Origin of the sequence: Tepidibacter sp., assembly GCF_025210165.1 — a bacterium.
Taxonomy (GTDB): Bacteria; Bacillota; Clostridia; order Peptostreptococcales; family Peptostreptococcaceae; genus Tepidibacter_A.
Genome location: NZ_JAOASI010000076.1, coordinates 57672 through 115342 on the forward strand (window position 1 = coordinate 57672; position 57671 = coordinate 115342).

59 protein-coding genes, 1 pseudogene and 2 riboswitches (2 of these 62 cut by a window edge) are annotated in these 57671 nt (G+C 28.6%); of the genes and pseudogenes, 50 read left to right on the forward strand and 10 right to left on the reverse strand.

The features are described from left to right. The 14 genes from N4A48_RS12920 to N4A48_RS12985 form a co-directional block, all read left to right on the forward strand. A protein-coding gene (locus tag N4A48_RS12920) for a methyl-accepting chemotaxis protein (RefSeq protein WP_293666606.1) crosses the window boundary here: on the forward strand, window positions 1-1888 show its 3' portion. Its footprint begins 212 nt before the window's first position; the window shows 1888 of its 2100 coding nt (coding positions 213-2100); its start codon lies off the left edge, out of view; it ends in the stop codon at window positions 1886-1888. Between the two features lie 277 nt (window positions 1889-2165). Then, window positions 2166-2900 carry a selenium cofactor biosynthesis protein YqeC gene (gene yqeC, locus N4A48_RS12925; protein ID WP_293666607.1) on the forward strand — a complete coding sequence of 245 codons (735 nt, stop codon included), beginning with the start codon at window positions 2166-2168 and terminating at the stop codon, window positions 2898-2900. Continuing rightward, the gene (mocA, locus tag N4A48_RS12930; RefSeq protein WP_293666609.1) at window positions 2897-3466 is read left to right on the forward strand and encodes a molybdenum cofactor cytidylyltransferase; all 570 of its coding nucleotides are present in this window, start codon (window positions 2897-2899) and stop codon (window positions 3464-3466) included. The genes yqeC and mocA overlap by 4 nt, the downstream gene beginning before the upstream one ends. 6 nt (window positions 3467-3472) lie before the next feature. Next, the gene (yqeB, locus tag N4A48_RS12935; protein ID WP_293666610.1) at window positions 3473-4282 is read left to right on the forward strand and encodes a selenium-dependent molybdenum cofactor biosynthesis protein YqeB; all 810 of its coding nucleotides are present in this window, start codon (window positions 3473-3475) and stop codon (window positions 4280-4282) included. 1 nt (window position 4283) lies between these two features. Next, window positions 4284-5087, forward strand: a complete 804-nt coding sequence (locus N4A48_RS12940; protein WP_293666612.1) for an XdhC family protein — start codon at window positions 4284-4286, stop codon at window positions 5085-5087. A gap of 53 nt (window positions 5088-5140) precedes the next feature. After that, window positions 5141-5242, forward strand: a riboswitch (purine riboswitch). Between the two features lie 135 nt (window positions 5243-5377). After that, the gene (locus N4A48_RS12945) at window positions 5378-5950 is read left to right on the forward strand and encodes a xanthine phosphoribosyltransferase (RefSeq protein ID WP_293666614.1); all 573 of its coding nucleotides are present in this window, start codon (window positions 5378-5380) and stop codon (window positions 5948-5950) included. A gap of 170 nt (window positions 5951-6120) precedes the next feature. Continuing rightward, the gene (locus N4A48_RS12950) at window positions 6121-7461 is read left to right on the forward strand and encodes a uracil-xanthine permease family protein (RefSeq protein ID WP_293666616.1); all 1341 of its coding nucleotides are present in this window, start codon (window positions 6121-6123) and stop codon (window positions 7459-7461) included. Window positions 7462-7573: 112 nt separating this feature from the next. Further along, window positions 7574-8362: an FAD binding domain-containing protein gene (locus N4A48_RS12955; protein WP_293666618.1), complete on the forward strand. Its 789-nt coding sequence runs from the start codon at window positions 7574-7576 to the stop codon at window positions 8360-8362. After that, entirely contained in the window at window positions 8362-8811 is a 450-nt protein-coding gene (locus N4A48_RS12960) for a (2Fe-2S)-binding protein (protein WP_293666619.1), read from the forward strand. The genes N4A48_RS12955 and N4A48_RS12960 overlap by 1 nt, the downstream gene beginning before the upstream one ends. Before the next feature lie 2 nt (window positions 8812-8813). Beyond that, complete coding sequence (locus N4A48_RS12965) at window positions 8814-11108, forward strand: xanthine dehydrogenase family protein molybdopterin-binding subunit (protein ID WP_293666621.1); 2295 nt, start codon at window positions 8814-8816, stop codon at window positions 11106-11108. Window positions 11109-11308: 200 nt separating this feature from the next. Beyond that, window positions 11309-13312 carry a methyl-accepting chemotaxis protein gene (locus tag N4A48_RS12970; RefSeq protein WP_293666623.1) on the forward strand — a complete coding sequence of 668 codons (2004 nt, stop codon included), beginning with the start codon at window positions 11309-11311 and terminating at the stop codon, window positions 13310-13312. Window positions 13313-13437: 125 nt separating this feature from the next. After that, on the forward strand, window positions 13438-13749 hold the full coding sequence (locus N4A48_RS12975) for an ArsR/SmtB family transcription factor (RefSeq protein WP_293666625.1): 312 nt from the start codon (window positions 13438-13440) through the stop codon (window positions 13747-13749). Between the two features lies 1 nt (window position 13750). After that, window positions 13751-14743: a permease gene (locus N4A48_RS12980; RefSeq protein ID WP_293666626.1), complete on the forward strand. Its 993-nt coding sequence runs from the start codon at window positions 13751-13753 to the stop codon at window positions 14741-14743. Between the two features lie 25 nt (window positions 14744-14768). Then, on the forward strand, window positions 14769-14999 hold the full coding sequence (locus tag N4A48_RS12985; RefSeq protein ID WP_293666628.1) for a thioredoxin family protein: 231 nt from the start codon (window positions 14769-14771) through the stop codon (window positions 14997-14999). Between the two features lie 77 nt (window positions 15000-15076). Here the strand turns inward: N4A48_RS12985 and N4A48_RS12990 are convergent, their stop codons facing one another. Further along, window positions 15077-15508: a hypothetical protein gene (locus N4A48_RS12990; RefSeq protein ID WP_293666630.1), complete on the reverse strand. Its 432-nt coding sequence runs from the start codon at window positions 15506-15508 to the stop codon at window positions 15077-15079. 254 nt (window positions 15509-15762) lie between these two features. Here N4A48_RS12990 and N4A48_RS12995 point away from each other — a divergent pair, with 254 nt between their 5' ends. The 7 genes from N4A48_RS12995 to N4A48_RS13025 all read left to right on the forward strand — a co-directional run bounded on the left by N4A48_RS12995 (window position 15763) and on the right by N4A48_RS13025 (window position 19620). Next, complete coding sequence (locus N4A48_RS12995; RefSeq protein WP_293666632.1) at window positions 15763-16443, forward strand: TVP38/TMEM64 family protein; 681 nt, start codon at window positions 15763-15765, stop codon at window positions 16441-16443. Between the two features lie 14 nt (window positions 16444-16457). Beyond that, window positions 16458-17273: a sulfurtransferase gene (locus N4A48_RS13000; protein ID WP_293666634.1), complete on the forward strand. Its 816-nt coding sequence runs from the start codon at window positions 16458-16460 to the stop codon at window positions 17271-17273. A gap of 3 nt (window positions 17274-17276) precedes the next feature. Continuing rightward, entirely contained in the window at window positions 17277-17399 is a 123-nt protein-coding gene (locus N4A48_RS13005) for a hypothetical protein (RefSeq protein ID WP_293666636.1), read from the forward strand. A 159-nt stretch (window positions 17400-17558) separates the two neighbouring features. Beyond that, window positions 17559-18239, forward strand: a complete 681-nt coding sequence (locus N4A48_RS13010) for a TVP38/TMEM64 family protein (RefSeq protein WP_293666638.1) — start codon at window positions 17559-17561, stop codon at window positions 18237-18239. A 72-nt stretch (window positions 18240-18311) separates the two neighbouring features. Beyond that, the gene (locus tag N4A48_RS13015; protein WP_293666640.1) at window positions 18312-18554 is read left to right on the forward strand and encodes a DUF1292 domain-containing protein; all 243 of its coding nucleotides are present in this window, start codon (window positions 18312-18314) and stop codon (window positions 18552-18554) included. 15 nt (window positions 18555-18569) lie between these two features. After that, window positions 18570-18980, forward strand: a complete 411-nt coding sequence (locus tag N4A48_RS13020; RefSeq protein ID WP_293666641.1) for a DUF6762 family protein — start codon at window positions 18570-18572, stop codon at window positions 18978-18980. A 46-nt stretch (window positions 18981-19026) separates the two neighbouring features. Next, window positions 19027-19620 (forward strand): GNAT family N-acetyltransferase, encoded by a 594-nt coding sequence (locus N4A48_RS13025; RefSeq protein WP_293666642.1) that lies wholly within the window; start codon window positions 19027-19029, stop codon window positions 19618-19620. Here the strand turns inward: N4A48_RS13025 and N4A48_RS13030 are convergent. Continuing rightward, complete coding sequence (locus N4A48_RS13030; RefSeq protein ID WP_293666643.1) at window positions 19595-20995, reverse strand: glycosyl hydrolase family 18 protein; 1401 nt, start codon at window positions 20993-20995, stop codon at window positions 19595-19597. The genes N4A48_RS13025 and N4A48_RS13030 overlap by 26 nt on opposite strands. A gap of 207 nt (window positions 20996-21202) precedes the next feature. On the opposite strand from N4A48_RS13030, the gene N4A48_RS13035 reads away from it, so the two are divergent. Continuing rightward, the gene (locus tag N4A48_RS13035; protein WP_293666645.1) at window positions 21203-22033 is read left to right on the forward strand and encodes a flagellin N-terminal helical domain-containing protein; all 831 of its coding nucleotides are present in this window, start codon (window positions 21203-21205) and stop codon (window positions 22031-22033) included. 14 nt (window positions 22034-22047) lie between these two features. Here N4A48_RS13035 and N4A48_RS13040 read toward each other — a convergent pair whose 3' ends face one another. Beyond that, on the reverse strand, window positions 22048-23091 hold the full coding sequence (locus N4A48_RS13040) for a DNA polymerase IV (RefSeq protein WP_293666647.1): 1044 nt from the start codon (window positions 23089-23091) through the stop codon (window positions 22048-22050). A 152-nt stretch (window positions 23092-23243) separates the two neighbouring features. Between N4A48_RS13040 and N4A48_RS13045 the strand changes: the two genes are divergently transcribed. Next, window positions 23244-24320 (forward strand): M24 family metallopeptidase, encoded by a 1077-nt coding sequence (locus N4A48_RS13045; RefSeq protein ID WP_293666649.1) that lies wholly within the window; start codon window positions 23244-23246, stop codon window positions 24318-24320. 50 nt (window positions 24321-24370) lie between these two features. Here N4A48_RS13045 and N4A48_RS13050 read toward each other — a convergent pair whose 3' ends face one another. Continuing rightward, window positions 24371-24952, reverse strand: coding sequence for a glycoside hydrolase family 73 protein (locus N4A48_RS13050; protein WP_293666651.1), 582 nt, complete (start codon window positions 24950-24952; stop codon window positions 24371-24373). 77 nt (window positions 24953-25029) lie between these two features. Next, entirely contained in the window at window positions 25030-26007 is a 978-nt protein-coding gene (locus N4A48_RS13055) for a YbgA family protein (RefSeq protein WP_293666653.1), read from the reverse strand. 166 nt (window positions 26008-26173) lie between these two features. Here N4A48_RS13055 and N4A48_RS13060 point away from each other — a divergent pair, with 166 nt between their 5' ends. The 6 genes from N4A48_RS13060 to murI all read left to right on the forward strand — a co-directional run bounded on the left by N4A48_RS13060 (window position 26174) and on the right by murI (window position 33128). After that, window positions 26174-27217, forward strand: a complete 1044-nt coding sequence (locus N4A48_RS13060) for an endonuclease/exonuclease/phosphatase family protein (protein WP_293666655.1) — start codon at window positions 26174-26176, stop codon at window positions 27215-27217. 37 nt (window positions 27218-27254) lie between these two features. After that, window positions 27255-28175: an alpha/beta hydrolase gene (locus tag N4A48_RS13065; RefSeq protein ID WP_293666657.1), complete on the forward strand. Its 921-nt coding sequence runs from the start codon at window positions 27255-27257 to the stop codon at window positions 28173-28175. A gap of 65 nt (window positions 28176-28240) precedes the next feature. Continuing rightward, a complete protein-coding gene (locus N4A48_RS13070; protein WP_293666659.1) occupies window positions 28241-30499 on the forward strand; it encodes an ATP-dependent Clp protease ATP-binding subunit in 2259 nt (752 codons plus the stop codon). A 211-nt stretch (window positions 30500-30710) separates the two neighbouring features. Beyond that, the gene (locus N4A48_RS13075) at window positions 30711-31649 is read left to right on the forward strand and encodes a DMT family transporter (RefSeq protein ID WP_293666661.1); all 939 of its coding nucleotides are present in this window, start codon (window positions 30711-30713) and stop codon (window positions 31647-31649) included. 18 nt (window positions 31650-31667) lie between these two features. Continuing rightward, window positions 31668-32291 (forward strand): TrkA C-terminal domain-containing protein, encoded by a 624-nt coding sequence (locus N4A48_RS13080; protein ID WP_293666663.1) that lies wholly within the window; start codon window positions 31668-31670, stop codon window positions 32289-32291. A gap of 72 nt (window positions 32292-32363) precedes the next feature. Further along, complete coding sequence (murI, locus tag N4A48_RS13085; protein ID WP_293666665.1) at window positions 32364-33128, forward strand: glutamate racemase; 765 nt, start codon at window positions 32364-32366, stop codon at window positions 33126-33128. 33 nt (window positions 33129-33161) lie between these two features. On the opposite strand, the gene N4A48_RS13090 is transcribed toward murI, so the two are convergent. Further along, window positions 33162-34586 (reverse strand): alanine/glycine:cation symporter family protein, encoded by a 1425-nt coding sequence (locus N4A48_RS13090; RefSeq protein ID WP_293666666.1) that lies wholly within the window; start codon window positions 34584-34586, stop codon window positions 33162-33164. A gap of 414 nt (window positions 34587-35000) precedes the next feature. Between N4A48_RS13090 and N4A48_RS13095 the strand changes: the two genes are divergently transcribed. Then, complete coding sequence (locus N4A48_RS13095) at window positions 35001-37070, forward strand: methyl-accepting chemotaxis protein (protein WP_293666668.1); 2070 nt, start codon at window positions 35001-35003, stop codon at window positions 37068-37070. Between the two features lie 29 nt (window positions 37071-37099). Here N4A48_RS13095 and N4A48_RS13100 read toward each other — a convergent pair whose 3' ends face one another. Further along, complete coding sequence (locus N4A48_RS13100; RefSeq protein ID WP_293666669.1) at window positions 37100-37897, reverse strand: rhomboid family intramembrane serine protease; 798 nt, start codon at window positions 37895-37897, stop codon at window positions 37100-37102. 537 nt (window positions 37898-38434) lie between these two features. Here N4A48_RS13100 and N4A48_RS13105 point away from each other — a divergent pair. Both N4A48_RS13105 and N4A48_RS13110 read left to right on the forward strand, forming a co-directional pair. Next, on the forward strand, window positions 38435-39337 hold the full coding sequence (locus tag N4A48_RS13105) for a chemotaxis protein (protein ID WP_293666671.1): 903 nt from the start codon (window positions 38435-38437) through the stop codon (window positions 39335-39337). A gap of 143 nt (window positions 39338-39480) precedes the next feature. After that, complete coding sequence (locus tag N4A48_RS13110; protein WP_293666673.1) at window positions 39481-39762, forward strand: DUF2325 domain-containing protein; 282 nt, start codon at window positions 39481-39483, stop codon at window positions 39760-39762. A 144-nt stretch (window positions 39763-39906) separates the two neighbouring features. Here the strand turns inward: N4A48_RS13110 and N4A48_RS13115 are convergent, their stop codons facing one another. Then, window positions 39907-40164, reverse strand: coding sequence for a cysteine-rich small domain-containing protein (locus N4A48_RS13115; protein WP_293666674.1), 258 nt, complete (start codon window positions 40162-40164; stop codon window positions 39907-39909). A gap of 249 nt (window positions 40165-40413) precedes the next feature. Between N4A48_RS13115 and N4A48_RS13120 the strand changes: the two genes are divergently transcribed. The 10 genes and pseudogenes from N4A48_RS13120 (at window position 40414) to N4A48_RS13165 (ending at window position 49195) form a co-directional block, all read left to right on the forward strand. Then, window positions 40414-40893 carry a hypothetical protein gene (locus N4A48_RS13120; protein ID WP_293666676.1) on the forward strand — a complete coding sequence of 160 codons (480 nt, stop codon included), beginning with the start codon at window positions 40414-40416 and terminating at the stop codon, window positions 40891-40893. A gap of 100 nt (window positions 40894-40993) precedes the next feature. After that, window positions 40994-42274 carry a GTPase HflX gene (hflX, locus tag N4A48_RS13125; RefSeq protein WP_293666677.1) on the forward strand — a complete coding sequence of 427 codons (1281 nt, stop codon included), beginning with the start codon at window positions 40994-40996 and terminating at the stop codon, window positions 42272-42274. Window positions 42275-42343: 69 nt separating this feature from the next. Beyond that, entirely contained in the window at window positions 42344-42991 is a 648-nt protein-coding gene (locus tag N4A48_RS13130) for a HEAT repeat domain-containing protein (protein ID WP_293666679.1), read from the forward strand. A 140-nt stretch (window positions 42992-43131) separates the two neighbouring features. Continuing rightward, on the forward strand, window positions 43132-43554 hold the full coding sequence (locus N4A48_RS13135; RefSeq protein ID WP_293666680.1) for an NUDIX hydrolase: 423 nt from the start codon (window positions 43132-43134) through the stop codon (window positions 43552-43554). 70 nt (window positions 43555-43624) lie between these two features. Then, complete coding sequence (locus N4A48_RS13140) at window positions 43625-43810, forward strand: hypothetical protein (RefSeq protein ID WP_293666682.1); 186 nt, start codon at window positions 43625-43627, stop codon at window positions 43808-43810. A gap of 273 nt (window positions 43811-44083) precedes the next feature. After that, window positions 44084-44263, forward strand: a riboswitch (Lysine riboswitch). A 146-nt stretch (window positions 44264-44409) separates the two neighbouring features. Then, window positions 44410-46155, forward strand: coding sequence for a Na+/H+ antiporter NhaC family protein (locus N4A48_RS13145; RefSeq protein ID WP_293666683.1), 1746 nt, complete (start codon window positions 44410-44412; stop codon window positions 46153-46155). 251 nt (window positions 46156-46406) lie between these two features. Then, window positions 46407-47023: pseudogene (locus tag N4A48_RS13150) on the forward strand (YwaF family protein); the annotation flags it as partial. A gap of 238 nt (window positions 47024-47261) precedes the next feature. Further along, window positions 47262-48032 (forward strand): DUF1835 domain-containing protein, encoded by a 771-nt coding sequence (locus N4A48_RS13155; protein ID WP_293666686.1) that lies wholly within the window; start codon window positions 47262-47264, stop codon window positions 48030-48032. Between the two features lie 82 nt (window positions 48033-48114). Beyond that, on the forward strand, window positions 48115-48765 hold the full coding sequence (locus N4A48_RS13160; RefSeq protein ID WP_330665133.1) for a YigZ family protein: 651 nt from the start codon (window positions 48115-48117) through the stop codon (window positions 48763-48765). A gap of 40 nt (window positions 48766-48805) precedes the next feature. Next, window positions 48806-49195, forward strand: coding sequence for a CoA-binding protein (locus N4A48_RS13165; protein WP_293666688.1), 390 nt, complete (start codon window positions 48806-48808; stop codon window positions 49193-49195). An 11-nt stretch (window positions 49196-49206) separates the two neighbouring features. On the opposite strand, the gene N4A48_RS13170 is transcribed toward N4A48_RS13165, so the two are convergent. Together N4A48_RS13170 and N4A48_RS13175 are read right to left on the reverse strand one after the other, a co-directional pair. Next, a complete protein-coding gene (locus N4A48_RS13170; RefSeq protein WP_293666689.1) occupies window positions 49207-49575 on the reverse strand; it encodes a sulfite exporter TauE/SafE family protein in 369 nt (122 codons plus the stop codon). Continuing rightward, window positions 49575-49922 (reverse strand): sulfite exporter TauE/SafE family protein, encoded by a 348-nt coding sequence (locus tag N4A48_RS13175; protein WP_293666691.1) that lies wholly within the window; start codon window positions 49920-49922, stop codon window positions 49575-49577. The genes N4A48_RS13170 and N4A48_RS13175 overlap by 1 nt, the downstream gene beginning before the upstream one ends. Before the next feature lie 128 nt (window positions 49923-50050). Between N4A48_RS13175 and nadE the strand changes: the two genes are divergently transcribed. The 8 genes from nadE to N4A48_RS13215 form a co-directional block, all read left to right on the forward strand. Next, window positions 50051-50800, forward strand: coding sequence for an NAD(+) synthase (nadE, locus tag N4A48_RS13180; protein ID WP_293666692.1), 750 nt, complete (start codon window positions 50051-50053; stop codon window positions 50798-50800). 72 nt (window positions 50801-50872) lie between these two features. Then, the gene (locus N4A48_RS13185) at window positions 50873-51589 is read left to right on the forward strand and encodes a YebC/PmpR family DNA-binding transcriptional regulator (RefSeq protein ID WP_293666694.1); all 717 of its coding nucleotides are present in this window, start codon (window positions 50873-50875) and stop codon (window positions 51587-51589) included. A gap of 318 nt (window positions 51590-51907) precedes the next feature. Beyond that, window positions 51908-52390, forward strand: coding sequence for a DUF6985 domain-containing protein (locus N4A48_RS13190; RefSeq protein WP_293666695.1), 483 nt, complete (start codon window positions 51908-51910; stop codon window positions 52388-52390). Window positions 52391-52777: 387 nt separating this feature from the next. Continuing rightward, the gene (locus N4A48_RS13195) at window positions 52778-53374 is read left to right on the forward strand and encodes a DUF3885 domain-containing protein (protein ID WP_293666697.1); all 597 of its coding nucleotides are present in this window, start codon (window positions 52778-52780) and stop codon (window positions 53372-53374) included. Window positions 53375-54063: 689 nt separating this feature from the next. Next, the gene (locus N4A48_RS13200; RefSeq protein WP_293666699.1) at window positions 54064-54540 is read left to right on the forward strand and encodes an NADAR family protein; all 477 of its coding nucleotides are present in this window, start codon (window positions 54064-54066) and stop codon (window positions 54538-54540) included. Between the two features lie 63 nt (window positions 54541-54603). Then, window positions 54604-55191: a hypothetical protein gene (locus tag N4A48_RS13205; protein WP_293666701.1), complete on the forward strand. Its 588-nt coding sequence runs from the start codon at window positions 54604-54606 to the stop codon at window positions 55189-55191. A gap of 80 nt (window positions 55192-55271) precedes the next feature. Next, window positions 55272-56942, forward strand: coding sequence for an NADAR domain-containing protein (locus N4A48_RS13210; RefSeq protein ID WP_293666703.1), 1671 nt, complete (start codon window positions 55272-55274; stop codon window positions 56940-56942). A 166-nt stretch (window positions 56943-57108) separates the two neighbouring features. After that, on the forward strand, window positions 57109-57671 hold the 5' portion of the coding sequence (locus N4A48_RS13215; RefSeq protein WP_293666705.1) for a DUF4303 domain-containing protein. It continues 178 nt past the right edge of the window; 563 of the gene's 741 nt are visible here — the first part of the coding sequence; its start codon is at window positions 57109-57111; its stop codon lies off the right edge, out of view.

Consider the following 57671-nt stretch of genomic DNA (forward strand, 5'->3'; position numbering starts at 1 on the left):
AACGAATATGAAAAAAAGTGGTGGAACGAATAGAGAAGTTGTTATTGAATTACTAAAGAACAAGCTTCAAGAGAACTCTAATTATGTATATTCGTGGATAGTTTGGGAACCTAATGCGTTTGATAATGAAGATGATAATTATATAAATACAAAGGGTAGTGATAATGTAGGTAGATTTCTTCCGGTATGGGGAAGAAATGGAGATGAATTAGTATTAGAATATACTCCAAATCCAGAGGATAATGATTATTATCGTATACCAAAGCAGAGTAAGAAGATTTATATTGATAAACCACAAACATTTGAAATAGATGGTCAAAAAAATACGACTATTGGATTTTGTCAACCAATTATAATTGATGGTAAATTTTATGGTGTAGTTGGATTAGATATATCTTTAGAACAGCTTACTTTTATTAATTCATCTGTAAAAATATTTGATAATGGATTTGGAAGATTGGTTAATGAAGAAGGAATTGTACTCGCGCATCCAATGGAGGAAAGAGTAAATAAAATTGGAGGAGAATTTGAAGGCAAGTTAGGAAATCAATATTTAGAAAAAATTCTTAAGGGACAAAGCTTTAGGAACAAATCTTTTTCAACTAGTATGGGAGAGGAAGTTTATAAATTCTATATACCTATTAAATTTAAAGGGACGGATTTAAATTGGTCCTACACAACAATAGTTCCAATAAACGAGTTGATGAAAAAGACCAATCGTATGATACATTTTATGATAGTTATTGCAATTGGGGGGGTGTTAATTGTTACTTTTGTTCTATATTACAACAGCAAATATGTAATAAAATCAATAACTATTCTTTTTGGTATTATTGAAAGATTATCGAATTATGATCTTACCTTCAATGAAAATAAAGATGAGATTAATCTTTTAAAAAGAAAAGATGAAACTGGAGAAATAGCAAGGGCATTACAAAAAATGCAAAATAACTTTATAAAATTAATTAGAAAAACGCAAGATGTAGCAGGTCAAGTATCAGCATCTTCTGAAGAATTAACAGCTACATCTCAACAAGTAGCAATTGGATCGGCAGAAGTATCAGAAACTATTGAAGAATTGGCAAGAGGAGCTATGCAACAGGCTGAAGATACTGAAGCTGGTGCTGAAAAAATTAATGATTTAGGAGATTTGATTAAACAAAATGAATCATATATGAATGATATGCTAGAATCATCAAATAAGGTAAATAATTTAATAGAAGAGGGATTAACAATTATAAAAGACTTAACACATAAAACAGAAGAAAGAGGATTGGCAGCTGCACAAATATTTGAAGTTATAAAAGAAACAAACAATAGCTCACAAAAAATAGGAAATGCAAGTCAAGTTATAGCATCTATTGCAGAACAAACAAATTTATTAGCATTAAATGCAGCAATTGAAGCAGCTAGAGCTGGCGAATCTGGAAGAGGTTTTGCAGTAGTAGCAGATGAAATAAGAAAATTAGCAGAAGAATCTACTAATTCAACAAAAAAAATTGATAGTGCAGTAAATGAACTAATAACAAATTCTTCAAATGCAGTTGATACAATTGGAAAAGTAAAGGGTATTGGACAACAACAAGCTCAGCGTGTAAATGATATTGAAAATAAATACAAGGAAATTGCTACAGCTATAGATGTAACAGAAAATTCAATAGGAAAAATGAATACTTCTGGTAAAGATATGGAAAATAGAAAATCAAATGTTCTTGATATAATACAATCTCTTTCTGCAATAGCTGAGGAAAATGCAGCTAGTACAGAAGAAGCATCTGCATCAACACAAGAACAATCAGCCTCCGTTGAAGAAATTTCTAATGCTAGTGAAAATCTATCACAATTAGCACAAGAATTACAAGAGAATATTTCACAATTTGAATTGTAAAAAAATTCATTTAAGCATAAAAAATCTAGCTCACTAAATCCTATATTGGATATGTGAGCTAGATTTTTTTATTCTTAGGGAAAGTATATCATTTTTTGTTTTGTGGAGATTGCTACAAGGCATATGTTTTGGTGGAATATAAAAAAAATGTTCGTAAAATATGATATAATTAAATAAAAAATACTAAATGACTATAATAAAGGTCGATTGATTTAATTCAAAGATTGTATAAAAATTAATAAGATTCGTACATATACTTTGAGAAAGTAGGAATAATATGAAACTTTATAAATATTTAGATATAAATTTTAAAAAAAAAGAAATGATATCATTTGTAGGTGCAGGAGGGAAAACGACCAGTATATTTAAATTAGCAAAAGAATTAAAGGATAAAAATAAAAAAGTATTAATTACTACTTCAACAGCAATATACTATCCTGATAAAGAAGAGTATGACGAATTAATTGTAGATGAATTAATTCATATATCAAATATAAATAAAATTAAAGAAGGAAGTATTACTGTTATAGGAAGAGAAGTTTCAGAAGAAAATAAGCTGTTAGGATTGTCAAAGGAAGGGATATATGAAATTCATAAAATTGAAGTATTTGACTATATTTTAGTTGAAGCAGATGGTTCCAAGAGAAAGTCTATAAAAGCACCTGATAATCATGAACCAATTATACCTATTAACACTGATAAAGTGGTAGGCGTTATAGGACTTGATTGTATTGGGAAAAAAATAAACATACAAAATGTTCATAGACCAGAATTATTTTGCAATGTAACAAATAGTAAAGTAGGAGAAATTATAGATGAAGAAAAAATATTTGAATTAATTATAAATAATAAAGGATTGTTTAAAGATACTCCTAAGGAATGTAAAAAATATATCTTGCTGAATAAGGTAGAATCTGAAGAAATAAAAATGTCAGCTTTAAAAATTATGGAATTAGTAAATGAAAGTAAATTTGATGTAGTGGATATTTTTAAGTGGAGTGATAAAAGTTGATTACAGGAATTATTATGGCATCAGGATTTGCTAAGAGAATGAAAAAAGATAAACTAACACTTGATTTTAAAGGCATATCTATTATTGAAAGAGTTATTAGAGCAGTAAAGGAATCTAATGTAGATGAAATAATATTGGTATATAGAGAAGAAGAAATAAAGAAAATAGGAATAAAAAACGGAATAAAAACAGTTTTTAATAATAAATCCGAACTAGGTCAAAGTGAATCTATAAGATTGGGTATTAATGCTTCGCCTTCACAAACAAAAGGATTTATGTTTTTTGTTGGAGATCAGCCTTTTTTAGAATCTGTTATTATAGATAAGTTAATAGATACTTTTAAAGAAAAAAATACTAATATAGTAGTTCCTATATATAAAAACAAAAAAGGAAATCCAGTTATTTTTTCTTATAAGTTAAAAGATGAATTGCTTAAACTTAAAGGAGACATAGGGGGTAAGAATATTATCAGAAAAAGATATAATGATGTTGAGTTTGTTCATTTTGATAATGATAGATCTAGAATAGATATAGATACATGGGATGAATATATAAAATGGAGATGAAACTAAATGGTTGAAAATGTTGTTGTAATAAGAGGTGGAGGAGATATTGCAACAGGTATTGCTCATAAACTGCATAGAAGTGGATTTAAGGTATTAATACTTGAGGTAGAAAAACCGACTATGGTTAGAAGAACTGTTTCTTTTGCTAGTGCAGTATTTGATTGTGAGGTCGTTATTGAAGATGTAAAATCGGTAAAGGTATATAATGCAAAAGATATATACAAAATATGGAATGATGATAATATACCTGTTATTGTAGATCCTAAATGTAGTGTAATAAATGAAATAAAATTAGATATTTTAGTAGATGCTACATTAGCAAAGAAAAATCTAGGAATGAATAAAGAAATGGCTTCTATTACAATTGGTGTTGGACCAGGATTTAATGCAGGTCATGATGTGGATGTTGTCGTTGAAACAATTAGGGGTCATGATTTAGGAAGATTAATATTTAGAGGGTATGCAAAAGCTAATACTGGAATACCTGGTAAAATATTAGGATACGATAAAGAAAGAGTATTAAGAGCTCCTTGTAATGGAATAATAAAAAACTTATCAGATATAGGAGATAATATTAAAAAAAATCAGATAATTGCATATGTAGAAAATAAACCTGTAAAAGCTTCTATTGATGGAGTTTTAAGAGGAATGATTATGAATAATTCTGAGGTTAAAGAAGGTCTTAAAATAGCTGATATTGATCCAAGAGGAATAAAAAAATATTGTTTTACTATTTCAGATAAAGCTAGATCTGTTTCAGGAGGCGTTTTAGAAGCTATATTATATATGAAAAAGACAAGAAGGGAGTGTGAATAAAATGGAATATAAAGTTTTAGACCAGATATCGAATGAGATAAAGTTAAATAAAAAAGTTGCACTAGCTACTATAACTAGAGCAGAAGGTTCTACACCGAGAAAAGAAGGTTCTGTGATGGGGATTAAGGAAGATGGAAGCATTTTTGGAACTATAGGTGGAGGGAATTTAGAATTAGTCGTAATAGAACATGCTAAAAAATGTATTGAAAATAAAGAAAGTAAAAGTTTTAATTTTAAACTTACAGATGATAAAGGAAGTCTTCATATGCAGTGTGGTGGCGAAGCAGATGTTTTTATTAAAGTTTTTAATCGCCTTGATAAGCTATTTATTATTGGAGGAGGTCATATTTCACTTGAATTATATAAACTAGGTAAGATGCTAGATTTTTATACTATTATAGTTGAAGATAGAGAGGAATTTTGTAATATAAATAGATTTCCAAATGCTGATGAGTTAAAGGTTGGAAATATACACGAAATTTTAGATAAATATGAAATAGATGATAGTAGCTATATTGTTATTGTAACAAGGGGTCATAAACAAGATGAAATATCTTTAAAATCTGTTATAAATACTGAAGCTAAATATATAGGAATGATTGGAAGTAAAAATAAAACGGAATATATAATGAATAATCTGAAAACTGAAGGAATATCTCAAAAAAAATTAGATGAAGTGTATGCTCCTATTGGAATTAATTTAGGAGGACAAACACCTGAAGAAATAGCTTTTAGTATTATGTCGGAGATACTTGTGAAAAAAAACAAAGGAAGTCTTGATCATTTAAAAGATATAAAAAAATAGTATTGCTTTTTATTTCAAATTAAGTTAGAATTAACTTTATAAAATTTAGTTAGATGAAAATTAAATATATCACTCATATAATTGGGGTAATATGGACCCTAAGTTTCTACTGAGTAACCGTAAATTATTCAACTATGGGTGTTTAGTTCATAAGTTAAGAGCATACAATTAAAGTATAATTATATGTGTTTTTGTAATACAAATAATATACTCGAAATTTTAAGCTATTAATATACTAAACCCCCATTTATGAAAATGGGGGGTTTTTTTTAATTTTGAGGAGGAGAAAGATGAAATTATTAAAAGATGTTATAGTAAAAAAAGGTAAGGTTAGAGGAGCGGATATTTTAAAGGTTGATAGTTTTTTAAATCATCAATTAGATATAAATTTATTAAATGAAATGGGAAAAGAGTTCAAAAGTCGTTTTAAAGATGATAATATAACTAAAATTTTAACTATAGAAGCTTCTGGAATTGCAATAGCAGCAATAGCAGCTCAATATTTTGATGTACCTGTAGTATTTGCTAAAAAAGTACAAAGTAAAAATGTAGATAATGATAATGCATACGAGAGTCAGGTTTATTCATTCACTAAAGACAAAACCTATACAATTAGAGTTTGCAAAGATTATCTAAATGCTTCGGATAATATATTAATACTAGATGATTTTTTAGCTAATGCACAAGCTGCGTTAGGGTTAAAAGATTTAGTAAAGCAATCAGGAGCTAATTTGGCTGGTATTGGAATAGCTATAGAAAAAGGATTTCAAGGTGGTGGAAAAATTTTAAGAGATAAAGGTGTAAAAGTAGAATCTTTAGCTATTATTAATTCTATGAATAGTAAAGGCATTGATTTTGAATAAAGAGAATAATGCATAAAAAACGAACAAATAATATAGATTAACATAAAAAAGAACGTGATGTACAGAAATATTAATAAAAAAATAATAAAAAAGTACGCAAAAATGCTTTTTTTATGCTATAATGATTTTAGAAAAATGTATTTTAAAATAAAGCAGTAGGGGGAAAAGATATGAATAAAGATAATGAAATTTATGATTTGGATGGAATTCCACCGCTACATAAAGCAATACCATTAGGATTACAGCATATACTTTCGATGTTTGCAGGAAATGTAGCTCCTTTAATTATTATCGCAAATGCTATGAATTTACCCGTTGATGAAAAAACATTTTTAATTCAATGTGCTATGTTTATAGCAGGAGTAACTACTTTAATTCAGCTTTATCCTATTGGACCAATAGGAGCAAGACTTCCTATCGTTATGGGTACTAGTTTTGGATTTTTACCTATAGGTATAAGTATATCTGCAAAGTATGGGCTTGCCGGAGTACTGGGAGCATCTTTTGTTGGTGGTTTTTTTGAAATTATAATGGGTGCATTTTTAAAATCACTTAGAAAATATTTTCCACCTGTAGTAACTGGAACGGTACTCTTATCTATAGGGTTATCTCTTTTACCAGTAGGTATAAACTATTTTGCAGGTGGAGTTGGCGCTAAAGATTTTGGATCACCATCAAATCTTCTTTTAGGAACAATTGTGTTAGTAACTGTATTATTTTTTAATCAATATACAAAAGGAATTACAAGTATGGCATCTATATTGATAGGTATTTTAGTAGGATATATAGTTGCTATTCCAATGGGCAAAATTGATTTTTCTGCTGTATCACAAGCTAAGTTACTATCTTTTCCAACACCCTTTAAATATGGAATGACGTTCCACTTAGATGCAATTGCAGGAATGCTTTTAATGTATGTTTTAACAACAGTAGAAACTGTTGGAGATATTTCAGGAATTACAGTAGGTGGAGCTAATCGTGAAGCTACTGATAAAGAACTTTCAGGAGGAGTTATGGCAGATGGGTTTGGAAGCTGCTTAGCTGCTATTTTCAATGTATTACCAAATACATCCTTTAGCCAAAATGTTGGTTTAGTTACACTTACAGGTATTATGAGTAGATTTGTAGTTGCTGTAGGAGCAGTATTCTTAATTTTTACTGGACTATTCCCTAAAGTTGGAACAGTTATTGCTTTGATGCCTCAAAGTGTATTAGGTGGAGCTACTATTGTTATGTTTTCTATGATAGCTATTAGTGGTATTAACCTTATTACAAAAGAGCCTCTTACTGGCAAGAACAGTATGATTGTTGCTGTTGCATTAGGATTAGGTTTTGGACTTGGATCTGTTCCTGAAGCTATTGCATACTTACCACAATCAGTAAAAATGATTTTTGGTGGGTCAGGAATGGCTGTTACAGGAGCTATTGCAATTATATTAAATATTATATTACCAGAAGGTCAGGAGAAAAAATTAGAACACAACAGTAATAAATCTCTTTCTGGAGCATAGAAGAATTTATATAAATAGATAAAAGGCATATATTGAAAATCAATATTATGCCTTTTATTTTTACGGAGTAGACGAATTTTTAATACAATATATTATTGAGGGAGGAATATAATTGATCTCTATACAAAACTATGTATTTCCTGAAACATTGGAAGAAGCATACAATATTTTGAAATCTAAAAGAAACAATACTATATTAGGAGGATGTTCATTTTTAAGAATGGGATCGAAAAATATTAAAACAGCAATTGATTTAGCCAGAATTAATTTAAATTATATAGAAGAACATGACGAAATAATTGAAATAGGAGCCATGACTACCTTTCGTGAAATAGAAACGAGTACTATATTAACAAAATATTTTGGTGGAGTATTATCTGAATCAGTAAAAAATATAGTAGGGGTTCAACTTAGAAATAATGTAACAATAGGAGCAACTGTTTATTCAAAATATGGATTTTCGGATTTGATTACAGCCTTGCTTTCGTTAGATGCTGATGTTGTACTTTATAACGAAGGAAGAATTTCATTAGAAAAGTTTTTAGAAGAAAGCTTTGAAAAAGATATTTTAACAAAAATTATTATTAAAAAAACAAATAAACAATCAGTATTCAAATCAATGAGAAATTCAAGTAGTGATTATGCAATATTAAATGTAGCAGTATCAAAAGAAAATATGAACTTTAAAATAGTCGTTGGTGCAAGACCTCAAAGGGCAAAAATAGCAAAAGAAGCTTCTATTTACTTAGGAAAAAGTGATTTAACTAATGAAGATATTGAAGAAAGTTCAATTATAGCTGTAAAAGAATTAAATTTTGGCAGCAATATGAGAGGTAGCAAGGAATATAGAGAAGCAATTTGTAAAGTCCTTGTAAAAAGAGCTATAATGGAGGTTTTATAATGAAGATAGAAGTTACAATTAATAATAAAAAAATGGAAATGGAAATAGAATGTGATGAATTTTTATCAGATACACTAAGAAGATATGGTTTTTTAAGTGTTAAAAAAGGTTGTGATACAGGGTCTTGTGGATTATGTACTATATGGATAGGAAATAAACCTGTTCTTTCATGTTCAGTTCTTTCTATAAGAGCTAATAAAAAAGAAATTACAACTATTGAAGGCGTTCAAGAAGAGGCTAGAGAGTTTGCTGAGTTTTTGGTAAATGAAGGAGCGGAACAATGTGGATTTTGTAGTCCAGGATTTGTAATGACTATACTTGCGATGAAGAGAGAACTTGAAAATCCTACAGAAGAAGAGATTATACATTATTTAACAGGAAATCTTTGTAGATGTACAGGTTATGTAGGACAGTTAAGAGCAATAAAAAAATATATGGGGGTATTATAAGTATGAAGGTTGTAAATAATGCAATTTCAAAAATTGACGGAATGAATATTGCAACAGGAAAACCTGTTTACACAGATGATTTGGATAATAATTCATTAGTTGTAAAGATTCTTAGAAGTCCTTATGCTTTTGCAAAAATCAAAAATATTGATATACAAAGAGCCCAAAACTTAGATGGAGTTGAATGTATACTCACATATAAAGATGTTCCAAATGTAAGATTTACAATGGCAGGTCAATCCTATCCTGAGCCATCTCCTTATGATAGGTTAATTTTAGATGAATATGTTCGTTATATAGGAGATGAAGTTGCAATTATAGCTGCAGTAGATGAAAAAACTGCATTAAAGGCTATGAAATTAATTAAGGTTGACTATGAAGTATATAGCCCTGTTTTAGATTTTGAAAAAGCACAAGAGCATAAATCTATAATTCATTCTGAAGATGATTTGCATGTGAATTTTGACATTGGTATGAATAAAGAAAAAAATATAGCAGCTTCTTATAAAACAGAAGTTGGAGATGTTGAAGCTGAACTTAAAAATAGTGAGGTTTTAGTTGAGGGGATATATTATACTCAAGCACAGGCTCATGGAATGATGGAAACATATCGTACATTTAGTTATATGGATCATAATGGAAGACTTACGATTGTAAGTGCTACACAAATTCCTTTTCATGTTAGAAGAATTGTTGCAAGAGCCTTACAAATTCCAAAGAGCAAAATTCGTGTAATAAAACCTAGAATTGGTGGTGGATTTGGAGGAAAGCAAACAGCATCTGTAGAAGTTTTTCCAGCTATTGTTACACTTAAAACGGGAAAGCCAGCAAAAATTGTTTATGATAGAAAAGAAACATTTAGCTGTACAACTAGCCGTCATGCAATGAGAATTAAAGTGAAGATAGGATCAGATAAAGAGGGAAATATTAATGCTATAGATATGTACGCTCTATCTGATACAGGGGCATATGGTGAACATGCATGGACTGTATTTAGTGTTGCAGGACATAAGACACTTCCGCTGTACAATAGGGCAAAAGCTGTAAGATATATGGGAAATGTAGTTTATACAAATAAAATGCCAGCAGGGGCTTTAAGAGGGTATGGTGTTACTCAGGGAATATTTGCATTAGAATCAGCAATCAATGAATTAGCAGAGAAATTAAATATAGATCCTGCTAAGCTTAGAGAAAAGAATATAATAAAAGAAGGAGATACAAATCCTATTTTAGGAGGTTCTAAAGAAGGAAATCCTGCTATTTTAGCAAGTTGTACTCTTGATAGATGCATTAAAAAAGGAAAGAAACTTGTTGGATGGAATGAAAAGTATCCTAGAAAAGAAATGAACAATAAAAAAGTTAGGGCAGTTGGTATGGCAATAACAATGCAGGGGTCTGGTATACCAAATATTGATACAGCATCGGCAATAGTTAAATTAAATGATGATGGATTTTATACACTTTTATTAGGTGCTACAGATATGGGGCAAGGATCAGATACCATTCTTGCACAAATGGCAGCGGATGTCCTAGAAACTACAATGGATAAGATAATTGTACACACTGCTGATACCGATATTTCTCCATATGATACAGGCTCATATGCTTCTAGTACAACTTATGTTACTGGAAATGCTGTTATAAAAGCTTGTGAAGATATAAAAAATAAGATATTAGAAAATGCAGCTAAGCTATTAGATGTTCCAATAAAAGAATTATTATTTGATGGGGCATTTGTAAAAACAGTAGATGGAGAAAATGTGCTGTCTCTTGATGAAATAGGACAGCGTTTATCTGTAGGAGAAGGAAAAAATCAATTAATTGGAGTTGGTTCTTTTGGTGGAGATACAAGCCCTCCTCCTTTTATAGCGGGATTTGCTAAGGTAGAAGTTGATAAAGAAAGTGGAAAAATAGATTTAATTGATTATGTTGCAGTTGTTGATTGCGGAACGGTTATAAATCCAAAGCTTGCACGAATTCAAGTAGAGGGAGGATTGGTTCAGGGAATAGGAATGGCAATGTATGAGGATGTTAGGTATAGTGATACAGGAAAAATGCAGACAAATACATTTATGCAGTATAAAATTCCTTGTAGAAAAGATATAGGAAAGTTGACTGTGGATTTTGAATCTAGTTATGAACCAACTGGTCCTTTTGGAGCAAAATCTATAGGTGAGGTTGTAATAAATACTCCATCACCAGCAATTGCACATGCTGTTTATAATGCAGTTGGTGTCAATGTTAGAAGTTTACCTATTACACCTGAGAAGGTGTTGATTGGAATATTAAAGAAATAAAATATTAAAAAGGGATGCCTTGATATCAAGGCATCCCTTTTTAATATTTTATTTAATAAGCATAAGAATCAGAAAAAAATTTAAAATATTTATTAGAAAAAATAGGTATATTGTACAGGTCATTTATTAGACAAAATATGCTAAAATAGACATGTAATGATAATATAAGACAAAATGAACAAAAAAGTGAGGTAACAATTATGATGAAGTTATTCAAGGATTGGAAAATCAGAAGAAAAATACTTTTTGGTTTTTTGGTGATAATCACAATCTTCGTAGTGTATGGTATGAATATATATATGGTAATGAATAGAATTAATGACAAAGTGATTCCTTTAATTAGAAATATAGATAATGTACATAAGATCACATTAGAAATGAGAAGAAATGAAAAGGATTTTTTAATTAGAAAATGCGAAGATTTAGAATTTTATAAAACAGGTAAAAATGAATATATTGATAAATTTGAACTTAATTTTAAACAGTTAAAGGATACAATTAACTTAATTAAAAAAGATAAAATGATTCTTAGCAATGAAGAAGATATAAAAAATTTGAATGAAATACTGTTATTATCACAACAGTATCATGATAAATTTATACAGTTGGTTGATAAAGCAAAAACAAGAGGTTTCAATGATTATGGTCTAATTGGGAATTTAAGAAAAGCAAGCCATGATATAGAAGAATTCATGAAAAATTCACCAAATAACAGAGAGTTAAAAATATTACTTTTACAAATTAGAAGAGAAGAAAAAGACTATTTTTTAAGAAAAGATTTACAATATGCTTCTAATTTAGAAAAAAGAGTTTCTGAATTTAAAACTGTATTAATGGACTTAAATTATAATCAAAAAGCTAAATTAAATATAAATTTATTAATTGAAGAATACAAAACTAGCTTTGATAATGTAGTATCTATTGATGGAGATATAGGTTTTAAAAAGAATGAGGGACTGGTTAAAGATTATAGAGAGAAGGTCCATAGTCTTGAGCCCTTAATAAATGAAGTTCATAAAAATATTATTGATAAAATAGATGAAAATACAAAAAAAGAAATAAGGAAAATTATTATTAGTATAATTACAATTAACTCTATAGCAATTATAGTTTCATTTTATATAGCAAGTTTACTCACAAAACCGATAAAAAATATGCTTAATAGAACTCGATTAATTGCATTGGGAGATTTAACACAAGAAATAAAAGTAGATTCTAGAGATGAAATCGGTGATCTTGCATATTCACTAAGAAAGATGCAAAAAAGCTTGAAAAATTTAATTGGTAATATAAACAATACCTCAGACAATGTAACTGCATCAAGTAAACAGTTATCTATAGTTTCTGAAGAAAATGCCCAAATGTCACAACAAATAGCACAAGCTATGGAAGATTTAGCCATAGGAGTAAACTCTCAAAGAGAATATATTGAAAATACAAATGAAATAATAGTGAATTTTATGGATAAGATAAATATGGTAAATGAAAATTCGCATAAAATGGATATATTATCAAATGATGTTTCTATACAAGCTAATCTAGGTAAAGATGTTATAAATACAGCAACAAATCAAATGGATAAAATAAATATAACAACAAGTACTGCAAGCATAGAAATAAAAGAATTAAATCAGAAATTCGAAAAAGTAGATAAAATATTAGGTGTTATGTCCAATATTTCAAAGCAAACTAACCTACTTGCGTTAAATGCAGCTATAGAATCAGCTAGAGCAGGTGAAAATGGAAGAGGATTTGCAGTAGTAGCAGAAGAAATCAGAAAATTATCAGAACAATCACAAAACTCTTCTGAAGAAATACATAATCTTATAAATGATTTGCAAAATGGTATGTCTATAGTTGTAACTTCTATAGAAGATACAACTATAGAAGTTGATAGAGGTAAGAAAATAATAAATAAAACAGAAGATGCTTTTGAAAAAATATTAGAATCAATAAAAGAAACTACACAGAAAATAAAAGAAGTAAGTTGTGGGATAGAAGAAATGAGGGAGAGTGGAGAGCAGGCAACTGAATCAGTAGAAAAAATAGTAACTATTATGAATGGATTTGAAAGCAATATTCAGGAAGTAAGTGCATCAGCTGAAGAAGGAACAGCATCTATAGAAGAAATAGCAGCGACATCAGACGAATTGGCTAAGATGGCAGAAGATTTAAACTCTTTAGTACATAATTTTAAGCTTTAAATAAATTCTCAAAAAAGAAAGTTTTTTAAAACTTTCTTTTTTGATTGACAAAATATATACAAAGATATATCATATAAGCATATTAGAAAATTCTTATATGATGTATTTAAGTAAGAGGTGATTTTATGAATTTAGAAAATATGCAAGTTAAGATACTAAAAGCTATGGCTCATCCGATAAGGCTTAAGATAATAAAGAAGCTTGGAGATCAAAAACTTTGCGTATGTGAACTTAAGAAAGATGTAGAGTTTACTCAATCTAACTTATCTCAGCACCTTAAAATATTAAAGGATGCAGGTATATTAGAGAGTGAAAAAAAGGGGATTTGGATGCACTATAGGGTTAAAAATAAAGAAATTCTTGATTTAATAAACATTGTAGAAAATATGATAAGTGATAATATAAAAAATTTAAATGAAGAGTTAGGGGGAGAATAATATGGATTTTATCAATAATATACTTAAATTCACTTGGCTTAATAATTTGGTAAGACTTTTAGTCGAGAATGTATTTGGCATTTCTATGGGGACTAAAGCAGGGGATAGTATTCATTTCTTTATATATGATACTATAAAAATAGTAATACTTCTAGGAATAATGATATTCATTATATCTTATATAAGAAGTTATTTTTCACCGGAAAAAACTAAGAAGATATTAGAAAGATTTTTAGGTATATCTGGTAATATAATGGCTTCACTATTAGGTATTGTAACTCCGTTTTGTTCATGCTCATCAGTTCCGTTATTTATAGGATTTGTTGAAGCTGGAATACCTATAGGTGTTACTTTTTCTTTTTTAATAACATCGCCAATAGTGAATGAAGCTGCTTTTGCAATACTTTTAGCTTCGTTTGGATGGAAAATAGCTGTTGTATATGTTATAACTGGAGTTGTAGTTGGTGTAATTGGAGGTGTATTAATAGGAAGTCTTGGTTTAGAAGATCAAGTAGAAGAATATGTGTATCAAATAAAAATGGGAGAATCTGAAATAGAAGAATTAAACAAAAAGCAAAGAATAGATTTTGCCATTCAAAATGTAAAAGATATAATAAAAAGAATATGGATATATCTAATTATAGGAATTGGTATTGGAGCATTAATACATGGTTGGGCACCTGAAGAAATCCTTAGTAAATATGCAGGACCTAATAACCCGTTAGCTGTAATTGTAGCAGTTGTTGTTGCTATTCCTCTTTATTCTAATGCATTAGGAACTATACCTATAGCTGAAGCTTTAATAATTAAAGGAGTAGGGATAGGAACAGCACTAGCATTTATGATGGCTACAACTGCTCTATCTCTTCCGGAAATGATACTACTTAGAAAAGTTATAAAGCCTAAGCTAATAGCTGTATTTGTAGCTATAACAGGAGTTAGTATAATATTAGTTGGTTATATGTTTAATGCTATATCGCATTTACTTATATAATAGATAATATAAAGGAGGATTTAACATGAATATTAAGATATTAGGTGGAGGATGTAAAAACTGTGAAGTATTATATGAGAATACTAAGCAGGCTGTTGAAGAATTGGGAATAGAGGCAACTATTGAAAAGGTAGCTGACTTTGTTGAAATAGCTAAGTATGGAGTTATGAAAACACCAGCTATTGTCGTAGATGAGAAGGTTAAGGTATCAGGAAGAGTTGTTAAGCCTGATGAAATAAAGAAGATTCTTAAATAGATATAGATATATTAATTGAGAAAAGACACTGATTGAAACAAATAATTTCAATTAGTGTCTTTTTCATGAAATTAGACTTAGAATTGTTTTGCTTTTACTTTAACATTCATTTTTGAACCATCTGTAGTATATACATCTATTCTCCATCTTCCAGATCTATCATCTCCAAGTTGAAGTTGAACTGTTTTTCCTGGACGAATAGTACCTTTAGAACGTACTGTGTTTTTACCGTGAGTAATTCTATGTTGTACTGGGTTTGAACCGTTATTTTTTAAAGATATATTTAATGTTTTACCATCAGAGTTATCAATCCAGAAATTATCATCAAAATCGTTTGACTTAACTTTTACATCTAGAAGCAATGTGTATCTAGTTTGAGAAACTTCGTTAGGAATTATAATTTCTTCGACTACTTCTTTTTCTTGAAATATCTGGTGAACAGAAATGAAATTAATTATTATCATTAACGCAAAAATAAGTAAAGCAGTAAATGATTTTTTGAATATCATGTTAAAAACCTCCTAGTATAATTAGAAATTGAAAATTAATTCATTTTTAAAAATATAATCTTTAATAGCAAATATATTATATATTACAAAAATATTTATGCAAAGTAAAATAGTAAGTTCTGAATAATGTATGTTAAAAAACAATAGAAAAAATCTATAACAAACAGTGGGAGTATAGAAAAAAACGATTAGACAAAAATATACATATAATGATATTATTTTTATTATAAATGCATTAGGAGGAATATTAATATATGGAATTTATAAAAAAGAATAAAATAAAAATATCAATTATAGTAGCTATTATATGTGTGTATTTGTTTATACCTTCAGTCAAAATAAATATAAATCAAGCTATATTTATTTTAAGCAATGTTAATGTTGAAATGGCGAGAGAGTATATATTGTCATTTGGGATATGGGCACCTATTGTATCTTTTTTACTTATGATTTTACAATCGGTTGCAGCACCACTTCCAGCATTTATTATTACGTTTGCTAATGCAGGATTATTTGGATGGGTTAAAGGGGCTATTCTTTCTTGGTCTAGTGCTATGGCAGGAGCCGCACTTTGTTTTTATATAGCTAGAATCTTAGGAAGAAATGCAGTAGAAAAGCTTACATCTAAAACAGCCTTAAAAAGTGTAGATGAATTTTTTGGAAAATATGGTAATTATGCGATTTTAATTGCAAGATTACTGCCTTTTGTATCATTTGATATTGTAAGTTATGCAGCAGGACTTACATCTATGAGTTTTTGGTCATTCTTTATAGCTACAGGACTTGGACAACTTCCTGCTACTATTATCTATTCATATATAGGTGGTATGCTTACAGGAACTGCAAAAACTTTTGTATTTGGATTATTATGTTTATTTTCATTGAGTATATTAATAGCCCTAATTAAGAAAATTTGGGATGACAAAAAAAAATAAGGAGGAAAATATAATTGAAATCTAAAAGAATAATTCTTTTGTTGATGAGTATTTTAATGATAACTGTTTTAGTTGGATGCTCTAAAGAAAACTCAACAGTAAAAAAAGAAGATTTTGATGCTTCGATTTATGCAAATAATGATTTTTTAATAACACCTAATGAATTAAAAGATTTATTGGGAAGTGAAGAACTGGTAGTTCTTGATTGTAATAAACCGGATTTTTACAATAAGCAACATATTCCTGGCGCTGTGAGCATAGGTTTTCATGCATTCTCAGATAAAACAGGAAAACCAGGAGATTCAGGTTGGGGAACTCTTGTAAAAAAAGAAGAATTAAAGTCAAGACTTGAAGCCTTAGGGGTGGATAATGATAAAACTGTAGTATTTTATTCAAATGTATTTAAAGGACCAGGGGCTGATGGAAGAGCTGTTTGGCAGTTAAAGCAAGCTGGTATGGATAATGTAAAGATATTGGTTGGAGGACTTTCTTATTGGAATGAGTTAGGTTATGAAACAACTAATGAAGCATCAGAACCGATTCCAACTTCTGGTTTAGTTCTTAAAGACTATGATGATAGCTATAGTGCAACAAAAGAGTATATATATGAGAATCTAGGAAAACAAGTACTAATAGATGTTAGAACAGAGAAAGAATATAAAGGATCTCAAAAAGCAGGAGAGCCAAGAGGAGGTCATATCAAAGGAGCTAAGCAGTTGCTATGGACAGCTCTTTTAAATGAAAATGGAACTCCTAAATCTCCAGATGAAATCAAGACTATTATGGCTGATATGGGAGTATCTCCTAAAGATGACTTTACAGTATACTGAACTATGGGTATAAGATCTGGATATGCATCCATGATCCTCAGAGCCGTTGGCTTTGATAAAGTTAGAAATTATGAAGCTTCAATATACGAGTGGGGCGGAGATTTCGATATGCCTATGGAAAAATAGCATAATTTACTTACAAAAAAAGATTGCTCTATTAATAGAGCAATCTTTTATAATGAATAGGAAATTATATTCCGCTTTAACTTGTGGATAAATATAATTTTCGTTATGAGCCACCGTGATAGTGAGTAGACGAATTTTTTTTTAGGGAGTTGAGTTGATTTGAATAAGGTCACTATAGATTTTAAAAAAAGAATACTAATAGGTGTATTATTACTTACAATCATTATAAGTATGAAGGTTTTAGGAGTATTTGATTATTTAAGTATAGATAATGCAGAGAAAATAAAAAACTACATACATGAATTAGGGATTTTAGGACCAATAATATATATTGTATTCTTTGTTATAGGCTGTGTTGTGTTCATACCAGCACCACCTATGGCTATAATTGCTGGGATGGCATTTGGACCTATTAATGGATCTATATATACTTGTATAGGTGCACTTATAAGTGATGCATCTGCTTTTTTAATAGCAAGATATCTTGCTAAGGATTTTGTTCAAAATAGAGTTAAGACCAACAAATCACTTAGAAAAATAGATAATTTAGTAAAAAATCATGGATGGAGAATACTTATTATAACAAGATTGGTTCCTGGATTTCCGTATATGCTCCAAAGCTATGCTTATGGAATAACTAATATTAAATTCAAATCATACATTTTACTTTCTTGGGTATTGACTATGCCTGGAATAATAGCATTTGCCCTAGTAGGAGGATCTATAAATTCTTGTGAAAATATGGATAAAATCTTTGTTTGTCTTGGGGGATGTGCGATTTTAATTACTATTTTATCTTTAGTTCCTAAAATCTTAAAGAAAAAATATGATTTAATATAATATAAAATATATTTACAATTTGAATTCTTAAAGATATAATCAAAATATTGATATATGAGAGGAGATTATGAAATGTCAAAAGAAAGAGTTGCTTTTTTAGATGATCAAGGAAATAAGGTAGAGTTGGAAATAATTGAGAAGATAAATATAGAAGAAGAAAAATATGTACTTCTTGCTAAAGAAGAGAATGAGGAAGATGCATATGTTTACAAAATAGTTGAAGAAGATGGAGTAGAACAATACATTGCAGTAAATGATGATGAAGAGTTTGAAAGAGTATTAGAAGAATATAATTCTTACTTTGACGAAGAATAATAAAGAGGTGAGAAAATGGAATCTTTTGCTTTAGTACTTATGCAAAAAAATAAAGAAACACTTGAGATAGAAAAAGAAATAGGCAGCTATACTATAGGGAGCAATGTAGATTTAATAGATGGAATTTATATGACATGTGAAGATGAAAAAAATATAGTTCATCTTAAAATAACTACTGAAAAAGATGTTGAAGACTGGGAGTTTTCAGCTATATTAGACTACTATGATGATGAAGTCTTAAATGGTATAGTATTATCTGTAAAAGAAATAGAAGATGCCTATAACCCAACTTGGGAGGTAACTTTTGAATTTGTAGATTCTCAAGATGGTATGCAATCTAAAATAGAATCAATAATTGATAAGCATAAAAAAGAATTAGATGATGTTTATGCTGAAATAAAAGATAGAGAAGAAGAGTATAAATAAAGGCTGTCCAAATGGATAGTCTTTATTTAGTAAGGGGGTTTTATGTATGAAAAAATTAATTGTAAAAGAAAACTACTCAAAGGAAAATTTAAAGTGTGTATATAACGACTTATATTCTCAGTTTGAAAAAAGTGAAGTAAAGGATAAAGAGCAGTTTGATATATTGTTTGAAAATGATAATTATAAGCTTTTATTGTGTTATGATGGAAAAAAATTAATAGGTTATATTATAGTTTACATAGATATTGAAGCTAATTTAATGTGGCTAGATTATTTAGCTGTATTAGAAAATTATCATTCAAAGGGATATGGAACACAAATGATTAAGACATTGAAGAATTGGTATAAGAATTTAGATGGATGCATGATAGAGGTTGAAAAGGAAGATGATAAAGATATAAACACTTATAGAAGAATAAAGTTCTATGAAAATTTAGGATGTATAAAGCTTGATATTAATTACATTCTTCCGACTAAAGAATCAGGCCTTAGTATGCATTTGTACTATCTACCTTTTAGTAAAGAGTTAATACAGATTACTAAGGCCCTAAGTGTTATAAATTCAGCACATAGTACTATTCATTCAGATATAACTCATGTAGCTGAGATATTTACTAAGATTGAGGAGTCACTATTATAGTCCTACTAGAATTATGCCAAGTAGTTTTATAGTTAAAGCTTTCAAATACATATCTTAAAGGTATATAAGTTCTATTACCCTTTATTATAGCCTTTGTATCCATTTGAATTTTTTGACCGTTTAAATGAATATAGTCTTTGTTTATTGGTATTCTTAAATCAGTATTACCTTTAGTTGCATACACTACTTTATCTAAGCTATTATATGATATATCTACACCTATTGATTCAAGTGCTTTTCTTACAGGAACTAGGGTACGATTATTTTTATCTATAAATGGAATTCCTAGGTTATCATTTTCATTAAATATTAATTCATGATTATCAACTACAAAATACACTTTTTTACTTTTTTCATCTAGAGTAAGCTTTGCTGTTTCGTTTATAACATCGTCAATACTTTTTACTAGACTTAAATCGTCTAATGTATCTTCGTTTACATCAAACAGCATAACTCCAGATGCTTTATTAAGAGCTAGTCTTGTTTTTTCTTTTACTGTGTTTATCCCGTTATAGTAATATTTTATAGAATCTATTGTAGCTGCATCCTTATATGCATTTTCTTTATCTTGCTTTACAATATCTCTGTAAACCTTCCAAGTTGGATTTGTTGGATGAGCATAAAATGGAATACCTATTACTATTTTTTCTTTAGGAACGTCTCTGTTTAACCAATATTCTATAGATGTATCTGCAAACCAAAATGGACTATGTTGCTTATTATTCATATCATAAGCCATTATACTTATCCAATCAAAACTTTCTAAGCATTTGGTAGTTACTGATTTTGATACTGCAGGTCCTTCTTCTTTAGACCAAGCTCCATTAAGTGCTGCTGTTAGATATTTATTTTTTTCCTTTAATTTAGAACTAAGTTCTAAAACCAGTTTTTCATAATTTAAAGAGGATTGTCCAAGGTCAGGATATTCCCAATCTATTTCTACTCCATCTAAGTTATATTCATCTACAAATTTAACTATATTATTTACAAGAGATTCTCTTAGTTCATCTGATGCAGCTATTTTTTCAAATCTATTGTCTAGTGGAGTGTAAGCTTCATCAAACCATCCGCCAACAGCTATTAATACTTTAACGTTATTTTCATGACCTTTTTTAACTAGCTTTTTTAGTTCATCAGGTTTTTTTATTGGAACTAGAGAACCGTCCTCTTTTGGTATTAAAAAAGCATATATTATATGAGTTAGTTTATCGTATTGAATATTTGTTTCAACCGAATCTTTGAATATGTCTGAACAGTATGCAACTACCTTAAAATTATTTTTTTCTTGAGAAAATATGTAATTTGGATAAAATGATAAATTCAATATGCAAATTAAAGATAATATTGCACAAGAAAATCTTTTGAAAATATTCATTTTTAGTCACCTCCGAATTTAATATAGATACAATAAAAATTATATCATATACATTAAAAGTAAATGTTACAAAAGAATTACAAAATATATTGCAAATTATAAATATATACTAAAACATTTAAATTATGGTAAAAAGTTCTAAAGAAATAAGTTCTATAATACGATATATATATAATAGTAACTTACTATAGGAAAGAAGGATATATTATGCTAGGTTTTAATTCTATAGGGATGAGAATGATAAATCATATGAATTATTTAAATTCAAGAAATTCTGTATTAATGGAGAGATTGAGCACTGGAAAAAGAATAAATAGAGCAGCTGATGATCCAGCTGGGCTTGCTATTTCTGAAAAGATGAAGGCACAAATAAGGGGTCTTAGCATGGCTCAAAGAAATGTTCAAGATGGAATTTCTATGATACAAACAGCTGAGGGAGCAATGAGTGAAGTTCATAATATGCTTCAAAGAATGGATGAATTAGCAGTTCAAGCTTCAAATGGAACGTATACAGATAAAGATAGAGAAAATCTAGATTCAGAGTTCCAACAATTAAAGGATGCAATTACAGAAATATCAAAAGGTACAGAATTTAATAATAAAAAGCTTATTGATGGATCACAAAAAAGTGAAGGGATTACGCTACAGGTAGGCCAAAATGCAGGAGCTTCTTTAAAAGTAAAGATGGGAGATTTGTCAGAAATAGGGCTTAATATAGATGAGATTGATATATCCAATCAGCAAAATGCACAAGATGCGATAGAAAAAGTAAAAACAGCTGTTAAAAGTGTATCTAGAGAAAGGTCTTCTTTAGGGGCTATGCAAAATAGACTTGAGCATATTTTAAATAACCTAAGCAACTACGAAGAAAACTTAACAGCAGCATATAGCCGTATAACTGATGCTGATATGGCTAAAACTATGATGGAGTATACTAAAAACCAAATATTGATGCAGGTATCCCAAGCTATGCTAGCTCAACATATGAAGATGGAAAAAGAAAGAATGCTAGGATTGCTTAGAGTTTTAGATGCTTAAATTATACTTATTCATTATAAAAAAGTAAGTTGTTCTATTTTTTTGTCTGATAGATTGGATACACTAAGTCCTATAAGCCTTATATCATCGTTTATATTTATTTCTTTTAATAAGTTGCATGCTATAGAGTATATTTCATCATAAGAATCTGTGTAGTGATGAATTGTTTTACTTTTTGTGTGACTAAAAAAGTCTGATGTCTTTATCTTAATTGTTATAGTCTTAGATAGTATATATTGTTTTTTTAATGTATATGATATGTCTTTGCTAAATAATGACAAGAAGTGCATAAGATATTCTATGTCGTCTGTATTTGATGAAAGAGTAGTTTCTCTTCCTAAAGATTTTGTTCGGCGATTAGGATGAACAGGTCTATTGTCTATACCTAAGAGTCGATTATAAAGTTCCCAAGACTGGTTTTTGAATAAATCTATAAAGTAATCTTTTGGAAGCTTTAATAAATCATTCACTGTATATACCCCTATGTTGTTTAGCTTATCTATTGATTTTTTCCCTATTCCATATACTATTTTTATAGAAAGTGGTTTTAGTATTTCTGGGACCATTTCTTCATTTATGACCTTAATTCCATTTGGTTTATTCCAATCTGAGGCAAGCTTTGCTAAAAATTTATTGTGAGATATTCCAACTGATATAGTAAGTCTTGTTTTTTTAAAAACTTCACTTTTTATATAATGTCCTATGTCAATTGGAGAAGTAGTTATATTAGATACGTCAAGATAAGCCTCATCTATTGATAATGGTTCTACTATGTCTGTTACATTATATAGAATATCAAATACTTGATTAGAAACTTCCTTATATCTCCAATACCTAACTGGTAAAAATATACCATTAGGACACTTTTTAGCAGCAATAAATCCTGGCATAGCAGATTTAACACCATATTTTCTAGCTTCATAAGAACATGTGCAAACAACTCCTTTACTAGTTCTACCTCCAACTATTACTGGTTTACCCTTAAGAGAAGGATTATCTACTTGTTCTACACTGGCAAAAAAAGCGTCCATATCTACATGTATTATTTTACGACTCATACAATCACCTACTTGTTATAAAATAAGAACATAAGTTCTGGACTATTATATCATATTTATATAAAAAGCACTATGCATTAAATAATCTACACATATAATGAAAATTATGGTAATATTTAGAGGTATACAAATTATAAGAGGAGGTAAATGGTATGAACAATAAAAGACTTGAAAAAGTATTAAAAAAAATGGAATATAAAAATATACCTCAAATGTTAGTATCAGATCCAGCTGCTATATTTTATTTAACAGGAAAATGGTTTCACCCAGGAGAAAGATTACTAGCTTTATATATAAATACGAGTGGAGAAAACAAGTTATTTGTAAATGAATTATTCCCTGTAAATGAAAATCTAGGGGTTGAAATAGTTTGGTATAATGATACTCAAGATGGAGTGGAGATTATATCAAAGTATGTAGATAAAACAAATACTATTGGTGTAGATAAAAACTGGCCAGCTCGCTTCTTATTAAGACTTATGGAACTTGAAGGTGGAAGCAAATTTGTAAATGGTTCTATGATTTTAGATAGAGTTAGAATGTGTAAAGACGATGAAGAAAAGAATTTAATGAGAGAGGCATCTAGACTTAATGATATAGCTGTTGAAAGAATGATAGAATCTGTATCAAATAATTTATCTGAGAAGAAAATGGCTGATTTATTAAATAATATATATGAAGAAATAGGAGCTGATGGATTTTCTTTTGATCCTATTATAGCTTATGGAGAAAATGCAGCTAATCCTCACCATGAACCATCTAATACTATTATTAAAGAAGGAGATAGTATAATTATAGATATTGGATGTGTTAAAGATTCATATTGTTCAGATATGACAAGAACTGTATTTTATAAATCTGTATCTGATAAGGCTAAAGAAGTATATAATACTGTTTTAGAGGCAAATAAAAAGGCTATATCAATAGTTAAGCCTGGTATTAAATTTAGTGAAATAGATTTAGCTGCTAGAAATTATATAGAAGATAAAGGCTATGGAAAGTATTTTACACATAGAACAGGACATTCAATAGGCATAGAGGTACATGACTTTGGTGATGTTTCATCTGTTAATAATGATGAAGTAGCACCTGGAATGATATTTTCAATAGAGCCAGGTATATATATACCTGGAGAGGTTGGAGTTAGAATAGAAGATTTAGTACTTGTTACTGAAGATGGATGTGAAGTTCTTAATAAATATAGTAAGGATCTTAAGGTAATAGGATAAAAAAATAGAGATTAAATTAAAAATAACGCTTTATGCTGTGGCATAAAGTGTTATTTTTTGTCATACTTATATAATTCATATTTTTCTATTATTGATATAAGCTTTTGAGGATAATTTGGATCGGTAGAATAACCACATGCATAAAGTGCAATGGCCTGTTCTTTATAATCCTTACATTGTTTTAGTGCTTCGTATCGTTTAGCCTTTCCTAGTAAGTCCGTATAGTCCTCAACGGATTTTGAATATGAATCATAAGATCTAAAACTTTGAACTACTTCTATTTTTTTATTGTTTACAAATTCATTAGTTACAAAATCTACCTTACTTTTATAGTTTTTGCCTGCCTTTATTCCGAATAAGTTTTTTCCGTCTTGAGTTAATTTGGATTTTCCCCAGTTGCTCTCAAGAATTGCTTGTGCAATTGTGATGCTTGGATATATATTGTATTTTTTATAACCATAGTGTGACTTTGAATATATAAGATGTATAAATTCATCTTTTGTCTTGAAATTTTCATTAGATAAATCGGGTAATGGTGTTGATAATTTAAATAAAAATAGTATTAACATAGAACTTAAAATAAAAAAAAATGCAGATGCAACAATAAAGACTATACTTGTTTTATTTTTCATTCGAATCTCCCTTTTAATAATAATATATATATAATTATATATTATTAAAAGGCTTAATAAAATAATAAATAGTCATATTAAATCATTTTTCCAGAATCTCTAGTTTGTATTAACTCACTAGGGAAAGGTTCGAATATAGTTTGATCACGTAAATACTCGTTTTCAAATCTCATAACCCACGAATGTATCATTGTTAATGGTACACAAAATGGAATTTTCTTATCGTTATATTTTTCTAATGTTTCTAAGAAAAAAGCCTTTTCGCTTGACGATAGATACTTTGAAAAATATCCAAATAAATGGAGCAGCATATTAATATTTCTATTTGGCTTAGATGATATGGACAAAGCCTTATTAAGATATATTTCATATTCGTGTATTATATCAGATATATCTTTTGACTGAGTATTAGCAGTTAACTTTCCCATTTTTTTTAAATATCCAGGGCTGTGAGCCATTAAAAGATATTTATTTTTACTTTGAAAATCTATAAGAGATTTCATACTATTATGTTTCTGGACATTCTTAAACTCTGATTTTGTAAATATCTTTGTTAAAAAATGTTCTCTTATGTTAAAATTGGTAAGTCTTCCATCGTCCTCAACTACTGCATCTGGGAAGTATTCATAGACTTTACTTGCAAATAATCCGACACCTTTTTTTGGAAGAGAGGGGGATTTTCCATGAGACTTATAAACTTTAACATCTTTTACACCACAAGATGGAGAGCGACTTTTTAAAATAAATCCATCTATATCATTATCACAGAGATTTTTTAAGAAGGAATGAGAGAAGGTATCCATTTTCTCAGTTAAATCATCTCCATTTTTAGAAAAAACCAAATCAAAATTATCTGTATTATCTTTTGAAATTAGGCGTAAGGTATCTCTAGGAGTAGAAAGACCTATACTTGTTTCAGGGCATACCGTGATAAAATTAACATAAGATTGTAGAGTTTTTATAAAATCGTTATTTATTTTAGATCCATCATATCTACAATTATCATGCTCTATACATTTACTCAGTATAATATTAGGAGTTGTAAAATCTCTCATAAAAATGCTCCTTTCATATTTTAATGGATATACTTATTATGGTTTGTATTTTTTGAGAATATATTTATATTAATGCAAATTAATAAATAATGTTATATAATTTTATAATAAATAATTAAAATGAGTCAATATCTATTTAATATCAAATTATTGAGGGGAGAAAAAAATGTTTATAAAATTTACTTTAAGGATATCTATATTATTAACAAGTTTAATTGTATTATTTCTATTATTAGTTGTAATTACAGATTATAGACCAGATGAAATTAGTTTTATTGAAATTAATGATAATAAAGAAGAGATAGTAAAGTTAGATAATACTATGAGTATAACTACATTTAATATTGGGTTTGGAGGGCTTGATAAAAACCAAGATTTTTTTATGGATGAAGGTAAAATGTCAAGATCATATAGCAAGGAAAAAACTTATGAGAATGTAGAAGGAGTATCAGATTATTTAAAAGGCAAAAATTCTGATTTTTGTTTTGTTCAAGAAATAGATGAAAAAGCTACTAGAACATATTATATAAATGAGTACGAAAAAATAAAGGAAAAACTTTATAAATATAGTAATTCGTATGCTTATAACTACAAAGTTTTGTGGATACCTGTACCTGTTAAAAAGCCTCATGGATATGTAAAGGCTGGTCTTTCTACTTTTTCGAAATATGATATAAGTAAGGCGACTAGGTATCAATTACCAGGTAAGGAATCTTTTTTAAGACAGCTATTTTTATTAGATAGATGCTTTATAGAAAGCAGACTTAAAGTAGATGATTCTGATAAAGAACTTGTATTAATAAATGTTCACTTATCAGCTTATGATAAGGGAGGACTTATAAGAAAGCAACAATTATCTTATCTGAAAGAACATATACAAAACGAGTACGATAAAGGAAACTATGTTTTAGTAGGAGGAGATTGGAATCATAAAATAGGTAAGACGAATTTTAAAAGTGAGGTAGAAGCTAGGTGGTTACAGGAAATGCCTAGTGATTTTAAACCAGAGACTTTTAAATGGTCAATTGACCCTCTTACTCCAACTGTAAGAAGTCTGGATTCTCCTTATAAAGAAGGATATAACTTTGTTGAAACTATAGATGGATTTTTGGTTTCTGATAATATAGAGGTATTAGATGTAAAGGGAGATGATTTACGATTTGAACACAGCGATCATAACCCTGTGACTATGGAATTTAAGTTAAAGTAAAAATTCGCTTAGAAATAAAAAGTTTAGGGATGATATTATGCTTGAGGAATTTAAGGTTAAGGGCAATGATGGTGTATATATTACTGTTCACAAGTGGGCAAATGTAGAAAATCCAGTAGGATGTGTTTTAATACTTCACGGTATGGCTGAGCATTCATTAAGATATGATGAATTTAGTAGGGTATTAAATGAAAATGGATACATTGTATATGCTAGTGATCATAGAGGGCATGGAAAAACAGGAATAGAACACAATCAAATAGGTCATTTTTGTGAAAATGGATGGGATAATATAATAAGTGATATAAAAAATATAATAGGTTATATAAAAAAAGAAAATAATAAGCCTATTATATTATTTGGACATAGCATGGGATCCTTATTAGCAAGAACTTGTATTCAAGAATTTTCAAATGAATTTAGAGCTGTTATTTTATCTGGAACAACAACAGGTGGAAATTTTTTAAAAAGAAATATGGGATATATTATATCTAAAATATATGCAGGTATATATGGGTATAATAAAAAAGCAGAGTTTGTGGATAAATTAACTTTTGGAAATTACAACAAATACTTTTATCCTAACAAAACAGAGTTTGATTGGTTATCATCTGATAAAGATAAGGTAGATGAATATGTTAAAGATACTTTATGTGGATTTGTATGCAGTGCAGGATTGTATGTTAATTTGCTAAAAGGAGTTAAATTAACTATAAATAAAAACAATATAAATAAAATATCTAAAAAATTGCCTATATTAATAATATCAGGAGATAAGGATATGGTTGGATCAAATTCAAACGATGTATCTAAGCTATATAATATCTATAAAAAAGCAGGTATTAAAAATGTAGAGTTGAAGATATATATAAATGGAAGACATGAAATTTTAAATGAACTAAATAGACAGGAAGTATATAAAGCTATAGTTAAATGGATAGAAAATTTAAAGTATTGATAGATAAAAATATATATTATAAAATATAATTATTATTTTAGTATTAGTTATGGAGATGATTTGATATGAAATTATGTTCAAAATGCAATAAGAATATTGCAGTTGTATTTACGTCTACGGTTGAAAATGGGAAATCAGAAATTAAAGGATTGTGTATAGAATGTGCTAAAAAAACTGGCCTTCCAATAATCGATCAATTGATGCAGCAAACAGGTATGAATGAAGAAGATATACAAAATTTAACAGGTCAGATGAACTCTGTAATAGAGGGAATGGATATGGATGATTTTGATGAGAATAGTATGTTTTCAAAGATGTTTGGTAATATGCAAAAACAAGAAGATATAGATGGGATAGAAGATATAGAAAATACAGAAGATATAGAAAAGAAAACGGATAAAAAAAGTAAAAAGAAAAAATACAAGAATAAGTTTCTTAATATGTATGGAACTAACTTAACTGAAAAAGCAAAAAATAATGAAGTTGATAGAATAATTGGAAGAAATAGAGAGATAGATAGAGCAATACAGATATTAAATAGAAGAAATAAAAATAATCCTATATTAATAGGAGAGCCTGGAGTTGGAAAAACTGCTATAGCAGAAGGACTTGCAGTTAGAATAGTTCAAAAAGAGGTTCCAGCAAAATTATTTGATGCTCAAATATATCTTCTGGATTTAACTGCTGTTGTTGCAGGAACTCAGTTTAGAGGACAATTTGAAGGTAGAATGAAAAATATAATCAATGAAGCTAAAGCAAATGAGAATGTTATACTAGTAATAGATGAAATACATAACATTATGGGTGCAGGTGAAGTTCAAGGTGGGGCTATGAATGCTGCAAATATATTAAAGCCATCACTTGCTAAGGGAGAAATTCAATTAATAGGAGCTACAACTCTTGAAGAATATAAAAAGCATATAGAAAAGGATGCAGCCCTTGAGAGAAGGTTTCAACCTGTATTAGTTGAAGAGCCTACAGTTGATGAAACTATAGAAATTTTAAAAGATATTAAGAGTTATTATGAAGATTACCACAATGTTAAGGTATCGGATGAAGTAATAGTTGCGGCAACTAATTTGTCAAAGAGATATATAACGGATAGATTCTTACCTGATAAAGCTATAGATATAATAGATGAGGTTGGTTCAAGAGCTAACCTAAAGAATCAAGGTCTTATAGAAATACAAGCTTTAAAAGAAGAATTAGAGAAGGTTCAAATAGAAAAAGAAGAAGCATCAAACAGTAATGACTATGAAAAAGCAGCAGAGTGCAAGATGAAGCAATGTAAAATAGAAGAAGATATTGAAGATATACAAGCAAAATGCTCAGATGTAGAGATTACAGTAGAAGATGTAGCATTTGTAATAGAGTCTTGGACTAAGATTCCTGTTCAAAAGATTACTCAATCAGAGGCTACTAGGCTTTTAAATCTGGAAAATAGACTTCATAAAAGAGTAATAGGGCAGCATAATGCAATTACAAGTATATCAAAAGCTATAAGACGTAATCGCTCAGGATTTAGAAAAAAGAAAAAACCATCTTCATTTATATTTGTAGGTCCTACTGGTGTTGGTAAAACAGAACTTGTGAAAACTTTAGCTGTTGAATTATTTGGAAGCGAAGAAGCTCTTATAAGAATAGATATGTCTGAATACATGGAAAAACATACAGTTTCAAAATTAATAGGTGCCCCTCCAGGATATGTTGGATATGATCAAGGAGGTCAGTTAACGGAGAAAATAAGAAGAAAGCCTTATTCTGTTATACTTTTAGATGAAATAGAAAAAGCTCATCAAGATGTATTCAATATGTTGCTTCAAATCCTTGAGGATGGAAGACTTACTGACAGTCAAGGAAGAACTGTATTCTTTGAAAATAGTGTAATAATAATGACATCTAATGCTGGAACAAACTTCAAATCAGGTTCTATAGGATTTAATAGCGATGCTTATGATGAACTTGAAACTAGAGTTAATGATGCTTTAAAGAAAACATTTAGACCAGAATTTCTAAATAGAATAGATGAAACTATAGTATTCACTAAGCTTACTAAAGATGAATTATCTAAAATAGTAGAATTAATGATAAATGAAGTGGTTGAAGAAGCGAAGGAAAAAGACATGAGTATAAAAATTTCTGATGAGGTTAAAGATTTTATACTTGAAAAAGGATATGATGATAAATACGGAGCTAGACCTTTAAGAAGAACGATTCAAAAGTATATAGAAGATGAGATAGCAGAAAAATATCTTAAAGGAGAACTAAATGAAGGGGCTTGTATAAACATAGAAATGAAAGATGAAAAAGTATATATAAGTTAAAATAGTTTAAGGTTGATAATTGAATTAGGTGTTTAAGCAGAAAATAACGTTCATCGAAATACTGTTACTTAATCAAAAGTAGCCAATATTTCAATGAGCGTTATTTTTGAAATATAAAAACTAATACCAATAACCTTTACACATATACTATAAAGTAATATACTTTAACTTGAATCTTTTAAAATTAATAATGGGAAAAGAAGGGGAATTTATGAAAACTAAAATTTATTCTATTATTGCAATAATTTTAACTGTTACTATGTGGGGACTATCTTTTTTGAGCATAAAAATAACTTTAAATGTATTCGGACCTATGACGCTTGCTACTCTGAGGTTTTTAATAGCGTCAAGTATATTGTTTGTTGTAATTAAAATAAAGGAGCCGGATACTAAGCTTAAAAGAGAAGATGTAAAATCTATGGCGGTGGCAGGAATCTTTGGTGTTGCTGTATATTATTGCTTTGAAAATTATGGTATTAAATATATAAGCTCGTCTCACGCATCATTAATAACAGGAACTATACCTATATTTTCTTTAATATTTGACAGTATTATATTAAAAAATAAATTGAGTTTTAATAATCTGTTAGGAGTTGTATTCTCAATAATTGGAATATATTTCATAATAGGGGGAAATATAAGATTAGAAAAAAAAGAAACATTAGGATATATACTTATGTTTGGAGCTGTTTTTTCATGGGTGTTTTATAATTATACAACCAAGAATTTATTTGAAAAATACTCACAATTAGCGATTGTATTCTATCAGATAATATTTGGAACCATAGTACTAATTCCGTTTGCATTGTTTGAAAATAACAATTGGCATTTGATAAATCATACTATAGTATACAACTTTTTATATCTAGCTTTATTTTGCTCTGCTATTGCATACGTTTTGTATATGTATGCTTTAGAAAATCTTGGATCTACAGTTACAACATTGTATTTGAATTTTTCACCTGTTGTAACAGTTTTAGGAGGATATTTTATATTTAACGAAACAATAGATAAAAATCAGATGATAGGGACGATATTGATAGTATTATCTGTTTATGTAGTTAATTTAAATTTATCATATTATGATATTGTAAAACTAATAAAATCTAAAATAATGAATTATGAGTCAAAAAAAATTGATGTAAAATAATCTGAACGGGGGAATTTCATGAGTGAACGTATTTCAATTCCTAGATACATAAAAATAGCAGTTGATGTAGCAACTCGTATCTATAAAGGAAGCATACACGAAGGAGAAAAATTAAGAGGAAGATCTATATTAGCTTCTGAATACAATGTATCTCCTGAAACAATTAGAAAAGCTATGAAGGTTTTAGAGGATAGAGAAGTAGTTAGAGTTAGTAAGGGAAGTGGAATAATTGTATTATCAAAATATAAAGCAGGGGAAGTAATTCAAAGTTTTAGAAATAGTGAAGAGACAATAAGCGATCTAAGACAAAACCTTAAGAATTTAATGGATCAAAAAAAAGAAATAGAAAAAAGAATACAGGAAACTATGGAAAGAATTATAGACTTATATAAATTCAAAAGATCTGAAATAATAGATCCCATACAAATTCAATTAAAAGAAGAGTATCATATTATAGGAAAAACTATAGGTGAATGTAAAATATGGGAAAACACTGGAGCAACCATACTAGGAGTTTTAAGAAATGGTAAAATGATTTTATCTCCTGGGCCGAATCTTGAATTTAAGTTAGGTGATAGTTTGATAATAGTAGGAGATTTAGGGGTTTTAGATAAGATAAATGAATACTTGAAAATTGTATAGATACAATATTATAATTTCTTAAGAATAAAAAAGTTATGATATAATTATGATAGTGATTTAGGAGGTGATATAGTGAGAAATCGACCTATTGGTATATTTGATTCAGGTATGGGAGGTATTAGTGTTTTAAGAGAAACAAAAAAACTAATGCCCAACGAAGATTATATATACTACGGTGATTCCCAAAATATACCTTATGGGAAAAAAACTAAGGAAGAGCTAGAAAAAATATGTTTAGATATAGGAGATTATTTTATAGATAGAGGAGTTAAGTCTATAGTTATAGCATGTAACACAGCTACTAGTGCTGTTGTAGATAAATTTAGAAATAGCTACAATATACCTATTATAGGAATTGAACCTGCATTAAAACCTGCCGTTGAAGTTTATAAAAGTGGGAAGATTGTAGTTTTAGCTACAGAAGTAACTTTAAAAGAAAATAAGTTTAACTCGCTTATGGATAAATATAAAAATAAAGCTGAGATTATTAAGGTTCCAGCTCCAAAACTTGTAACTGTAGTAGAAAATGGTATTACAGAAGGAAATCAGGTAGAAGAATCTATAAAAGAGTTATTTGAAGATATTAATATGAATGAAATATCTTCCATTGTGCTCGGATGTACACACTACATATTCTTGAAAGATGCTATAAAAAAGGTTTTAGGAAATAGAGTGAAACTTATAGATGGTGGTTTTGGAACTGCACAAAATCTAAAAAATATATTATCTAGAAGGGATCTTCTGTCTGATAAAGTTATAGATGGTGGAGTAGAGATTGTAAATTCATCAGAAGATGAATCAAAAATAGAATTATCTTATAAATTATTAAACATGTAAAAGGAAGGATTATCAATCCTTCCTTTTACATGTTTATGCACTTTTAGATGAGTTTGAAGCTTCCCAGCATTCTATATTTTCTAGACCTTCGATGCTATCTGAATAAAACACAGGGTCTTTCCCTTCTCTTTTTTGAGATACATAATCTTTTAATGCTGCAAATGCTATCTTACCAAGTTGAGAAATAGCTATTAGATTTATTAAAGCCATTAAACCCATGAATAAATCTGCCATATCCCAAACAATTTGAACCTTAGCAACTGAACCGAATATAACCATACCTACTACTGACAATCTATATATTAATAAATAAGTTTTGTTAGTGTTTATAAACTCAATATTAGTTTCACCATAATAGTAATTACCTATTATAGAACTAAAGGCAAATAATAAAATACAAGCAGCTATAAAAGTATGTCCCCAAGAGCCTACTTGAGAACTTAAAGCAGTTTGTGTAAGTTGTATACCAGTTAAACCTTCTGTTGAATAAGCTCCAGATAGAAGGATTATAAATGCAGTTGAGCTACATATTAAAATTGTATCAGTAAATACTCCTAGTGTTTGAATTAAACCTTGTTTAACAGGGTGAGATACTTCGGCTGTTGCAGCTGCATTTGGAGCAGATCCCATACCAGCCTCATTAGAGAAAAGACCTCTTTTAATACCTTGCATTAAAGCAGCACCAATTCCTCCACCTATTGCAGCCTTCATACCAAATGCACTAGTTAAAATAAGTGAGAATACTGATGGTATTAAAGCAATATTTTTTATAATTACAAATGAAGCTACTAATATATAAGCTACTGCCATTACAGGAACTATTAATTCTGTAACCTTTGCAATTCTTGTAACTCCACCAAATATTATAATTGATGTAAGTACAGCTAAATTTAATCCAATTATAATTCTATTTAATCCAAATGCTTCTTCAAAAGCAAGTGAAATAGTGTTTGATTGTACAGCATTGAAAACAAGACCAAAGCATAACGTTATTAGTATTGAGAATAAAACTCCCATCCATCTCTTATTTAAAGCTTTTTCCATATAATAAGCTGGACCACCACGATATCCGTTTTCATCTTTAATTTTATAAATCTGAGCTAGCGTACTCTCAACAAAACTTGATGCAGCCCCTATTAAAGCTATAATCCACATCCAAAATACAGCACCTGGACCACCAATTGAAATAGCTAATGCAACACCAGCTAAGTTACCAGTTCCAACTCTAGAAGCTGTACTTATACAAAATGCTTGAAATGAAGAAACACCTTGTTTTTCATCAGATGAATTACTAGAGCTATCTCCTAATAACCTAAACATTTCTCCTAAAAATTTAAACTGAACAAAGTTAGACTTAAATGTAAAATAAACACCAATTGTAATAAGTAAAACTATAAGAACATATTGCCAAAGTATAGTGTTTCCTACAGAAACTATTTTTTCTAAAAAATTTAACATACTACCACTTCCTTTACCAAAACTTTAAAAATTATATTATTGCTTAATAAAATTTAGCATCAATTGAAATAATTGTACCAAAAAATAAATATTATATCAAATTTCTTTTTATTCTGAATTTTACAAAATATGAAATGTATATTGAAAAGGTACTTATTGTGATTGAAATCATTGCATATAAAATGAATTAAGAGATTTTAGGATAAAAATTTTCATAAAAAAAATCAATAATTTATGAATTGATTAAAAAAAATTATTCATATAAATTTTCATAAAAATTATATAAACAAAAAATAATACAAATAAAATTCCAAAATATAAAAAATAAAACAAATATTTGGATATTTATTATATAATAATTGTATTAAATAACATTAATTTCAAAAAACTACAGATAAGAAAGGAGAATATTATATGAAAATTAAATTTAAAAGTATAAGAAATAAATTTATATTTAGTATTTTTTTGATTGCTTTAATAATAATAGGAGCTATTGATGGTTTTATTTATTATAAAATGATATCAAAATCTACAAGAGACTATTTAAATGATTCTATGGAAAGAATGAATATGGTTAATGCATCTATGAATATATTCTATAACCAAGTTGATAAAGATATAGATATGATATCTAGTGATGTATTAGTTAAAAATATAGATGATAGTGTAACTACATATATACAAAATAATAATGAGGTATTAATGACGCCATCTCAAAATGGAGGAATAGAACAGAAAATATACGATATGTTTGAACATTATGCAAGTGTTCATGAAGGAACTGTATTTGTGTATGTTGCTACAAATGATGGGAGATATATTCAATGGCCTCAGACGAATATACAACCTAATTATGATCCCAGGGAAAAGAATTGGTATAAGATGGCTATAGATTCAAATGGACAAGTAGCAAGAACTAAACCATATATGAGTGAATTTAAAAAAGATAAAATTATTATAAGTAATGTTAAATCCTTTAAAGATAAGAATGGAAATTTAAAGGGGATGGTCGGTATAGACGTAGATGACTCATTGGTAAGCGATGTATTAAAAAATTCAAAAACAGGACAAACTGGATTTTATATGCTTTTAAATGATGAAGGTACTGTATTAGCAGATGGTAATAATAAGAAGAATAATTTAAAAAATATAAGTGAGATTGGAATAAATGGGTTAGAAAAAATTTTAGAACCAAAAAAAGAAGCGTTTTCTATTTATATGAATGATAAGAAATATTTGGTGAATCCATATAAAATACAAGAGTCTGATTGGATATTAGCATCTTTCATAATGGAAGAAGAGCTACAATCAAGTACAATTGAAATTGTTAGAACTATAATAATGATATCATTATTAATATTTTTTATAATAGGAATATGTATATATATATTGTCAAATAAAATGATACAACCTATACTTGCATCTTCTAAATATATTGAAAAGATAGGAACTGGAGATTTTTCTGTAGTGATTGAACCAAAATATATGAAAATAGAAGATGAAGTTGGAACTACTATAAGAGGAATTGCATCTATGAAGGATTCATTAAAAAGACTTATTGAGCAGGTAAAGCAAGAAGCAGATAATATAAACTTAGATGTAAGTGGTATACTTGAAGATGTAGATAATTTAAATAATAACATAGAAGGTATATCTATAACAACTCAGGAATTATCAGCTAATATGGAGGAAACTGCTGCATCTACTGAAAAGATAACCTTTGTATCGAAGAATATAGAGGATTCTGCTAAAAATATAAATTTAAAATCGGAAGAAGGAGCTGATGCGGCTAGAAAAATAAGCCAAAGAGCTAAGAAAACAAAGGAGAATGTCGTTGATTCTATAAATAAGGCATCTAGTATTATAGTTAAAGGAAAAAATGAAGTTTATAAAGCTATTGAAGAGGCTAAGGTAGTTGAGGAAATAAACTTATTATCTGAATCTATAATGCAAATAACAGAACAGACAAATTTACTTGCCCTAAATGCATCGATAGAGGCAGCTAGAGCAGGCGAATATGGAAGTGGATTTGCAGTTGTAGCTGATGAGATAAGGAAGCTTGCAGAACAGTCAAAAGATACTGTTGGAAAAATTCAAGGTGTAACTGAAAAAGTAAAATATTCTGTAGAGAATTTATCTCAAAGCTCTAATTTTCTTTTGAAGTTTGTATCAAGTGAAGTGGACAAAGATTACAAGACTATGTTGAGGGTTGCTGAGGATTATGCACTTGATGCAGATTATGTAGATGGATTAGTTAAAGAGTTTGATGAAACATCAAAACAACTGCTAAATGCTCTACAAAATATTACTAGCTCTATAGAAGGCATATCTTATGCATCTGTTGAAGGTGCTGAGGGAACTAGTAATATTGTAAATAAAATATATGATATAAATGTAAAGTCAAGTGAGGTTATGAATAAATCGTTAAAATCTAAGGAAAGTGCTAATAAACTAAAGGAAGAAATTGATAAATTTAAGATATAATAAATAGAGATGAAGCAATAGCTTCATCTCTATTTATGTTCATGTTCAGAAAGATGGGTAATACAATATTCATAGTGACCACTACATTTAGAACAGTATCTAAATTCCATATTTGGATCGTCCTTGTCTGTTATTCCACATATAGTACACTTATGAAAATAATCTTTTCTATTTATATTAGTTATATTAGATTTGAACTGTTTTTTTCTGTTATAAGCATTTCTTCTGTTTTTAGCATCATATAAATTACTTTTTCCAAAAAATATAAAGTAATTTATTATAGATACTATAGCTGTTAATTTAAACAATACAGGTGAAAATATAATTGTATATCCTATAAAAATCCAATTTAAGAAAGATAAATATTTAACTTTAATTGGAAGGATAAAAAATAAACGAAATTCATAATCAGGATATATTTTAGCAAATGCTAAAAAGATAGATAGATTTAAGTAGGTAGCATTAACAGGAGAGTTGATTATAAATGCTACTACTGTAGTTCCAATCATACCTAACAAATAGTATAGATTGAATTTAAAGCTACCCCATTCGTACTCAAGTGCAGAACCGAGAGAATAATAGATATAAAGTCTAAAAAATATCCAAATTGGAGAAGTCAAAGGTGGTATGAAAATGTAGGTTATAAGTCTCCAAATTTGACCTTTCATAACTAAACTTGGGCTGAGCTCAAGTAAATATATTAGATTATAAGAGTTTGTTATGTAATAGATACCATATATAAGTGTTGATAACCCTATTATATAATACATTAAATTTTCGATTGCAAGATGTCTATATTTTCGTTCTAACTTATCTATCCAGTTCATTAGATGACCTCCTTTTGTAAACAAAATACACTATATTATAACATATATAATATATATTGACCAAAAATGGGATTTAATATTTAGAATAAGCAATCACTTTATAAATTAAAAGCTATAACTATCCGAGAAATTTAATAGAACTTCAAAGATGCTGGGTATAGGAAGAAGTACTTTTTTCATCGTCATTAGAATTCTTATTATGCATCTCTATACCTCCAATAATGATATTATATTTAAAAATTAAACCAATGTTAAATTATTTTCACGTTATATAAATAAAGAAAAAAAGGTAAGAATAAGATGGTGGGCATATAAGGATAAATAAGTATATATGGGTATAAAACTTTTATTTTTAATAAATACTATGAATAAGGATAGTATATTTTGCTATGAAATTCCACTTTATTAATAGGTCTTTAGGATTAGTTTTGTAAAAAATACCAGGGGTATATAATGAAAAAATAGAATTAAAAAGGAGAACGGGCAAAAGTGTCGAATGATAAATTGTATAGTCGAAAAATGAAGGGGGATGAATTTATGCAAGATAAAGGAATATTATTAGAATCAGGAACTGGTGAAGTTGAGATATTAGAATTTACAATAAATAAAGAACACTATGCGATTAACGTTATAAAAGTAAAAGAAATACTTGAGGTAGATTATTTAACTAAGATACCTAATAGCCATCCAGCGGTGGCAGGTCTTACTTTGGTCAGAGGTGACGTTGTAACATTAATAGATATGAAACATGTAATAGAAAAAGAGAATACAGATATTAAAAAATGTAAGGTAATATTATGTGAATTTAACAATATTAAGGTAGCATTTTGTGTTGATAACATATTGGGAATTCACAGAATAGGATGGAATCAAATTAAAAAATCAGAAGATGTGAATGAAACGTCTTTAGTTATTGGAAATATAATATACAATAATAAAATACTTATGTTATTAGATTTTGAAAAGATAGTTATGGATATAAGCCCTGCTTCAGGAATAAATGAGGAAAGAATGAATGATATTGAGATTAAAGATAGAAGTGATATAAAAATGATATTAGCTGATGATTCTCCGCTTATAAGAAAGGTTCTTAATGACACTCTTATTAAGGCTGGATTTAAGAATTTAAGATTTTTTGATGATGGAGAACAAGCATATAATTATTTGATATCAGTAGCTGATAAAAAAGGAGAAAATTATATAGAAGATGTTCAGCTTTTAATAACAGATATTGAAATGCCACAAATGGATGGGCATACATTAACTAGAAAGATAAAAGAACATAGTATATTAAAGACTCTTCCAATAATAATATTCTCATCTCTTATAACTAATGATTTAATGCATAAGGGTGAGTCGGTAGGAGCTGATGCTCAAATGAGTAAGCCAGAGGTTGGAAAGCTTGTTAATTTAATAGATAAACTTACATCAGAGAAATAATGAAAAAGAATGTGATATCAAAATGATATCACATTCTTTTTATTTTGATAAAAAATATTTGTTTTACTATTGACAACTACGGAAAAATGATTTAAAATATTAATTGAGAATGATTATTAATAAAAACATAAGGAGTGATTAGGATGAGTATAGTGATATACGGTGGTCATGATAGAATGGAAAGAATATACATAAATGAAGCAAAAAAACATGGAGTAAAAGCTAAGGTGTATACATATGGAAGAAATGATATGACAAAGTCTATAGGAAAGAGTGATGGAATAGTTATATTTACAGATACTATATCTCATAAAGTTGCTAGTACAGTATCTAAGGAAGCTAAGAAAAGAAATATACCAGTAGTGGTATGTCATAATAGTAGTAAAACATCTTTTAAAAATACAATAAAAGAAATGACATGTTAATATACAATCTTAGAATAAAAATCAATAATTAATAATAAACGAGGAGATGCTATAATGGCAAATTTATATAATAGCCACATATCTTCATACATAAAAATAACCCCTTAAAGTATAATATGAAAAATACTTTAGGGGTTATTTTTTTTATGTCTTACTTCCTATACGAATTACATCTTTCATTTTAGACATTATATGTTCATATCCACCTTTACTATGAGGTATTGTGCAGTCAGAGCAATCTTTAATATCATTGTTGTATTTAAAATTTCCACCACATTTATCTTTTAACATATATAAAGGACAAAAACAAAATAAACAATTGAAATTCTTAGAATCTACTACCTTGTGACATGGAAAGTATTCGCACTTACTATTTTGAAAAAACTTATAATTCTCACTCATTTAAATATCCCCCTCCTATATACATTAATTATACAATAATTTTATAATTAGTAGGAAATTATATGATTATTTAAGTTTGGATTAAGTATAATTAGTTTTGGTAGTACTAAGTTAAATATTATTTGCTTAATTAAAGCGTGTTTGATAAAATATAGGTCTGATATCATAAGATTATTAATCCATTATATTGGGTATAATTAATTAATAACTAAGACTTTAGTACGATTAATAAAGAAAGGAAGGCAAGTATTGGCATATAATAATATAGATTTGATAGATAAAATGATATATATAGAACAAAAAAGAAAAGAAATATATATACAAATTGCAAATGAGAATTTTCAAAATAAGTTAATAAGCATAATAGTAAAAACTTTATTAAAGAACCTAGATAGAAATTTAACTTATTATACAAAAGAAAAAGAATATATAGAGCAAGAGAATTTATCAGAAGTAATTAACTTTTTATTATATGATAAAATTTTATTTCTTATTAATAAATTTAAAAAACGATTAGCAAAGCCCGATATAACGAATGTCAAGAGTCTTTTGAAATTTTCGATATCGTGGGAAAATCAAGTATATGCTTTATTAATAGATATACAAGGAAGAGTAATTGAAAAAGAAGAAGATATAGGAACCAATACATATATACTGTTAACTAAGCTTATAAAAGAAAAAGAAGAATATATTAAAAGCTTAGAAGCATTTGCTAAGAGACAAGGCTAGCGATAGGGCCTTGTTTTTGGTTTACACCAAACTAATGTTCTTGTATAATTAAAAATAACAATAAAAGGTATAATAAATAATATAAAAAAGAGGTGAGCTTATGGAGAAAAAAAATGAAAGAGCGCTATTAGTTGGACTTAATATAACTAATGTATTTAAGAAAGAAGATAACATAGATATTTACGATTCTATGGAGGAATTAGAGGAATTAGCTCAAGCTGCAGGAGCTGAGGTTGTAGAAAAGATAATTCAAAATAAAGAATCTAGAGATGTTGCGCTATATATAGGTAAAGGAAAGCTAGAGGAGATAAAGAATTATTGTGAAAGTTTAGATATAAATGTAGTTATATTTAATGATGAGCTTTCGGGAGCACAAATAAGAAATTTAGAAGAATTATTAAATGTAAAAGTTATAGATAGAACAACGCTTATACTAGATATTTTTGCTCAAAGAGCCTTATCCAGGGAAGGAAAACTTCAAGTAGAACTGGCACAGTTAAAGTATAGACTTCCTAGACTTTCAGGATTTGGTAAAGAAATGTCAAGAACAGGTGCGGGAATTGGAACTAGAGGTCCAGGAGAGCAAAAACTTGAAGTTGATAAAAGACATATATTAAATAAAATATCTGATATAAAAAAAGAGCTTAAGGAAGTAAAGAAGAACAGAGAAACACAAAGGTCTAAAAGACTTAAAAATAGTATACCAATAGTTGCTTTGGTAGGGTATACTAATGCAGGAAAATCAACTCTTACAAATGAAATTATAAAGACTCATAAAGATTATGAAATGGAAAAAGAAGTTTTTTCAAAGGATATGTTATTTGCAACTCTTGATGTTACTTTGAGAAAAGCATCTCTTTCTAATAAGAAAGAGTTTTTAGTAGTAGATACAGTTGGATTCGTAAGTAAACTTCCTCATGATTTAGTGGATGCATTTAAAGCTACACTTGAAGAAGTTACATATGCAGATTTGATAATTCATGTTGTAGATGCATCAAATGATAGCTATGATATTCAAATGAATACTACTCTTGATGTTTTAAAAGAGTTAAAAGCACTTGATAAGCCTGTTATAACTGCATTTAATAAGGTTGATAAGTTAGGATATGATGTAGATGCAAAGAAAGATGAGGATGTCGTATTTATATCATGTAAAACAGGATATAACATAGAGAAACTTTTAGAAAATATAAAAGAAAAAATAATAGGAAATCTTAACAATGTATCTCTGTTGATTCCATATAACAAGGGAGAAGTATTTAACTCTATTAAAAATAAAAATAATGTTGATAATTTTGAATATAAGGAAGATGGAATATTTGTAGCTGTAACACTTGATGATATAGATTATGGAAAGTACAAAGAATATGAGGTAAAGTGAAACTTGAACTAATCCAGAAGCTAAGAACTCTTAGCTTCTGGATAAAGTAAAATTTGGAGGATAAAAGCGGTGTTGAGTTGGGAGAATATAGATAGTTTAGAAGACTTCAAAATCACATATCTACTCTATAAAGAAGGTAAAAATATAAATCAAATAAGCAAAATAAGAAATATGAAAATTGATGATGTAAATAGAGATATAATAAAGTATAAACAACTTTTGAATCAAAATAAGCACAAGAATAAAACTATTATAGATATATTACTTGAAGAAGATAAGGATTCAAGAACTAGTATTATAAATTCACTAAATGAAAATGAATTAAACAATGTAAAAAAACTTATATATAAAAGAGTTTTGATAGAAAAAAATGTAGATGATTTGATGATACTTCTTTGGATATGTGGAGAGTTAAAAGATTCTAGGTTATTAGATATAGTACATAAATATTCTAAACATCCTCATGGAGGAGTAAGAAGAATGTCTTATTCTGCTATGGGTAAAATAGGATCTGATAAAAGTATAGATTATTTACATAAAGGAATTATAGATGCAAAACCACAGGTAAGACAATATGCAGCCAAATCCTTGTGCAAAATAGGAAATAAGACTACTTTAAAAAAACTGAAAAATTTGATAAACAATCCAAATGAAAAAGAATATGTAAAAAGAGCTTTTTTAGAAGCAATAGATATACTTGAGAAGATGAAAAAGTAAAAATTAACTATATATTCTCATAAGTGCTATTTAAAAAGCATATATTAATAATACAAAACAAGAACCCAGAAAAATAAGATTATCTGATCTTATAATTTTAATTATAGTTTATTAGAATATAATATAAGGGGGAGTTTAGAATGCTTTTTAGAAATTGTGCAGGAGGAATAGTTTTTTATGGAAACAAAGTATTGATACTAAAAAATGACAAAAATGAATGGGTATTACCAAAAGGGATAATCAAAGGTAATAATATGCCAAATAAAGTAGCTATAGATAGGGTTAAAGATGAATGTGGTGTAGAAAGTAAAATATTATCAACAGCAGGTCAGACTAATTATGAATTTTATTCAATAAGTAGAAAAACTCCGGTATGTAACGAAATAGTATGGTATGTTATGGAATCAAGTGATATAAAATGCGATATAAATAAAGATCTGGGATTTATAGATGGGGGATTTTATAAAATAAAGGATGCGTTGGAATTGATAACCTATAGTCAAGATAAATCTATAGTTAATTTATCTTATAAAAAATATAAACACTTAAAAAAAGAAATGTAAGTTAAATAGAATCAAACTTTAAATTTTAGGTTAAACTATATATGACTAAAATTTAAGGAGGCATGCAACTATGGAAAATTTAAGTAGGAATCAATTGAGAGCAATAGCATCTGAATGTAGTCAATACAGTCCAATAGAAAATCAGTTTACATCATCTGTTAGAGAAAATGAAGAAAGTTGTTCTAAATGTAATAACTATCAAAATGGTAAGTGCACATTAGATTTAATTGATGAAATTAGAAGTAATATGCAATAAGATATATAATTTCCTAAACAAAAGCCTTGTTTTTAAAAATAAGGCTTTTTGTTTAGAAAATTTAAATTTGCAGATATTTTTTATAACGAATAGGAAACTATATCATTTTTGTTTTATGGATAACTGATTGAAAAAGCTACACTTGAGACTATTTTTGAGCAACGGAGCCTGTAAGGATTGTTGGCGACATGAGTCACCGCGTTAGCGAGTAGACAAATTTTTTATTGACTAAACTAAAAGTGTATTGTATTATTAGAGATAACAAGTGAACGAAAAAAAGATAGAGGTTGCATTATTTAATAGTACTGCTTTGGAGTTAAGCACTATGAAGAAGTAGGAAAGGAAATAATGCCGAAGTTGTACAACTGATTGCTTTAAGGTTGTATGGTTGGGGTTGCATATAATATATGCAGCACTGTCACAAATATTTATTTGTGGAGAGCTATCATTCAAATGAGAGTAGGCAGTTAATCCTATTGATAGGGAATTAGTTTAATTGTGCTTATTTAACCTTGAGTGAAGACTCAAGGTTTTTTTGTTTTGATGGACTCTTCTCCAAAAAATTTCGCTTGTAATTATAAATTTTAGGAGGAGTAAAAATGAGAAAAAATGGACTTGTTTTAATTTTAACTTTTATGTTATTTGTTTTATGTATGAATTTTGGTTTTGCAGAGGAGCTAGACCCAGCTCAAGTTAATGCAGACAAGTTTGGATTATTAACTTTATTACCACCTTTAGTTGCTATAGTATTAGCATTTATAACTAAGAATGTTGTGTTATCGTTATTTTTAGGAGTATTTTCAGGAACATTTTTAATTAGTTTAAGTGGTTCTAATGTTTTTATGGCATTATTTAATGGATTTTTATCTATAATAGATAAGGTTTTATCGTCTTTAGCAGACCCTTGGGATGCTGGTATTATTCTTCAGTGTTTGACTATAGGAGGACTTATTGCACTTATAACTAGAATGGGAGGGGCTAAAGCCATAGCTGAGAGTCTTGCTAAAAGAGCAAAATCTCCTAGAAGTGCTCAATTATTTACTTGGATTTTAGGACTTATAGTATTCTTTGATGATTATGCAAACGCACTTATAGTAGGACCTATAATGAGACCTGTAACAGATAGAATGAGAATATCAAGAGAAAAACTGTCATTTATAATAGATGCAACTGCAGCTCCTATAGCTGGTATTGCGATTATATCTACTTGGATTGGTTATGAAATAAGTTTAATAAAGGATGCTTATGCGAGTATAGGTCAACAGGTAAATGCTTATTCTGTATTTATATCTACTATTCCTTATAGATTTTACAATATATTAATTCTTATATTTATAGTTTGTACAGCTGTATTTTTAAGAGAATTTGGACCTATGCTTAAGTGTGAGAGAAGGGCTAGAACTAGTGGAAAAGTTTTAGGTGATGAAATAGATGCTAAGTTTGAAGAGGAAAGCAAAGAAATTCAACCTAAAGAAGGAATTAAGCTTAGTGTATGGAATGCTATAGTTCCTATAGGTGTTCTAATATTTGCATCTTTACTTGGTTTTTACTACAATGGGTACAATGCTATAATGGGTGGAGAAGATACTGTTTTAATAGAATTATTGAAGAACTCTCCTGTTTCATTTGCAGCTATCAGAGAAACTTTTGGAGCATCTGATGCTAGTATAGTGTTATTCCAAGGTGCATTGTTTGCAAGTATAGTAGCTATTATAATGGGTACTAGCCAAAAAATATTTAAGGTATCAGAAGCAATTGATACATGGATAAAGGGAATGAATTCGTTAGTTATAACAGGTGTTATATTATTGCTTGCATGGTCTTTAAGTAGTGTAATAAAAGAGCTTGGAACTGCTAAGTTTTTAGTATCTGTGTTATCTGGGGCTATACCTAAGTTCTTACTACCATCTATAATATTTGCACTTGCAGCTGTTATATCTTTTGCAACAGGAACATCTTATGGAACGATGGGTATACTTATGCCTCTTACTATACCTTTAGCACATGCTATATCACCAGAGTCTTCATATATTATAATGAGTGCTGGAGCTGTTTTAACTGGAGCGACTTTTGGAGACCATTGTTCACCTATTTCAGATACAACTATACTATCTTCTATGGGAGCAGGGTGTAATCATATAGATCATGTTAATACTCAAATTGTATATGCTTTAACTGTAGGTAGTATATCTATACTATTTGGATATTTACCAGCAGGATTTGGAGTACCTGTATATATAACTCTTCCAATAGCCATTTTAGCTATAATTGGAACTGTGTATTTTGTAGGAACACCTGTAGAGGATGCAGAGAGTGTATCCTTAAAGGATGTAGAAAACTTATAATAAAATATTAACATAACATTAGTTGTCTGGATTTTGTACAAATAGAATCTAGGCAACTATTTTTTATAACGAATAGGAAATTATAATCATTTTGAAATTGTGGATAAATATAATTTCCGTTATGAGTTTCAAAAAAGTCTACATTGTAAATCTTTAGAAGAAAGATTTTTTTATTGTATGTATATATGTTATAATATAGACGTTGCCAAAGGAAATTGTAATATATAGGAAAAAAGGAGAGAAAAACATATATGAATGCATTTTGGAAAGCTACATATGACTCAAAAACCTTTAATCTTTATTCAAAGAGTCATATAACAACATTGATAATAATAGGGGCTATTATCTTGGGGATGTTTTTAATGAGAGAATATATACAAAATAATAGAAAAAAAGTAGGATTTGGTATAGGCATTATGCTTATTGTTCAGCAGTTTTTTATGTATTCTTGGTATATAACTTCTGGAAATTTCACATGGCAAGAATCATTACCTTTATACATATGTAGGGTAACGACTATTTTATGTATTATAATGCTTCTAAAAGAGAGTTATGGTTTTTTTGAAGTAGCTTATTTTTGGGGAATGTCGGGAAGTGTTGTTGCACTTATAACTCCTGATCCTGGGTTTGAATTTCCTCATGTTATGTTTATTCAGTTTTTTATGGGGCATGGTGGAATGCTAATATCTGTATTGTTCATGATGTATTTTTATAAATTTGAACCAAAGTTATCATCACTTAAAAAACTATAAATTGGACAATAGTATATTTTGTAGGGGTAGAGATTGTAAATTATGCTATAGGAGCTAATTATTCATACTTAAGAAGTAAACCAATTAGTAAAACTCCCCTTGATTACTTACCGCCTTATCCATATTATGTACCTATACTTATGATTATAGCAATAGGTATAGTTTCGATATGGTATATACCTTTTTATATAAGAGATAAGAAGAATGAAATGATAAAAGAAGAAGAAGTTACTAGCTATTAATAAGGGTCTGTTGATTAATTTAATCAACAGACTTTTATTAATTATTTATGTTAGAATTTGAATAAGAGATTAATAATTAGAAACAATGATATATTAGACAGGAGGAAGCAAAATGTTGCATATATGTTTTGATAATAGTTCATACTCCAATATCAGACATGCTATGAAATTACAATTAATAGAAAAAGAAAATATAGTATCTTTTAATGATGATTTATCTGTAGGAAATATTTCAAATTGTAGAGAATATGAAAGTCGTAAAACGGTAATACATAACATTTTTTATAATGACAAAATTATAGATAAAGATGATATTAACATAAAGAAAGAATTTGATGATTTTTATGAAATGATATCTAAAGAAAATGAGTTTGCTATTTGGTATTCAGATAATCCAAGAGATTATTGTAATTTATATTATTTGGTTAGCTTGCTTCAAAATAAAGATATTAAAGTAGTACAGTGTACTAAAAAAATATTAGGTAATAAAACATTTTTTTATAAATGGGTGAGTGAAGTTTATCCAGAAGATTTACCAATACTATTCAAAAATGTTAAAAGATTAAGTGAACAAGAAAAAATAGTATATACTAAGAAATGGGAACAATTAGTTTATGATAATGGATTGTTGCGAGCTAAAATATCTGAAGGTATTTACACTGTTCATGAGTATTATTATGATGATTTAATTTTAAAAATAGTGCCTAGAAAAAATATACGCATAGCACGAATAGTTGGTGAATTTATTGGAATGGAGAAGCCATGTTTACGAGATTGGTTTGTTGTGTGGAGAATTAAGCAACTTGCAGCAATGGGATGTTTAGAGATAGAAAATAGATGTCTAGATAGATATGTGTTTAATAATATTAGAAAGATAGTATAAAACATATGTAGTTTATGCTATGAATATAGTGAAATTAATTAGTGTGACATTGTTGCCACTGGATATAATTAGGAGGATTTTTATGATAAAGGAATATAAAACTATACATGAGTATGGAGAAGATGAAGTTATAATAGAAAAATCGAGGTTTATAGGGTATGCAAAGCCTGTTGAAACTGAAGAAGAAGCTTTGGAATTTATAAATGAAATAAAGAAAAAACACAAGGATGCAACTCATAATGTATGGGCTTATACTTTAGGTATGAATATGGATATTCAAAGATATAGTGATGATGGAGAACCATCTGGAACAGCTGGCATACCTAGTCTTGAAGTTATAAAAAAAGAGGATTTAAGAAATGTAGCAGTAGTTGTTACAAGATACTTTGGAGGAATAAAATTAGGAGCAGGTGGACTTGTTAGAGCTTATACAAAAGGAGCTAAAATAGGTCTTAGTGCATCAAAAATAATAGATAGAATTTTATACACAGATATAAGATTTAAAATAGATTATACTCTTTTAGGAAAAGTTCAAAATGAACTTATGAACCTGGGATATATAATAAAAGAAATATTATATGAAGATATGGTTACAATAGTAGTATACTCAAAATTAGATGAAGTAGAGATAGTAAAAAATAAAATAATAGATATAACAAGCTCAAATGTTGAGATTGAGCAAAAGGAAGATTTTTACCTATCAAAATACAATGATGAAATACTATTAGATTAATCTATAGTTGAGTATATATCCTTATAGTAGGAGGGGTATAATGTCAACACAAAAACTAAAAGAAGAAATGATGAAAAAGAAGAAATGGGCAGTTGTAGGAGTTACAAATGATAAAAGTAAATATGGATATAAAATATTTAAGAAACTAAATGATATTGGATATATAACTCATGGAGTTAATCCTAAATATAGAGAGATAGAAGGATATAAAATATACAAAGATATAAAGAATATACCAGAAAAAGTAGATTGTGTTAGCATAATAGTCAATCCTAGTATATCTAATAAACTACTAGATGATATAGAAGAACTTGGCATAAGAAATGTATGGTTTCAGCCTGGAAGTTTTGATGAAAAAACTATAAATAAGGCTAAAGAGCTTAGACTGAATATAGTTTACTATGATTGCTTGTATGTAGAGTTAGGATAGTAAAAAAGGAGCTACTTTTTGGGAGTAGCTTCTTTTTTTAAACCTTTTTTAATTTCGTAAACTCCCATTATGAATAAGAAAATTCCGAACATCCTTCTTAAAAAGTGGGAGTTTAAGCTTGATGATATTTTAGATCCTAGTAAAGCTCCTATTATTCCAAGTGATACTATAGGTATAATCACTTTATATTCTACATTCTTATTTTTTATATGAAAAATGAGTGCAAATATAGTCATTGGAATAGATGCCAATAAATTAACGCTTTGAGCTATTTTTTGATCCATAGAGGTTAAGAACAACAAAGAAGGTATAAGAATTGTTCCTCCACCTATACCCATACCACCTATAATACCAGCTAAAAGCCCTATTAATATGAGCATTAAAACACCATCCTTAAAGAAGCTATTATCATAAAAAATCCAAATATCAATCTAAGCTTTGGACCTGAAAACTTATTTAAAAGTTTAGCTCCGATGATTCCTCCAATAGTAGCTCCTATAGCAACCTTGTAGGTAACATTTAAATCAAATATTCCATTTTTTATGTATATAAATGAACTGGTAAATGTAAAAAATATTATTATACTAAGAGCTGTTGCATGAGATTTATGTTCCTCTATCCCTAGTATATTATTAAGGGAAGGAACTAATATGCTTCCACCACCAGAGCCGAATACACCATTTATAAATCCTGTTATAGAACCTATTAATATAGTCTTTATATTCATATTTTATCACCAGTATTATTTTTAGCATAAACTAGAAAATATATTTATGATATAATTAAATTTAAATGAAATAAATTAATATATTTGCTTATACTAGATATATACTAATGAAAGAAAGGGGTCACAAGATGTTGACGATAGAACAAAAGATAGAAAAAACTGTAGAGTGGTTGAGAGAACAAGTAAAAATATCTGGTACCAAAGGATTAGTAGTAGGAATTTCTGGAGGAATAGATTCAGCTCTTGTTGCTTGCTTGATTAAAAAGGCATTTCCTGATAATTCATTAGGAGTAATAATGCCGATAAAAAGTAGCCCTAAGGATAGAGAGGATGCTTTAAAGGTTGTCAAGGCTTGTAACATAAATTATTTAGATTTAGATTTAACTCAAGTTCAATCTAAGTTATTTGATATAGTGCTTGATAATATGAAAAGTAATGGTATATACAATGAAGATAACACTAGAATATCAGATGCTAATTTAAGAGCTAGAATAAGAATGAGTACTCTTTACACAGCAGCTAATAACTTAAATTACATGGTGGTTGGAACTGATAATGCAGCTGAAGTATATACAGGATATTTCACTAAATATGGTGATGGAGGAGTAGATATACTTCCTATATCTAATTTGACAAAGAGAGAAGTTTATGAATGGTCAGAGGTTTTAGGTGTTCCAGACTCTGTTTTAAATAGAGCTCCATCTGCAGGTCTTTGGGAAGGACAAACTGATGAGAATGAGATGGGAACAACTTATGATATGATAGATAAGGTAGTTAAGGGAGAAGAAGTTCCGAAGAAAGATAAAGAAATAATAGATAGATTACATAATAGATCAGAGCATAAAAGAGTAATGCCTCCAAAGCCACCTGTATTCTAATTCGTTTACTAAAATTAAATTATATGTTAAAATTACAATGTTTAATGTTAATATTTTAAGGAGTGAGAAATTGTGGGACGTATAGGAAATATAATTAATAGAAAAGGTAAGCAAGATGCAAAAAGAGCACAAATATTTACAAAGTATGCAAGACTTATAACTGTTGCAGCAAGACAAGGTGGAGGAGATCCTGAATATAATGCGGCTTTAAAAACTGCTATAGATAAGGCTAAGGCTAACAATATGCCTAATGATAATATAGATAGAGCTGTTAAAAAAGGTGCAGGTGGAACTGAAGGAGATAACTATGAGGCTGTTGTATACGAAGGATATGGACCAGGTGGAGTTGCAGTTATAGTAGAAGCTTTAACTGATAACAAGAACAGAACTGCTGGAAATGTAAGATACTATTTTGATAAAAATGGTGGAAATTTAGGAACTTCAGGATGCGTTGGATTCATGTTTGATAGAAAAGGTCAAATAATGATAGGTAGTGAAGGGATAGATGAAGAGGAATTAATGGATGCAGCTTTAGAAGCTGGTGCTGAAGATTTCATAAGTGAAGAAGATGGATTCGAAGTATTAACAGCTCCAGAAGATTTTAGTGCTGTATCAGATGCATTAAAAGAAAAAGGATATGAGTTTATAGCAGCAGATGTTAAGATGCTTCCTCAAACTACTGCAAAGCTTGATACTGAAGATTTAGTTAAGTCTATGAATAAGATGATAGATATGATGGAAGATGATGATGATATACAAGAAGTGTATCACAACTGGGAAATGGAATAGGAATATAACCCCCCTTTTTTTAGGGGGATTTTTTGCATATTTGTAGTGCTTAAGCCAAAAATAAGGGGTATCAAAATACCGCTACTTAGTCAATATTTTAATTAAACTAATAGATTGTGTCTTATTAAATATCCTAAAACTTCTTAAACTCCCTTTGCTCAGACAAAGAAGTTTTTTAACGGATATTTAAACGTCATAATCTAAGTTTAATAGTAAAATATTAACTAAAAGTAGCTAACATTTGGATACCCCTTATTTTAAGATTGGAGGATATAACAATTACAGTATCAAAATAATAATTATAAGTGAGGGAATATAATGATTAATAATATAACTAAAACGGATTATGGATTAGAAGGAAAAGTTGAATTTAAGTTATTTAATACAACTATTGATGTACTTATGGATGAAGAGATAGATTTAGAATATGCCAATTTCTGTGCTAAAGAACTAAATAATTTAGATGATGAGATTATAAATAAATTGTGTGAATTTTCTATAATTTATTGCAATGATTTTTGTGATGATATAGGCGAAGAACCACCTAAATTCAATACGATAAAAGATGTATTGAAATATATAAGACCGAATTGTTTGATAATTAATATTCCAAAAGATGATAGTAAGCCAGTAGTTCATTTAGAATTAAATTGTGATTGGGAGATAGAGCATGGATTAGAGTGGACAATTAATGATGGAAAAATACTTTATGTTGGGTCATTCAATGCTGAAAATGGTTGGAGTGAACCTTCATATTATGAAGAAATTACTTGGAACTATGCATTTAATAAACAATTATAAATAAAGATGAGGATATACAAGAAGTTTTCCATAACTGGGAAATGGAATAGGAATACACCCCCTTTTTTGAAGGGGGATTTTTTGCATATTTGTAGTGCTTAAGCGAAAAAGGAGAGGTATCAAAATACCGCTACTTTTGGATACCCCCTCATTTTTAGTTTGGTTGTTATTGTAAGGAAAATATAAACTATTAAATGATGTTTTAATACCAACTTCAAATGGAACAACAAGTCAGATTGACTATTTTGAAAGAAGTGATTTAAAATTAGGAGAAAATATATTGTTAAGAAAGGCAATCTCTAAAAATAAATATGTTATACATTATGGGGTCTAAAACTTAATCTAAGAAATTATAATAAAAATTAGATTAGAAAGGGAATGTCTAAAGTGAACAATAAAAATGTAGTTTTAGCAAATTTTCAAAAATATATTAAAGCATACTTTAAAGGAATAAAATTGTCAGGTGAACTATATCTAACTGCAAAAAATGCAATGAGTATAGAATTAGAAAAAGAAATATATCCTCACCATTATATTAGAGGTTATATGAAAAATGTTTATATGAGATTCAAGTTCTTATTGTCTAGTCTTATAAAAGATAATGAGAGTATCTTTGTAGTATTGAATATAAGACAAGATAGGCATGAAGATAAACCTAAATTAGAGGAATTAAATTTTTTAAAGAATTTTGTGAAGAATAAGGATATAAAAAACGGAGCGATACTAACTAAATTAAATCATCCACTTTATATTGATGATGACATAGAGACTTATAGAGTTGTAATAGATTGTAAAATATATAATTTAAAAATAGATAAATTATTAAAAGCAATAGTGAATAAAGATTTTAATAGAGAACCGTCTATAGAAAATGAATGTTTTTTTATAAATAGAGAAAGGAATATTATATTTTATATGTATGACGATAGAGGGGTAGATATAGCATCAACAGTAAGTCCTAATTGCACGCCATTGTCTTGGTAAGTGATATGTAATATCACCGTGTTTAGGCAATTAACATATAAATTATTGATGAAAGCCTCTAAATCTTTAGGAGGTTTTTTATAGGATATGGAAAATATATTTTACGATAATATAAGCTGACTAATGATAAACAAACCCAAAAAACAATATATGGTGTATAAAAATATATAAACTTCTCCCCTTGTTTGAGGGGGGATTTTTTGTATATTTGCATATACCTAAGTCACTTAATAAATTTACGAAACATATCCTAAATAGAGTGAACCAATACTTTTAGATAATAGGAGTTTTCAATTATAATTTCGACTTTTTGTATCGAATTCTTCACAAGGCTCACCCCTTCTATCATGTCATTTGCAGATTTCACCAAATCATCTATAAAATTTATATACATTTCTTGATTGTTAATTTTCAGCATTTATGATGATTCATTGAACGTATCTTATAGTTGATTATTATAAATGTATGAAAGAAACCACCAGCAATCCCCTATCTTGAGAGTTTAAATCAACTGCCTGACGAAAATTTCAACTTTAATAATGCTATAGCCAATCCTGTTTGCTTTTTCTTGTACAGATATCATTATGTTAATAAGCATCATCAAGAATAAATATTAAATTGTTACCTAGGGGGGTAAATACTTTTTGCTATGATGTAATAATTGAAAAGAATTAGATTAAAAGCTTCAATTGATAACATTCTGGCAAGAGCCATGTATTAAAGATGAGTATATTTCAAAAGGGTGCTTTAGAAAAGAGTGTATAGACACATTTCAGGTTGATGGGGATAATTATTTTTGTATAGACCAGTATATGATAGCCGAAAAAGCAGTTTTATTTAATGATTATGATACAAGGGAAGAAATCATAGACAGTACAGATATGATGGATGTGTATGCCTTAGATAAGAAAATAGAAAATTATGATGAGGATAGATGGTTAAAACATCAATATAGAATATTATTACAAGGTAATTATTATAAATTTGCTCAAGATAGTCATTTAAGACAAGCTCTTCTAAGCACAGGAGATAAAGCTATTTTATATGCAAATCCTGATGATAGAACATGGGGAATAGGCATGTCGATAGAAGAATTACCGGATATAAATAATCCTTTTAAATGGAAAGGACACAATTTATTAGGTTATGCATTAATGGGGAATTAGATGTAGCATTTAAAAGAGTATACCAAGAGCAAAAGAAGCCTTTAACAAATTAGGGAGGATAAAATGTTATTAAAAGAAGCAGAATTACTTTTAAATAAATCTGATTCAGATAATTGGGAAGATGTTTTTAAATTATTAAAAGATGAAAATAATCCTAAAATAAGACTATTAGCTATTGAATTATTGGTGCAGAATAGATGCTTTGAAAAGATTGAAGAGTTTTTAAAAGATAATAATGGTCATGTTAGAAAATATGCTAATTTACAGTATTATAAGAGGGCTTGTATATCAGAAATCCAAGAGAAAATAGTATATGATTTTATTCCATATATAAGTAAAGATGAGAATTTGGAAGGTGAATATCCTCAATTTATAGAAATAGGAGCTACGGATTTTGAACATTTTTTCTTGAAACATATTAATTTGACATTTCCGTATTATTGTGAAGTTGAAAAACAAACTCTTACAGGAATAGATCATACTTCAGATAATTACATTCCCAGAAAGTTGTGGAGAAAGATTATTGATTTAATTGAGGAAGACTTAATTAATCATGAAGATGCATATAGGATTTTTGTAGAAGAGATGTGTACTTGGCTAAAAATAAAATTAGAAAAAGCTTCTGGTATAAATATTTATGGTAATCTATAAATAACTGGATAGTGAAAGGTTTTAGAAACATTAAAAATATAGGAAGTGAAACGGCAAAGTGATAGAAAGGAAGAAACTTTATGTTACCATTATGGATTAAATATAGTTATATATCAAGATATAGTATAGGTTGGAGAATGGGTTACGGTGAAGATTATGCTATGAAATTTTCTTCATGGTTCGATGAATTAAGTGAAGAGCAAAGAGAAGCATACATAAAGAAATATCCTGAACCAATAGAGTGGACAGGTTGGTATAAAGATGAAATTCCAGAGAATCTATGTGATGATACTGTTCTAGCATGGGATCAATGTAAAGAGTTAAAATATAATAATGCTTATATGAAAAATAAGTATATGGAAGAAGATGAAAAGCTACAAATTATAACATTCTACAAAGAGCCGTGTATTAAAGATACTTATATTTCAAGAGGCTGTTTTAGAAAAGATTGGACAGATACATTTCAGGTTGGTGGCGATAATTATTTTTGTCTAGACCAGTACATGGTAGCTGAAAAGGCAGTTTTATTTGATGATTATGATACAAGGGAAGAAATTATAGGCAGTACAGATATGATGGATGTGTATGCCTTAGATAAAAAAATAGAAAACTATGATGAGGATAGATGGTTAAAACAACAATATAGAATCTTATTACAAGGCAATTATTATAAATTTGCTCAAGATAGTCATCTAAGACAAGCACTTCTAAACACAGAGGATAAAGTTTTAGTATATGCAAGTCCTGATGATACGACATGGGGAGTAGGTATAACAAAAGAGGAACAACCTGATATAAATAATCCATTCCTATGGAAAGGAAAAAATTTATTAGGCTATGCATTAATGGAAGTGAGAGATGAGATAAGAAGAGTCTATAAGAATTATGAAGAGGAAGAGGAAATCCATATGGCAGGTAAAACGACCACGTATTATCAAGTGAATGATTTAGAGGCGTATTATATGGAAAAAATAGACAAGTGGCATGATGAAGATAATCATAATAAAATTATAGATGCTATTCTTAATGATTGGCCAGAGGAAAAATGTCCTGAAATATTAATGGAGAAATTGCCTGTAGCATACAATAACACTGGACAGTATAAAAAAGCTTTTGAAACTTTAGAGAAGTTACGTACTAATCAAGAAGGTACGCCTATGTGGCAATATAGATTAGGCTATGCCTTTTATTATTCTAAGGAATATACCAAGGCAAAGGAAGCTTTCAACAAAGCTTTATCGCTAAATCTACGGAAGGATATAGAGGAAGATTGTCATTTGTTTTTAAGCTGGATTGGGGATTTTGAGGAAGAAAAGGTTATTTATTATGACGATGAGTTGGGTGAATTTACACTATACAATAGACAAAGTATTTATGCTGCTACTATAGATTGGTGTGGTAATGAAGCTAAATTATATATGTATACCGGAGATGAATCAGAGTTTAAGCAGTTAATAAAGCAATACAAGAAATCTTTTGCTAATCATTCTGAATGGGATATAAGGGCTAAAGCATATGCTTGTGATGAGCTATTAACCTTGAAAAATGATGTTTGGCTTGATAAGGAAGACGATGAAGTAAAATTAACTGAGGTTGAATTTAAAGAACGAATGAGTTTATTAATTTTAGAATTACATGATGAAAGTAGATATACACTTTGGTACAACGATGGTGATATGTTTTTGGGACATGTTATTGTCATTGAGGGTGATTTAAAGAATGGATTTACCAGTGTGCAGATTGAAGGGTAGCTGGTAATTATTGGTAATCTGCTTAGGAGGTTATGTATGAAGGTTTTATTTGAACCTGTATTAATAATTGGAAGGTTTGCTTTTTCTGTAACTTGCTTGGAAGATACTTGTAAAGCATGGCAAGTTAAAATCTGTAGATAATTACGATAAAATTAGGAGGCGTTTTATGGAAAAGAATAATTGGTTTATATATTCTAAGGAAAATGAAGGTGAATTTTACTTTAAAGAAATTATTGTTATTAATAATCAGATTCATTACACAACAGGTCTATATAGTACTTGGGGGAGAACAGAGATTATAAATTATAATAACTGGAGCGATCTGTGTAATGAATTGGATAAGATAAAAAGTGATGTAGAGGAAGATGGATATGAACTAATAAGATTATGGCATTTTGATGAATCGCAGTTTGATTATAAGTTACTAGAATATGAGGTAGAGATTGCTTTAAATATGTGTATTAAAGAGGCTCTAAATATACATCCAGATATTAATGGGATAGCCATTGGGACTGATGACGGTGCAATGACTATATTCCCCATTTTTACAGCATTTGACTCAATTGATAATGTGGATGGTGAAGAACTGTTTTTGTTTGATTCATGGAAGTTTTGGGATTTGGATTTTAATTTGTTTCAAGTGGCGTATAGATTAATATTAAGTTTTAGATCTGAATTATATAGTAATGAATTGGTTTTTGAGAAAAATTATGACGAATTTTGTGACAA

Coding starts and splice junctions, on each gene's coding strand:
- N4A48_RS13060 (WP_293666655.1), top strand. CDS start 26,174: ATGTTTATAAAATTTACTTTAAGGATATCTATATTATTAACAAGTTTA.
- N4A48_RS13075 (WP_293666661.1), top strand. CDS start 30,711: ATGAAAACTAAAATTTATTCTATTATTGCAATAATTTTAACTGTTACT.
- N4A48_RS13005 (WP_293666636.1), top strand. CDS start 17,277: ATGGGTATAAGATCTGGATATGCATCCATGATCCTCAGAGCCGTTGGC.
- N4A48_RS12950 (WP_293666616.1), top strand. CDS start 6,121: ATGAATAAAGATAATGAAATTTATGATTTGGATGGAATTCCACCGCTA.
- N4A48_RS13020 (WP_293666641.1), top strand. CDS start 18,570: ATGGAATCTTTTGCTTTAGTACTTATGCAAAAAAATAAAGAAACACTT.
- N4A48_RS13065 (WP_293666657.1), top strand. CDS start 27,255: ATGCTTGAGGAATTTAAGGTTAAGGGCAATGATGGTGTATATATTACT.
- N4A48_RS12980 (WP_293666626.1), top strand. CDS start 13,751: ATGGATTTTATCAATAATATACTTAAATTCACTTGGCTTAATAATTTG.
- N4A48_RS12960 (WP_293666619.1), top strand. CDS start 8,362: ATGAAGATAGAAGTTACAATTAATAATAAAAAAATGGAAATGGAAATA.
- N4A48_RS13210 (WP_293666703.1), top strand. CDS start 55,272: ATGTTACCATTATGGATTAAATATAGTTATATATCAAGATATAGTATA.
- N4A48_RS13040 (WP_293666647.1), bottom strand. CDS start 23,091: ATGAGTCGTAAAATAATACATGTAGATATGGACGCTTTTTTTGCCAGT.
- yqeB (WP_293666610.1), top strand. CDS start 3,473: ATGGTTGAAAATGTTGTTGTAATAAGAGGTGGAGGAGATATTGCAACA.
- N4A48_RS13025 (WP_293666642.1), top strand. CDS start 19,027: ATGAAAAAATTAATTGTAAAAGAAAACTACTCAAAGGAAAATTTAAAG.
- N4A48_RS13115 (WP_293666674.1), bottom strand. CDS start 40,164: ATGAGTGAGAATTATAAGTTTTTTCAAAATAGTAAGTGCGAATACTTT.
- N4A48_RS12945 (WP_293666614.1), top strand. CDS start 5,378: ATGAAATTATTAAAAGATGTTATAGTAAAAAAAGGTAAGGTTAGAGGA.
- N4A48_RS13205 (WP_293666701.1), top strand. CDS start 54,604: ATGTTATTAAAAGAAGCAGAATTACTTTTAAATAAATCTGATTCAGAT.
- N4A48_RS12985 (WP_293666628.1), top strand. CDS start 14,769: ATGAATATTAAGATATTAGGTGGAGGATGTAAAAACTGTGAAGTATTA.
- N4A48_RS13155 (WP_293666686.1), top strand. CDS start 47,262: ATGTTGCATATATGTTTTGATAATAGTTCATACTCCAATATCAGACAT.
- N4A48_RS13080 (WP_293666663.1), top strand. CDS start 31,668: ATGAGTGAACGTATTTCAATTCCTAGATACATAAAAATAGCAGTTGAT.
- N4A48_RS13140 (WP_293666682.1), top strand. CDS start 43,625: ATGGAAAATTTAAGTAGGAATCAATTGAGAGCAATAGCATCTGAATGT.
- N4A48_RS12940 (WP_293666612.1), top strand. CDS start 4,284: ATGGAATATAAAGTTTTAGACCAGATATCGAATGAGATAAAGTTAAAT.
- nadE (WP_293666692.1), top strand. CDS start 50,051: ATGTTGACGATAGAACAAAAGATAGAAAAAACTGTAGAGTGGTTGAGA.
- N4A48_RS13015 (WP_293666640.1), top strand. CDS start 18,312: ATGTCAAAAGAAAGAGTTGCTTTTTTAGATGATCAAGGAAATAAGGTA.
- N4A48_RS13170 (WP_293666689.1), bottom strand. CDS start 49,575: ATGCTCATATTAATAGGGCTTTTAGCTGGTATTATAGGTGGTATGGGT.
- N4A48_RS13110 (WP_293666673.1), top strand. CDS start 39,481: ATGAGTATAGTGATATACGGTGGTCATGATAGAATGGAAAGAATATAC.
- yqeC (WP_293666607.1), top strand. CDS start 2,166: ATGAAACTTTATAAATATTTAGATATAAATTTTAAAAAAAAAGAAATG.
- N4A48_RS13030 (WP_293666643.1), bottom strand. CDS start 20,995: ATGAATATTTTCAAAAGATTTTCTTGTGCAATATTATCTTTAATTTGC.
- N4A48_RS13055 (WP_293666653.1), bottom strand. CDS start 26,007: ATGAGAGATTTTACAACTCCTAATATTATACTGAGTAAATGTATAGAG.
- N4A48_RS12970 (WP_293666623.1), top strand. CDS start 11,309: ATGATGAAGTTATTCAAGGATTGGAAAATCAGAAGAAAAATACTTTTT.
- N4A48_RS13095 (WP_293666668.1), top strand. CDS start 35,001: ATGAAAATTAAATTTAAAAGTATAAGAAATAAATTTATATTTAGTATT.
- N4A48_RS13100 (WP_293666669.1), bottom strand. CDS start 37,897: ATGAACTGGATAGATAAGTTAGAACGAAAATATAGACATCTTGCAATC.
- N4A48_RS13165 (WP_293666688.1), top strand. CDS start 48,806: ATGTCAACACAAAAACTAAAAGAAGAAATGATGAAAAAGAAGAAATGG.
- hflX (WP_293666677.1), top strand. CDS start 40,994: ATGGAGAAAAAAAATGAAAGAGCGCTATTAGTTGGACTTAATATAACT.
- N4A48_RS12995 (WP_293666632.1), top strand. CDS start 15,763: ATGGAATTTATAAAAAAGAATAAAATAAAAATATCAATTATAGTAGCT.
- N4A48_RS12975 (WP_293666625.1), top strand. CDS start 13,438: ATGAATTTAGAAAATATGCAAGTTAAGATACTAAAAGCTATGGCTCAT.
- N4A48_RS13050 (WP_293666651.1), bottom strand. CDS start 24,952: ATGAAAAATAAAACAAGTATAGTCTTTATTGTTGCATCTGCATTTTTT.
- N4A48_RS13070 (WP_293666659.1), top strand. CDS start 28,241: ATGAAATTATGTTCAAAATGCAATAAGAATATTGCAGTTGTATTTACG.
- N4A48_RS13135 (WP_293666680.1), top strand. CDS start 43,132: ATGCTTTTTAGAAATTGTGCAGGAGGAATAGTTTTTTATGGAAACAAA.
- N4A48_RS13190 (WP_293666695.1), top strand. CDS start 51,908: ATGATTAATAATATAACTAAAACGGATTATGGATTAGAAGGAAAAGTT.
- N4A48_RS13090 (WP_293666666.1), bottom strand. CDS start 34,586: ATGTTAAATTTTTTAGAAAAAATAGTTTCTGTAGGAAACACTATACTT.
- N4A48_RS12965 (WP_293666621.1), top strand. CDS start 8,814: ATGAAGGTTGTAAATAATGCAATTTCAAAAATTGACGGAATGAATATT.
- N4A48_RS13175 (WP_293666691.1), bottom strand. CDS start 49,922: ATGAATATAAAGACTATATTAATAGGTTCTATAACAGGATTTATAAAT.
- N4A48_RS13160 (WP_330665133.1), top strand. CDS start 48,115: ATGATAAAGGAATATAAAACTATACATGAGTATGGAGAAGATGAAGTT.
- N4A48_RS13045 (WP_293666649.1), top strand. CDS start 23,244: ATGAACAATAAAAGACTTGAAAAAGTATTAAAAAAAATGGAATATAAA.
- N4A48_RS13145 (WP_293666683.1), top strand. CDS start 44,410: ATGAGAAAAAATGGACTTGTTTTAATTTTAACTTTTATGTTATTTGTT.
- N4A48_RS12990 (WP_293666630.1), bottom strand. CDS start 15,508: ATGATATTCAAAAAATCATTTACTGCTTTACTTATTTTTGCGTTAATG.
- N4A48_RS13105 (WP_293666671.1), top strand. CDS start 38,435: ATGCAAGATAAAGGAATATTATTAGAATCAGGAACTGGTGAAGTTGAG.
- N4A48_RS13035 (WP_293666645.1), top strand. CDS start 21,203: ATGCTAGGTTTTAATTCTATAGGGATGAGAATGATAAATCATATGAAT.